Source organism: Waddlia chondrophila WSU 86-1044, assembly GCF_000092785.1.
GTDB lineage: Bacteria > Chlamydiota > Chlamydiia > Chlamydiales > Waddliaceae > Waddlia > Waddlia chondrophila.
The window spans coordinates 921344-978328 of record NC_014225.1; the positions used below are offsets into that span (position 1 = coordinate 921344).

Below are 56985 nucleotides of genomic sequence, written 5' to 3' on the forward strand. Positions count from 1 at the left end.
AGCATATCTTTAAACTGCTTAAAAAACAGATACTATACCAGCAGGCAACGTATTTGTTCGATTAAAAATCAATTTTTTTGGTGCTTGGTGTTTCAGCAATTCCGGATGAAACCTGGCCGGTGTCATGATCTGCATCCAAATCAAATTCATCTTCTAATGAATTGATCCAGCGCAGAATCTCTGCCATCGCTTCATAAGTGTCTTCCGGGATATACTCAAAAATCTCCCCTTCCAGCCATAGTTTATGCGCAAGCTCGATGTTGCGCACGATCGGGACTTCGCTTTTATTCGCATAGTGCACAATCCTTTCTGCTAAAATTCCTTCTCCCATTACCAAAATGTAAGGGGCGGCGTCAATTTCCCGATTGTATCCGACGGCAATCGCAAGTTGAACAGGGTTTGTGATGACTGCTGCTGCTTTTTGTACCGCTGCTGCGGGGCCATCGGAGTATGCAATCTCTTGAGCAGTCTGCTTGCGCTTGCTTTTAATTTGAGGGTCGCCCTCCGTATTTTTGTACTCCTGCTTGACCTCGAATTTTTCCATCATCATTTCTTTGCCGAAGTTGTACTTCTGGTAAGCAAAGTCCAAAACGGCAACGACGAGAAAGAAAATTCCCACTTTGATGACAACTTCCATCAGAAAGGCTTTAAAGATAAGAAGGGACGATTCAATCGGCATGGTGGCCGCTTGTGTTAAAACGGGAAGACTTTTGTACATAACGCCGTAAATCAGCCATGCAGCGATTCCGATTTTTAGGCAAGATTTAATGAGCTCAACAAGCGTTTTGATCTTGAATTTGGACTTTAAATTTTGAATCGGATCGAATTTTTTAATATCGAATTTAAAAACTTCCGTTGCCCACACAGGACCTACGGAAAGAAAATTCACAACGACTCCCATTAACGCTACTGCAGCCATGACAGGGATAACTGTGGAAAAAATGGTCAAAAGCGCTTCGCGAAACATCGTAGGAATCACAACGCTGATTTCATCATGAGAAACAAGCTTGAAGGTCGATTCGATAAAACCTCCAACTTTTGAGAACATAAATCCGCTAAGTCCTAAGATAAGGGCAATAGACGTCACAAAAGTAAAAGCTGAAGGAAAATCCTGAGATTTTGCCACCTGCCCTTTTTTCTTTGCGTCCCGCAACTTTTTTGGTGTGGCTTTTTCGGTTTTTTCTCCCATTGCCGTGCCTTTTTCTTTATTATAGCCTAATTCAGGATATATACCGAACCAACTTCAAGAATCGGTTTTTGACGCCATCGCTAGCCTTTGATTTTTAGACCCGCTTGCATTGCTCAACCTATTTAGGTTGAGCTGCTTGACGCGCCGGCTCCGCCTGGCTCAAATTCAAGGCAACTCTTTGCCAAAACTCCGATTCTTGAAGCCGGTTCGGTATAAAACATACAAAGAGCCACCCTCGAACCCTCCATTTAATAGTATACATATTTTTAAAAAACAATGTCAAGTATTTAATTTAATTAAGAAGAGATGGCTAATAATTAACAGAATCCGGATTTTTTCTTTTTGGATTATTAAAAATAAGTGATAATATTACGCTTTAACTTTTTAAGGATTCTTTAAATGATGTCAAGTTTATCTTGTGGGATTGTCGGGCTTCCGAATGTTGGTAAATCTTCTTTATTCAATGCTTTAACTGCAAATGAAGCACCTTCGTCCAACTTTCCGTTTTGCACAATCGATCCCAATGTGGGCATTGTTGAAGTGTACGATAATCGGTTGGAAGAGCTGGCTAAAATCAGCAAAAGCGGGAAAACGATCCATGCAGCCATGCAATTTGTTGATATTGCAGGCATTGTTGAAGGAGCTTCCAAAGGGGAAGGGCTTGGGAACAAGTTCTTAGCTAACATCCGGGAAACAGATGCGATCCTGCATGTTGTCCGCTGTTTTGACGACAGCAACATTACCCATGTTTCAGGCAGTATCGATCCGATTCGGGATATTGAAGTGATCAATTTAGAACTTATGCTAGCTGATCTTCAATCTGTAGAAAGCATGATTCCTAAAGTGGAAAAAAAGGCAAAAGGCGATCGCAAACTCATGGAGGCTGTGGAGTGCTTAAAGCGTGTGCAGAGCCACCTTAACCAAAATCAGCCGGTGAGGATCCTTGATCTCAGTGAGAAGGAAAAAGAACTTTTGAAGCCTTATCCTTTTCTCACTCAAAAACAAGTTCTTTATGTTTGCAATGTCGCAGAAGACTCCCTGCCTTCGATGGATAACCCTTACGTTCAATCTGTTAAAGAGCATGCAAAAAATGAGGGGAGTTCGGTTGTTACGATTTGCGCAAGGATTGAAGAGGAGATCGCCCAGTTGTCTAAGGAAGATCAGTTGGAATTCTTGGGAAGTGTGGGTCTTACAGAATCTGGCCTTCAAAGGCTGGTCAAAGCCTCCTTTGAAATGCTTGGACTGATCACTTTTTTAACGACTGGAGAAATGGAAACGCGTGCTTGGACGATTCCGAAAGGGTTCACAGCTCAAGAGGCTGCGGGTAAAATCCACACTGATATCATGAAAGGATTCATTCGAGCGGAAGTGGTCGCGTATGATGATATGATTGAATTTCAAGGAAGGGTTGGGGCGCGGGAAAAAGGGAAAGCAAGATCGGAAGGAAAAGAGTACATTGTGAAAGACGGCGATGTGATCTTATTCTTGCATCATTGACCTGAGACGCAGATTGCTACCGAAACTTGCCTTAGAGGTCATTAGTTTGGTTCAGATGCGTAGGTACGGCAAAGTTCTTTTCAGGAAACTTCAGAATGGGAAGATATATGTTCAAGAAACTTGGATTATTTCCAAATATATTGAGCAATAGCAGGTTAAATCGTAGAATTCACAAAATACCCAGTAATTGTTGGGATGCTATTTTCAGGTTTTTGTCCTTCCTTGCAATCAAGTCATCCGATACCTGTTACTTTGCAGTCGATAGCTTTCCGTTCACTTACTGTCAAAAAAACCGCATTGATAAAAGAAAGCGGTTTTTAGATCGGAAATATATTGGCTTTGCAGCCTCAAAGTTCATATGGTTGTTACGAATCAGGGACGTCCGGTTGAAATGCATTTTAAACCAGGTGCAGAAAGTGATCTCAATGCCCTATGGCAGATGGAGCTGGATATTCCAGAACATTCGATTCTTTATGTTGGTGGGGCATATATACCGAATTAACTTCAAGATTCGGTTTTTGACGTCATCGTTAGCCTTTGATTTTGAGACCCGCTTGCATCACTCAACCTATTCAGGTTGAGTTGCTTCAGCGCCGGCTTTGCCTGACTCAAATTCAAGGCAACTCTTTGTCAAAATTCCAATTCTTGAAGTTAATTCGGTATAACTGTTTCGACTTGGAAGACATACTCTTTGAACAAAACATCATATTATTAGCAAAACGTGGAAATAAAGCAAAAAATAGGGTGCGCTCAATTAGCGAAGAACGTTCGATCAGCAGCAAAAGACAAATCGTTGAGACTGCATTTAACTCAATTACGACACTCTTTCCAAGAAATATCAAGGCGAGTACGGAGAGGGGATTTTTAACAAAAATCATTTGCTTTGTTATAGCCTATAGCACCTCGTTCCTGTGTCCGATGAAGCTCATTTAGAACGGATTGAAACGCACCATCTACAGCTCTAACCATCTCGGTAAGGGATTACCCTTACTCTTCGATGCTTAAAACTGTATCTGGCACCTTTCAATCCGTTCTAAATGAGGTTTCGGTAGCAATCTGCGTCTGAGTGTTTTTCAGTATACTTTAATTTCAATATAGGGATAGATTCATAAAAGACTCTTTAAGCTAAGGAGATTTATGATGAAGTATCAAGAAATAGGTCGAGAAGCTTTAAAATACGCATTTAATGGACTTGCTGGTTTTGGTGTTGGAGTGCTTTTGGGAAAGGCTCTCCAGGGTCCTTCGATGATTGTTGGAGGAATTTTAGCCATTGGATTTGTTGCTTTGAAGGCATTGCGTACTCTGGTTCGAAATTTTGCCATTCGGCAGGATATGCATCTTTCAAATTATCAGATTGTGAAAAACATCACAGGAACGGTTTTAAACCTAGCAGTCAATGCGGCCTTATATGCTTTTGGGATATTCGGCACAAACAGCTTCATGGTCATAAGCGGAGCATCTCTTGCTGTTTGCGCATTGAATATCGGATTAGGATTGTACATCAAATACTCTGAGCAAGACGAGCTGATGAGCGATATTGTTGTAGGCGAAAAATCTCCTTGGTATCTTCACAATGCCTATGCATAAAAGTTAGAATTTTTTAGATGAAACTTCCTTCATTGCTGCCAGAAGATTTGGCTTACGCAGGCGCGGCAAAAAGTGCTCGCGAACTGTACGAGCTTTTGCAAAAAGATTACGCTGATTATTCCCGTTTTTTTGTATCCGCTTCCGATGATGAAACCTGGTGTACTCAGCACAGCGCTTTTATGCGACTGTCGCTTCAATGGTTCACCGTTCAATTTTTTAAAGATAAGCTCCAGGTCGATCTTGCAAAAAAAGTTGGCCACGCAATCCGCACACATAGCCGCCTCATGGATGAATGGCTTCCTCGTAATCTTTCTATACGGATGAATCATGAGTCGCTTCCCATTAACAGTCTTTTATGGGGGACGAGCAGTGAGTGGCTGCGTCAAAAGATACGGAGCGACTGTCGTGATCAGCAATCGACAACGTTGGAATTTGAAGGTTTGACGGTTAGATTATTTGACTTGATGAATGCGTACATGTCTACAGGGGGGATCAGAGATCTTTGGTCGAAAACAGAAGAAGAGATCATTGGTGTTTTAGAGTTGGCAACTCGTTGGCACCTGAAAGATTTGTCTGAATATGCACAAAAAGGATTCGTTAAATATTTGGATGAATTTAATGTTGTTAATTGGCTGATTAGATCTCAACAGAGTCAGTGGGAGTGCTTACGCAGCGCAGCTATTGAGTATGTCAATAAAAGGGAGTTGGGAGTCAGAATTGAAGATCGCAGTATTGACGAATTTTCGTTTGAGTTTTTAGATTTCGGCAAAAAGGCACTGGAATTTTTTGAAACAGTCCGACACATGGTCACTAAGCTTGTATGCGGACATCATTTAATCGAAGAAGTCATGTTTAGCGAAGTTGTCAATCGGTGCCCCTCATTAAACGTATTGAGTGTCTCGGAATCTGAAAATTTTTCAGATAGGCTGCTTGATCTTCCACATGATTTAAAAGGACTCGATTTATCGAAGTGCGCTTGGTTAACACACCAAAAATTGCGGCAAATTTTGGAAGGCAATCCATCGATTTCCACTCTTTCTCTTTCAGCAAACATACAGCTAAATTACACTGCTTGGGGCCTTCTAAAGCTTCTCAAAGGACTTTTAAAATTAGACCTTTCATCTTGCCACCAGATAAATGATCATGATCTGAAAGTGATTTTGCAGGCCGGAAAGGAATTAACCCACTTGAATTTGGCTCGATGTGTTAACCTATCCGATCTTTCATTTTTTGAAATTCCCAAAATCACCAAGCAATTGATGGAATTAAATCTATCTGAATGCCGTATTTATGATGCCGGTTTGATCGATATCTTGAGTAAGTGTCGAAAAATGACCCATTTAATCGTCCGAAAATGTTCAACCTTATCGGATCGGGGAGTGTTGGAGGGGATAAGAAATGCACCAAATCTTCAGACAATCGACTTGTCCGGATGTGGATTTTCAAACGCTTCCATTCGAATCATCCAAGAAGCTCGTCCTTATCTTTTTTTGAATGTTTGAAAAATATTTTCGCAGTTTTTATGTCTTCTGATATTTGCTGCTTAAGTTGCTTGAGAGAAGAAAATTTGACCTCGGTGCGGAGAAAATGCAGTGGTATGAGTTCGACAGTCTTTCCAAGAAGGTTTAAAATACCGTCTAACATAAAGACTTCAAAAGTTGGCAGTCGGGTATTTTTCAAAGTGGGAGCAACTCCTAAATTGGCAACTCCGGGCAGAGTGGCTTGATCGCATTTTAAATGGACTGCATAGACTCCAAATGGAGGAAGGCAGAGGTTGGCAACATCGAGATTAGCTGTAGGAAAGCCGATTTGAGTGCCGATTTGTTCACCTTTAATAACAGTTGATAAGATAGAGTACGGTCTTTCCAAAAGCTTGCTGGCTTCGGTGAAATTGCCGTTTTTTACAGCAATGCGGATGTTGCTGCTAGAGACGGTGATGCCATTGATATCAACGCAGTCGATATAATCAGTTGTGAAGCCGAAGATTTTGGCTTGTTGTTGAATTGCCTCTTGATCTCCTTGGCGATTGTTGCCGAATCGTGCATCATATCCTAGTACCAAATGGGAGAAAGGGATAAATTTTCTGATCGATTGAATAAAAGTTTCTGCCGACTGTTTTGAAAACTCAAGAGAGAAGGGGATTTGGATGAGAAAATCAACAGATAGCTTTTCAAGAAGTTGCTTTTTGTGTAAGGGAGTGCAGATAGGTAGTACAGGAGTGCGATTGGGAAGAACTTCAGAAGGGTGGTTGCTAAAAGTCAGAACGACGCTTTTTCCACCGATTAACCGTGCATAGGAGACAGATTGTTCTATGACGCGGTGATGTCCACGATGGACGCCGTCGAAATTCCCAATGGTTAGCACAACAGGAACATCAAGTGGCTTAAAATCTTCTATTTTTTGATAGATACCGATCATGATTCAAAATTTTTGAGCATAGTTCATTTACATCTAAATCGGGAGCATCCAGTTGTTTCCCGTCAAAGCAGTCGGCTAAAGTTAGTGATCCGCTACGCGTTCTCGTCAGAGTCGCAAGGTGTGCGCCACATCCAAGAGATTGCCCAAGATCATGGGCAATTGACCGGATATAAGTCCCTTTGCTGCAAGTCACGCGTATGTCAAGATATGGATATTCGTAGGCGATGAGGTCGGTTTGCACGTGAAGTTTTACGGGTTTGCGTTCAATGACCTCCCCCTGCCTGGCAAGTTTATAGAGTTTTTGGCCGTTGATTTTTTTTGCCGAGTACATCGGGGGAATTTGCTCAATCACTCCTTGGAAGTGCGAAAGGGCGGAAGAAATCTCTTCTATAGAGGGAATGAGAGAATGCGTCTGTAGTTTGACACCATCTGAGTCATATGTATCGGTAACGATACCCAAGTGAACGCGTCCGACATATTCTTTTTCCTGTCCCATCAAATGATCGGAAAATTTTGTATAATTTCTCCCGATCAACATGACCATCACTCCGGTTGCAAAGGGGTCTAAGGTTCCCGCATGTCCAATTTTTTTGACACCAAGAAGTCTTCTCAGCTTTCGAACAAGGGTGAAAGCTGTTATGCCTACGGGTTTATTGATGGGTAGAATTCCTTCAGAAGAGGGTGTCGTCTGCAGCTTTAGGAGGGATTCTTGAGTCTTGCTCTTCATGAATTTCTTGTAGGAGTTCTTCAATTCTCATCACCTTGTCAACGGTATCGTCGATGATAAATCGGAGAGCAGGAAAAAATCTCATGACGACCTTTTTTGAGGCGTTAATTCCAATAAATCCCGATGCCGTTGTCAAAGCTTTGAGAGTTTTCTGTTTGGTATCTTCGTCACCGATGATGCTAATATAGACTTTAGCATGACGGAGATCTTTTGAGATGTCGACACGAGTCACAGAAACAAATTCTCCAACTTCTGGATTGTCGACATCTTTCCGAATCACTTCAGAGATCACTTCCTTGAGTAAAGAGTTAAGGCGGTCTATACGTTGTTTTGTCATAGCTCTTGGGTAATATAGATAATTTCGTATGCTTCTAGGATGTCACCAACCTCAATATCAAGGTTGCCATTAATTACGATTCCACATTCAAGACCTTTTTGCACTTCCCTAACATCATCTTGGACACGTTTAATCGAACTGATGCCTCCTTTCCAAATGACCTCGCCATTCCTAACAACACGCATGTGGTGATTGCGGTGGATGGTTCCTTCTATAACCAGGCATCCTGCAATTTTCCCAAGTTGGGAAGCCTTAAAAACTGCTCGGATTTCCGCTTTCCCTTTTTCTACCTCTTCAGCGACTTTATCAAGAAGACCTGCCATCAAATTTTTAACTTCATCCACAGCGTGATAGATGATATCATGCAGGAAAACATGGATGCCGTGTTGCTTCAATAACGGATCTGCGTGGCTTTCAACTTGAGTGTGGAAGCCGATAATAATGGCATTTGATGCTGCAGCAAGCAGAACGTCGGATTCAGAAATCTCACCTACGCCAGTTGCGATGATATCAATTTCGGCCTTATCGGAATCAATCTTGAGAAGAGCCGTTTTTAAAGCCTCCATTGAGCCTTGGACATCTGCGCGTAAGATCACCCTAAGGATCTTTTTAGTGCGGTCGGAAGCTTCTTGGAAAAGATTATCAAGAGAAGCCGCTTTTGTTTGCTGCAGATAAAGCTGTCTTTTATCAAGCTGTCTAGCCTCAGCAATTTGCCGAGCTTCTTTTTCTTCTGAAACGACAATAAATTCATCTCCCGCTTCAGGGATTCCAGAAAGTCCTGTAATTTCTACAGGAGTGGAAGGGGAGGCAGTCTGAAGTTGTTTGCCAAGTTCGTTGCGCATCGTTTTGACACGTCCATAGTTTTCACCGAAAACAAGAGCATCTCCAAGTTTGAGAGTTCCGTTTTGGACGAGAATTGTTGCACATGCTCCCATTCCCTTATGCAATTCTGACTCAATCACAGTTCCCCGAGCACGTTTCTTGGGATTTGCCTTAAGTTCCAATACTTCGGCTTGCAAAGCAAGCATTTCCAGCAGCTCGTTGATTCCTTCGCCAGTGACAGCCGAACAGTTGACGGTAATCGTTGAACCTCCCCAAGATTCCGGGAGGAGTTCACGGTCGGCAAGCTGTCGATAAACTTTCTCTTGATCAAAGTTGGGTTTATCACATTTATTGATAGCAACAACGATACTGACTCCAGCAGCTTTTGCATGGTTGATCGCTTCTTCTGTCTGCGCCCGCATCCCTTCATCGCCTGCAATGACAAGAACAACAATATCTGTCACATCGGCACCGCGCGCGCGCATGGCTGAAAAGGCTTCGTGGCCCGGAGTGTCAAGAATCGCAATGTTTCCTACCTTCGTCTGACACAGGAAGGCTCCGACGTGCTGAGTGATCGCTCCAGCTTCGCTTGTGGCAATGTTAGAATTGCGTATATAGTCGATGATGCTTGTTTTACCGTGGTCGACATGCCCCATGAAAGTCACCACCGGAGCTCGTGTTTCCAAATCTTCTGGAGCCGACTCAGCAATCTCTTCTTTGATTGTCTTATCGGTGATTCTTATTCTTTCTTCCTCGGATGTGTCTACGGTGATTGTGCAATCAAATTCCTCTCCGAGTAGCTGCACTGTCGTCTCATCATCTAAAACGTCATTGATTGTCACTGCAACGCCTTGGAGAAAAAGCTTTTGAATCAATTGGGAAGCCTTTAACTTCATTTCTTGAGCAAGGTCTTTGATTGTGATCGGGAGCCTTATCGTCAATTTGGAAGGGCGTATCGTCATGTCTTCGGAAGGCCCTAATTGCTGCTTATGGCTTCTCTTTTTTCGCCATCTTGAGTCTTCATCAGATGTGCGTAAGCCCTGGCGGTCTCTTGCATCAAATTTACCCATTTGCTGTTTTCTATTCGGATTTACATCCTTATACTCGCGGAAACGCGTGGCTTTCCCTGGCACTTTCTTAGATGAGGATCCTGATTCTTTCTCAACTTGCTGAGGTCGCGGCTGTTGCTGTTCTGCTTTTTTATGTTCTTTCTTTTCTACTTTTTTTGGAGGAGCTTTAGGAGGCAGAATGTCATTGATGTGCCTTCCTGTCGGACCTAGCTGATCAGTTTTTTTCGGAGGTGCGGGAACAGGCTCTTTCTTTGGTTCAGAGGGTGCTTTTTCTGGTCTTTGAGATTTTTCTACAGAAGCCTCAAGAACTTTTATCGGTTCTTCAACCTCTGGAACTGCTTCGTCTTTAACAACAGTTTTTTCTGGCAAGGGAGCAGGCTCTTCGATCTGTTCAGGTGTTTCGGCAAATACGGATTTTGACCTGGCTTTTCGCTTGGGCACTTCTTCGAGAACTTCGCTCTCCGCAGCCTTCTTTGGCTTCTCTTGAGCTGGCTGTTTGGCTGCTTCTTTTTTCTTCACAGAAGAAGCTTTGGAAATTTTAACTTCTTCCTCTTCTTTAGTGTCCGCCTTTTTTGCAGCAAGCTTCTCCTTAACTTTTCCAAGGTTAATTGCCTGTGCAATCTGGGTATTTTTAATGTTTATCTTGAGATCTTTTTTTACCAAGCTTTAAAGCCTCTGTTTTCTTACTTGTTCTAAAATATGATCGGCCATCTCAAGGCTAATGCTAGCTGCATTTGACAGCTGCTCCGGAGATGCCAATAGTAAAGTGCGCGGTGTGTTGAAACCTTCTGCGACCAAATGTTCAAAGACGAGTTTATTAACGCCTTCTATTCCTGTTAGAGGATGATCTAGCGTAGGATCATCGGATTCTGCTAATTCAGTGCGCTGAATTGCCATTGTCTTATTGTAATCAGTCATCCGTTGAACTTCTAGCTCGTATCCGATTAATCTGCTGTTTAAACGGGCATTCATCCCTTTTTTCCCGATCACTGCCGCATAATCGTCATCATCGATGACAATCGAAATGACACGGTCGTCTTCGCTGATGCTGATTTTTCTAATTTCAATAGGAGAAAGGGCATTCTGCAGCAGCTCTATCGGATCATCAGAGTAAGGAATAATATCGATTTTTTCGCTATTGAGTTCTCTTACTACATTTTTGACCCGGTTGCCCCGCATTCCGACGCACGCTCCGACAGGATCGACCTTTTGGTCAGTGGCACGTACGGTTAATTTTGTGCGATACCCCGCTTCCCGTTCGATTTTATCGATGACGACAATCCCTTCAACGATTTCAGGCACTTCTTGAATCATCAATTGTCTAACGAATTCAGGGCTGCTACGAGATAAAATCACTTCTGCACCACCAGAATCCGTATCGTTCACTTCCATTAATAAAGCTAAAACGCGGTCGCCGATTTTATATTTTTCGGTCTTGGGATATTGCCGCATAGGCATTAATGCCTCGACCTTTCCTAAATCGACGACCAAGTTTGCACCTTTCACGAATCTTTTGACCGTGCCGGAGACCACCTCGTTGACGCGATGGCGATATTCTTCATAGATCACATCCCTCTCGGCACTGCGCAGCTTCTGCGAAATGATTTGACGCGCTTTTTGCGCAGCAATTCTCCCAAAATCCTTAGGGGTTGCCAGGATGTCGATAAATTGACCGATTTCACAATCGGGATCAATCTCTCTGGCTTCCTCAAGCAAAATCTCTTGAGCAGGAACTTCCACTTCGTCAACAATTTCTTTTTCGCTGAAGACATTAATATTGCCGGTTTTGGGATCAATTTGAACAGTAACATTCGATGCACCGCTAACACTTTTGCGTGCAGCAGCCTGAAGCGACTCTTCAATCGCGTGTATGACGATCTCCCTTTGAATCCCTTTTTCTTTTTCGAGGTATTCAAAAATGGCAACCAGATCTTTATTCATGTTTTATGCCTTATGCTCTATTTACCGGATAGGTTTCTAATATGTGCTTTACCTAATCTCGCATATCAGATTCGTTGCTTACAACGACATCGTCTCTGCTGCTCTGTGTTTTATCAAACATATGCTCTTTGATTGAAAGGGAGATTTTCTTGTGTTCAGGATCCACTTTCATGACTTTAGCTGTGACATCAGCACCAACACTCACAACATCTTCCACTTTCCCAAATGCTTCATCGGAAAGTTCTGTGACATGAATCAATCCTTCGAGTCCGTTGTCAAGCTCAACAAATGCTCCATATGCCGTGATTTTTGAGACAGTGCCTTTGACGATACTATCGATTGGCATCGTTTCCTTAATGTCTTCCCAAGGATTTGATCCTAACTGCTTCACGCCAAGAGTAATTTTTTTACTCTCTTTATCCACAGACAAGATTACTGCATCGACCATATCCCCTTTCTTCAAAATTTCAGAAGGGTGGGACACTTTCTTGATCCAACTCAAGTCAGAAATGTGGATGAGTCCTTCAACGCCAGGCTCTAGTTCAACGAATGCTCCATAGTTTGTCAAGCTTTTCACTTCAACTTTGACGTTTTTATCCACAGGATATTTTTCTTCAACTTCATCCCAAGGATTCCTTTCCGTTTGTTTAATTCCCAAAGAGATTTTTCCTTCGTCTCTTTGTACGGATAAGACAATAGCTTCGACCTCGTCGCCTTTATTGACAACTTCGCTCGGATCAGTGACGTTTTTTACCCAAGACATTTCAGAAACGTGGATCAACCCTTCGATGCCATCTTCGATTTCGATGAAAGCTCCATAAGAAAGAAGATTGACGATTTTTCCTTTGACTCGAGTTCCGGGAGGATATTTTTGTTCGATCTCATCCCAAGGATTGGACTCTTTCTGCTTTAGTCCCAAAGCAACACGTCCTTTATCCCTGTCGACAGAGAGGATCATCACTTCCAGCTTGTCGCCGATTTTGACCATTTCCGACGGGTGGCGGATGCGCTTCCAGGTCATATCGGTGATGTGAAGAAGTCCATCAATGCCGTCCAGATCGAGGAAAACTCCGAAATCTGTGATGTTTTTGACGATCCCTTCTCGGATATCGCCTTCGCTGATTGTTGCCAGAAGCTCCGCTTTTTTGGAAATCCTTTCAGCTTCCAAAAGTTCTCTTCTGGAAACGACGACATTTTTGCGATCGATGTTGATCTTGAGAATCTTAAATTCGTAAGTTTGTCCGATGTACTCGTCGAGATTCTTGATCCGCTTGTTGTCGAGTTGAGATCCGGGAAGGAACGCTTCCATTCCAATATCAACCATGAGCCCGCCTTTGACTTTGCGGATCACCTTTCCTTTAACGATGGAGCCTTCCTCACAGTGTTCAAGGATGAATTCCCATTTACGGAGCTTTTCCGCTTTCTCTCTGGAAAGAATGATTTGACCGTTGGAGTCTTCTGCTTCATCAAGAAACACTTCGATTTCGTTGCCTAAGATGATTTGCGAAGGGTCGGAAAACTCTTCCATTGGAACAAGGCCTTCGGATTTTAACCCTACATCAACAACAACAAATTCTTTGGAGATTTCAACAATTTTTCCTTTGAGAATTGAGCCTGGCTTCATCGGCTGGTTTTCATCTGTCGAAGCGTCGGTCGATGTCTGCATGAGCTGTTGAAAGGTTTTTGCGTCTTCTTCTTTGTATTGGACATCATCAAGGATGTTCGCATCATCCCAGCTGTGTTCTTGTTTGTTGGACATTTAGGGTTTACTCCTGATTTTTTAACTGATGCAACAAGTGTATCAAACGCCTAAGAAAAAAAGCAATAGCTATTAAAGGTAGATTTATACGGATAGGTTTAACCCCTGATTGCGTCCTAATCCCTGTACAAACATCTGATAGCTGAGCGTCATCTTTTTCATTTTGCTCCTCGGGAATGCAGGAACATTTCCTTCGTCACAAACTAAAAAATCTGCCGCCCATCTACAGCGTTTGTCCGGGGATTAGGTCGCAATCAGGGGGTTAAGAATCGGTTTCGGTATAGATCACTTTTGAGGTTGCTGTTTCACTTAAGCCTATCGCATGCAAACCCGGAATCTGACGATCGAGGTGGCGGTAGATCCAACGGGCGATAAATTCTGAGGTGGGGGAGTCGGTTTCAAGGGTATCATTCAACCATTTGTGGTCAAAATAAGTGTTGATCATCGGTTTGACGATATCTGAGATGTGATGAAAATCGATCACCATATTTTTCTTGGGGCCGTCGTCAATTAAAGTGCCGCTTTTCACTTGTATTTCTAGAACGTAGGAGTGGCCATGCGGATGTTTGCAAGCGCCATCATGGTGAGCGAGTTGATGCCCTGCTTCAAATCTAAATGTTTTGATGATGGTAAACAAATTCGAGCTCTTGAAGTTAATTCGAAATAGGTAGGATAATATAACACATGACAAGTTATCATTCCAAGCACAAGAGTCGGTTGTGAGTACGTTGATCATGAAGTTTGGAGGTGCTTCGGTCGCCACGCCAAAACACTTCTCTAGAATTGCCGACATTATTCTCCAAAGGAAGCAGGAGTATGAAAGGATTGTGACTGTTGTTTCTGCAATGGGCAACACAACTGACGAGTTGATCTCATTGGCTAAGCAGGTTCATCCAAATCCGCCTCGAAGAGAGTATGACATGCTTGTCACTGTCGGAGAAAGGATCAGCATCTCCTTGCTTGCAATGGCCCTTTCGCTAAAAGAACAGGAAGCAGTGAGTTTTACAGGAAGTCAATCAGGCATCATTACAACTGATGACCACACAGAAGCGCGGATCATCGATGTGCGTCCTTATAGGCTGATCCCGTGTCTGCAAGAGGAAAAAGTTGTGATTGTCGCAGGGTTTCAGGGAGTGAGCATGAATAAGGAAATCACAACGCTTGGCAGGGGAGGATCTGATACGACCGCTGTGGCTTTAGGAATTGCTCTGGAAGCGGAGTGTGTTGAATTTTATAAGGACGTTGCCGGCATTTTTGAAAGGGATCCGAAAAAATTTCCTGAAAGTACGTGTTATTCTTGTTTGACTTATGCTCAATCGAGAAAAATTATTGATTCCGGAGCCAAAGTGCTTTCCATTCGTTGTCTTGACCTGGCCGAGAAAAATGGGATTCCTCTTTGGGTGCGTTCGTTTGATGATGATTCCGATGATCAAGGAACTAGAATTTTTGACCGGAACCTTGTGCTTCCTGTTCAACCGATCTATGAGTACACTTGTCAGAATATGAGAGAAACTGGCAGAATCTCCAATTGTGTATGAACCTATCCATGAAGTTGCTGATTGGTTCATAAGGCGTTTTTTTCTTTATTAATAAGAGTCGAATGATCATGAATAAAGAGCCGGATTTCCCTCTTATTAGCACGGAGCTGGATCTCACATCGGAAAACCATAATCATCTCTATTATTCCAGTCTTGTACCTAGGACGCTGAAGCAGATCCTTCCTTCAGAATTTATTCAATTTTACGGCAGTCATCCGGATGAGAAGGAGAAGCTTTTCAAACATTTTCAATCTTTGCTTCCTTTCACGTATTGGAAACCGACAAATTCCACGCCTACCAACATGTCTTGTTATTTAATCTGCTGCTATAGGCCAAACGCGTTTAAATTTTTTTTTGAAATGATCAGTCGTTGGCTGATACCTGGAAAAAGGCTTAATGTGCTGGCAATGTATGCTTCCGACTTTACGATTCCGGAATTTAGCGAACAAGTTTATACAATGTGCGAAATGGTGATCAGAATTGAGAATGCCGAAGAGATGGAAGCTGTTAAGCGCAACCTGCCTATTATCGAGTCGGAAGTGCGTTTAGGAGTGGTTTCCAGCTACTATGCACGCCGGATTCTTGAAGTTAAAGGGCTTTCAAACGACGAGAAAACGGCGATGATTCAAGAGTGCATCGCATGGGCAACCGCCAGATGGCCTCACAATTTTTCCTTTGATGTCTTTACGGAAATGCAGCATGTATTGGTGATGTGCCGAGACGATTTTAAGCTGCGGCGCAGTGTCAGGCATTTGAGCAGGTTAATTGGCATTCAATATTTATTCAGGAAAGATCTGAGACAGAAAATAAGAAAGCATCCAGGAAAAAGGCATCTGAATTTGAAATTTTTTCAGACAACTTTGCTCTTGAGCGATTCGGAAAAAAAGGTGCTTGGAGTTCTTCTGGCTGTCAACTTCTTACGGGATAAGGAGGTGTTTGAAGAGACTCATTTGATCAAAGCGATTCAAAATTATATTCCTGAAGCGGTCATGATAGAAAATTCTTCGTTTTTCAACCGCAGGGGGGCTGAGCCGATATGTACATTGTATTTGGAAGTGGAAAAACAAGATGGGAAGCTGTTTACGGCAAGCGAAGTGACCACATTGAGAAATAATCTCCCCAAAGAATTAGGGGAAAGAGTCGAACATCTGATTCAGCCTGTATTCATGCCGCGCAATGAAGAAGAGATTATGCGCAATATTTTGACTTTAGGAAATCAAATTAAATATTTACGAGATATTCCGCAGGTCTTTATTACCTTCGATGAACAGACACACCATCATCTGTGCTTTAACGTCATTATTGTCAGAGTTCTTAAGGAGGGCGATTCTTTAATAGAAGAGAGTTTTAAAAATTCAAGCTCCCGATTGGAATACATTCATGATCGAACAAAAACGATTGGCTTTCTTAGAAAAAAGTATCCAAAAGAAGCAACAGTTTGTCGGTTGAGGCTGCCTAAAGAAGAATTTTTGAGAAGAGATCATTCAATTGACCTTTACAAGGCGAGGGAAGCTGTCTTTGCGGAAGTCTCGAATGCCCTTGGAGAGGTTAGAGATTATAATGGAGGGATGATTTCGAAGCAAAATGAGTTGTTGGCTAGTGTAAGAAAATTGCTGCAAGGAATCGTTAATTACAACGATCTTCTTCTGGAGGATTTCTTTTATTCTCTCAATCCTGTCATTATGAGAACAGTATTGGAGCCTGAAGCGTTGAAAACTCTTTTTGTCATGCTTCTTGAGTCGATCTCCGATGGTTTCTTTAACGAAGAAAGCTACGCGATGAAGGTGCGTGCCGAGCCTCATTTCGTGTATGTAATGATTACTGCAGAGCATGTAGAATTAGAAGAGTTGATTAGTGAAGAGCTCGCTTTGCTAGATTTTTCCCCTTCGAGCTTGGCTATGACTCAGGTCAATGTTTATGACATTCTGTATCTTGGGTACATTTTCCGTTCAGACGATCCTCAAAAGCAGAGGAAATTTTGCATATCGATCCAGCATGCAATCGAAAAGCTGGAGCATCAAAGATAAAACCCGCTGAGTTTCAGCGGGCTTTGTTTTATAAAAGTTCCATCAAAAATGGGTGTAAGCGTCCACTAAGACTGTAATCGCGAAAGTCGCAAATACAGGAAGCTTTATGTATTGGAAGTTGTAAAGCTTATGCAAAATGCTTACGAATGCCAAAACAATCAGCGATGGATAGATAAGGGTTAAAATTGGTGCTAGAAAACTCATGATGCCGGCAAAATTCAATGTGGACATGAAAAATGCGGAAATAAGTGTGAGTACCAGAGCCATTCTATAACTGACTTTAGTGTTTGCGATATCCTCGTGAATGTATTCTGCGAAAACAGCAGCCAGTGCGATTGCTGTTGTCAAGCAAGCCATTGCTACAGCAAGAACTGCAATGATACCGGCGTAAGGTCCAAGCATCTTCAAAGAGAGCTGGCCTAGCATTTCATCTGTTGGAAAGGAAGCTAGGTAGCTGCTATGTCTGGCAGCGACAAAACTGATACCAATATAGACAAGCGCTAACAAAGTTGCTCCGATGCAACTTGCTTTTAAGGTCATTCCTACCAACTTTTTGAAGTCGTTTTGGCTTTCCGGATGCAATTCTCTTTTCAAGCATAAGATGACCACAGAAGAAAAGAAAAACGTTGCCAGAAGATCCATTGTGTTGTAGCCCTCCCAAACACCGTTGAAAAAAACTTCAACGTTTGAATCGCCAGAAGCTCCTGAAGGGGTGCCTGTCAACCATCCCTTAACGACAAGGACTACCAGAGAGAAGAGTAGTATTGGAGTTAAAAAATAACCGAGAATATCCAGAATGCGGCTTCTTTTATAGGTCATCAGAAAAATGACGAGGCAGGAAATCGCAGAAAAAAGAGGGAGCGAAATGTCGCCCATAAACATTTTGGCTGTTGAATGGGAAAATGCAATCACTCGAGGCATAGCGCCAAAGGGGCCGATCAGCAGCATAATGAATAAAGCAACCAGAAAGCCAGGCATTTTTCCAATTTTTTGGAAGAACTCTTTGTGGTTGCCATCATACAGCGCCATAGCCACCAATCCAAGGAAAGGGACTCCGACTGCGGTGATTAATAGGCCGATGATCGCATAGATGTTTTGATTTTGTGCATATTGCCCCATCGCTAAAGGAAAGACAATGTTCCCTGCTCCGAAGAACATCGAAAACATAGCCAATCCAGTGGATAGGGTGTTGGACTTTATTTTTGTAGACATGATCCTTCTCTCTTTAAAATTTTAATAAGGGTCTGGAAATTTGAGTATGGGTGGAAGATTGAATAATGTGCGCCTAGCGCACTAGAATGAAAATGGGGAGAAGTAAAAATTTGTTCATGAGGAAATTCTAGCATGACTCCTTTTATTGGGTCAAGTAGAAAAGATATTTTTTTGAAGAACCTATTTCGACCTAAAGGTCCGCTTGACTTTTGATCTTAAATCGGTAAAAATGAACCCTTATTTTTTTTCAGGGAAATTCAATGGTAGATGCTCAGATAAAAATTTCTCCTTCCATTCTAGCTGGTGATTTCGGCAATCTTGCTGAAGAGGCAAAGCGGATAGAAGATGCGGGCGCTGATATGCTGCATGTCGATATTATGGATGGGAATTTTGTCGATAATTTAACCTTGGGTCCAAAGGCTCTAGCTGCGATTAACCGATCGACAGATCTTTTTCTCGATGTGCATATCATGGTGTACCACCCTTTTGATTATGTGGAAAAAATGGTGGAGGCTGGTGCGGATATGCTGACATTCCATTTCGAAGCTACAGAAGATGTAGAAGATACGCTTAATTTCATCCGTCGCTGCAATATCAAGGCAGGTTTGGCATTTTGTCCGGAAACTTCAAAAGAAATGGTGATCAAATATCTCGATAAATGCGACATGATTTTGCTAATGACCGTGAATCCTGGATTCGGCGGACAGGCGTTCATGCCTGAGGTTTTGGATAAGGTGCGCTTTGTTCGGGAGGCTTGCGACCGGTTGAACATCAGGCAGGGTGGAGTTGTTCCGAAAGAAGGGACTCTGCCGCCTTTCGATATTGAAGTCGATGGCGGTATTAATGATCAAACTGCCGGGCAGTGTATTGAAGCGGGAGCAAATGTTCTTGTGTCAGGCAGCTATTTATATGAGTTTCCGACTTTGCAAGAAGGGATTCAAACATTGCGTAACGCGTTGAAATAAAGGAATTAATAATGGTATTGAGCAATCAGATTAATCCTGGAATGATTTTATCGATAGGAAAGAAATTATTTCGCGTAGAGTCCAGTGTTAAAGTGACGGTTCCTAAGGGAACTCCATTTATCAAAACAAAACTGTGTGATCTGGCAAACAATCAAGTGACCGAGAAAAACTTCAAGCTCGACCAGGAAGTGAGCGAGGTCAATTTAAATGAGAGACCTCTTGAGTTTTTGTATAAGGAAGGAAAAGAGTTTCTTTTTCTGGATGTGAAAACTTTGGATCAGATCCTTGTCCCAAATCCTGTAGTTGGGGAAAAAATCAATTATCTTAAGGAAGGCATTGAAGTTGCAGCAGCTTTTTATGGAGATACGGTTTTTTCTATTGAGCTTCCACAGTTTTTGGAACTTATGGTCAGTACTACTGAAGGGGATCAAGACTTGTCTCCTCTTTCAAATGCGACTAAGGTTGCAGTGCTTGAGACAGGCGCTAAAGTGGAGGTTCCTCCGTTTATTGAACCGGGTGATATCATCAAGGTCGATACGAAAACCAGTGAATACATTCAACGGGTATAGGTAGTCATGGAATTAAAGCAAATTAAAGATCTAATGGCGGCAATGGGTCGGACCCGTCTAAAACGGTTGAAGATTAAAAACGACAATTTTGAGCTTGAGCTGGAAAGAGAGGAAAAGGTAGTTAAGCAAGTGGTCGAGCATATGCCTGAGGCTTATGCCAGGGCTGAAACAGAAATTCCTCGTGTCAAAGCACCTGATATTCCAGCTTCTCTTCATCCACCGGTCGATCACGATTCTGCGGTGAGAGAAGAGAAGGGAACATTTATCACATCTCCAATGGTGGGTACCTTTTACTCTGCTTCTGGGCCGGATGAACCTTTTTTTGTGAAAGTGGGCGATAGGGTGACAGAAGAGAGTGTTGTCTGCATTGTTGAAGCCATGAAAGTGATGAATGAAGTAAAAGCTGGAGTCTCAGGCGTTATTTCAGAGGTGTTGGTCGAAAATGGCCACCCTGTCGAATTTGGAACCAAATTATTTAAAGTATCATAAAGAGCATGCAAAAAGTATTAGTAGCGAATCGAGGAGAGATTGCGGTACGTGTCATCAGGGCTTGTCACGATTTGGGGCTTGAGACAGTTGCTGTTTATTCTGAGGCCGATTCCGAAGCTCTGCATGTTCTCCACGCCGATGAGGCGATTTGCATTGGCAAAGCTCCGGCTAATCAGTCTTATTTGAAAATTCCGAATATCTTATCCGCTTGTGAAATCACCGGAGCAGATGCGATCCATCCTGGATATGGATTTTTGAGTGAAAACCACAATTTCGCTTCTATTTGCGAAAGCTGCGGTTTGGAATTCATTGGTCCTTCTCCCGAAACGATTGCGCATTTAGGTGATAAATCTAGAGCTAAAGCTGTTGCTAAAAAGGCTGGCTGTCCGGTGATTCCAGGTTCTGATGGGGTTGTTTCCACCATTGAGCAAGCTCTCGAAGAAGTGAAAGAGATGGGATTTCCTGTTTTCATTAAAGCAGTTGCTGGAGGAGGGGGCAAGGGGATTCGGATCTCTTTTTCTGAAGATGAATTTAAAAAACAATTTTCTGCAGCCAGGGCTGAAGCGGAAGTGAGTTTTGGAAACCCTGAAGTCTACCTTGAAAAAATGATCATGACGCCCCGGCATATCGAAGTGCAGATCGTTGGAGATAAGCACGGTAACTATGTGCATTTAGGTGAAAGAGATTGCACGATTCAGCGACGTCGCCAAAAATTGATTGAGGAAGCGCCAAGCCCGTTAGTTTCTCCAAAGTTAAGGAAGAGAATGGGGGCTGCTGCCATTGCGATTGCTAAGGAGGTTGGGTACAATTCTGTTGGTACTGTCGAGTTTTTATTAGATAAAGACCATCACTTTTATTTTATGGAAGTGAACACTCGCATCCAAGTCGAACATACCGTTACTGAAGATCTTACAGGTGTTGATTTGGTGAAAGAGCAGATCAAGATTGCCATGGGGGAGAAGCTTTCAATCAGGCAGAAAGATGTGAATTTTGAAGGGCATGTCATCCAGTTTCGGATTAACGCTGAGAATCCTTCGAATCAATTTTCTCCTTCACCGGGCCAACTTGAATATTATCTTCCTCCAGGAGGTCCTCATGTGCGGGTTGACAGTGCTTGTTATTCCGGATATAAAATCCCTCCGAATTATGATTCGATGATTGCCAAATTGATTGTCCGAGGTAAAACCCGAGAAGAGGCGATTCAGATTGGTAAAAGAGCGCTGAAGGAGTTTCACATCGGAGGCGTTTATTCTACAATTCCCTTTCATCAATATCTATTGCAAGATGAGAATTTTATTGAGGGAACATCCTATGATCTTGCTTATATAGATGATCTTATGGCGGATGGATGTGTCTTTGATCTTGATTTGCAAGACTAAATCTTTTCAGATGATTAATCGGCCTCGTTTTCTGTGAACCTATCCCGAGTAGGTTTGTACTTCAACATGATCTGGTATGTCGCTTTTTGTAATTTTTAACGAATCTTTATCTCGTCTTTAATAGGCTTGAGCATGATTCACATTCAATTTTCGATGACAACAACAAGGATAAGAACATGAAATTTGAAATAGTAACAAAATGGATGTTAGGATTTGCTTTAATGTCTGCGCCTTTGATGGCGTCTGATGAAGAACCAGAAGAGCATATTCAGGTTGGTTCCCGTGCTTTGGGACATGCGGAACGCGTTTTAATCCAGGAACAGAAATATGAGCTCATCCGAAAACTTGAAAATGGAGATGAGTTGACTGAAGAAGAAAGCGAGTGCGTTCTTGCAGAAGAAGAGGCAGAAGATGGGGAAGTAAAGTCCAAGCTTATTAAAAAAAGCGCGGGGACTTCAACAACTTATTACACTTCGCACGAAGGCGCTACGCATCACCCTATTGCTGTTTCTCTCATGGGTGATACGGTGCAGTTGGAAGATGGGTCTATTTGGATCGTTTCTTCAGAAGATCGTTATCAGACGTTTGACTGGATGACAGGAGATACCATTGTCATCGTTCCAAACCACACCTGGTTTTCCTCTTATAACTATTGCCTTGTTAACCTAAACACTGGAGCAAAAGTCAAAGTCAATCTTTCTCTAGGACCGATCTATAATGGGATTTACACCCACTGGATTCTTGCGATTGACTACAGCAATCGTGAAGTGTATCTTGAAGATGGTTCTGTTTGGAAAATGTCTTGGTGGGATAGCTCTATTGTCAATCAATGGTTGCCAAACGATACTGTCATCATCGGTATCAATGACGGTTGGTTTTCCGGAAGTAATCCAAACATGTTAATCAACGTCAATATGAACGATCATGCAATTGGCAACTGTATTTTCTAAATTTTCACAATAAAAGGAGAAACTTACGATGACATTTAATCCAAGTGGACATGTACCTGTAGGAACAGGAAATCAATATCCAGTTACATCATATACGCCGCAAACAACAGTGATTGCAACGCAGCAAGGGCAGCAAGCCCGTCATGTTCATGTGATTGCACATCAACATGTAGGTGCACCGGGATATTCTCAAGTTCCTTTAAGAAATGTTCCTGCAAGACAGCTTCCTAATACAGGAACAACAACCGTTGTGTTTAATCAAAGAGCTTACCGCCGGTAGGCTTAGATCGCAGGAGCCCGCTTTAACAGCGGGCTTCTTAAAAATTTTCCAGAGATTGATCTTGAGCGTAGTGTCTCTCAATTCCATTGGCGACTTCGACAGGATCGTCAGTAAGGATAAAAAGATCCAGGTCTTTTTCAGACATGCATCCCATTTCCAATACAGTTTTTTTTAGCCAGTCGATTAGGCCACTCCAATATTCCGTACCCATAAGATAGATGGGAAAAGGTTTGATTTTTTGCGTTTGAATAAGTGTGACTGTTTCGAAAAATTCATCCAATGTTCCAAGTCCTCCTGGAAGAAACACACACGCTTTAGCGTAGCGGATGAACATCACCTTGCGGATAAAGAAATAGCGGAATTTCAAACGGTAGCGAGGATCGATAAAACGGTTTGTATCATTTTCATACGGGACGTCGATTCCAATTCCGACAGACATACTGCCTATGGATTGTGCTCCTTTATTCGCGGCTTCCATAATGCCAGGACCCCCGCCTGTAATGACAGCAAAGCCTCTTTCAGCAATCTTTTGAGCAACATCGATGGCCATGTTGTAATAGGGATTGACGGCTTGTAGCCGCGCTGAGCCAAAGATCGTGACTGAAGGTCCGATTTGCATGAGCGATTCGAATCCATCGACAAATTCAGAAATGATGCGGAAGACTCGCCAGGAATCCGCATGGGATGTGGAGTAATTAAAATTTTTGTTTTCAGTCATAGTTAGTATTACGTCAACTTTCCTTCTAAATACATGATTTTCAATATTCTATCAAGAAAAAAGTCGAGAAGCAGTATGCTTGAGCCCGGAAATACCCCTCCGTTGCAGTGGGGTGCCGTAAAGTTTTTCAGGTTCAAGTTCCAGAGAGCACAATTCATCAAGAGTGATATAAGCTCCCATTCCGCTTTCCGGAGCAAAGTCTTTTGACTCGGAAGGGGGCTTTCTAATGTTGTGCGGACAGACATCTTGGCAGATATCGCAGCCGAAAAGGTATCCGGGATTCTTTTTTGAGATCTCTTCAGGCAGTGGATCTTTGGATTCTATCAGATGGTTGGATAAACATTTGGATGCGTCCATAAGGTAAGGTTCTTTAAGTGCTCCTGTTGGGCATGAGTCAAGGCAGCGGGTGCAGGAGCCGCAGCGGGGAAGCCGTAGGTTCATTGTTTTATCTTGGATGTCAGCTGTTGTCAAAACGCCTGAAAGAAGAGTAAATGTACCGAATTTCCTGTGGATTAATAATGTATTTTTTCCGAACCAGCCTAAACCTGCCCGCACAGCTAAAGCTTTTTCAAGTATGGGTGTCGAATCGCTGAAAGCTTTGCAGGAGCCTTGTTGACCCTGCTCCTGCTCAAACCAATTGACAAATTTTTTCAATCGGCTGTGGTGGACATTGTGATATTTTCGGCCACGGGCATATGAAGCGATGAGCCCTGCATCTTTACGGAAAGGCAGCGGAGGTTGCTTATAGTAGGAGATGAAAATAATGGCAGTTTTGGCTCCAGGTAACAGCTTTTCAGGGGTACAGCGGATCTCATTTTCCATGTAGGAAAGTTTTGCTTGAAATCCTTTGTCGAGCCATTTCCTATATGCTTGGATATCCTCTTCAGGAATGATAGCATCGGTAATCCCTACGTCGTCATAGCCTAGTTCAAACGCTTTTTCTTTTATCTTTTGGTAATGCATGACAACTCTATTTAGATAATTGGCTGCAAGATGGAGATTCAGCCAATTGTTAATACGCTCTAATTTCGAAAAATTTTGGCCATCATTTTTTCCGCCTTTTTTTGACTGGAAACTTTCCGTTCCCGTTGAACGCCATTACTGACTTCATGCAGATTTTCAATGGCAACGAAAGCTGTGGGGTCTTCGGAGTAGGTCAGTTCTTTTAGCTCAGCAAGCTGCAAACGTTCTGCAGTTACATAGAGAATCTCTTTCTCTTCACCAGAATATCCTCCCCTTCCGTAAAGAATCGTGACTCCCAATCCAAGTTCATGAATGATCCGTGAAGCGATGATTTTAGACTTAGGCGAGATGATCCAAACGGATTTTGTCTCTTCCATCCCGATGATGACAGCATCCATCACTTTTGTCGCAACCATAAAAGTGATCAGTGAAAGGATAGGAGGATGCCAATCTTTAAACACTAGTCCCGCTGCAGTGAAAATAAAGACGTTGCACGCAAGGACCACTTGACCGACTGTGATTCCAGTCGAGCGGTTGATAATGATTCCCAGAATTTCCGTTCCGTCAATGCAGCCGCCATATCGAATAATGAGTCCGACCCCGATTCCAAGAATTGCTCCGCCGATCACAACGACCTCAAGGCTTTCTCCGATAAATACCCAATCCGTGTACTGATGGATGAAAAAAATCCATCCGACAAATGCAAGAACAGCTGCAATCATGTGTTGTAGAAAGACTTTTCCGATATAGCGGTATCCCATATACAGGAAAGGAGAAGTGAATGCGATAAGAAAGAAAGGGAGAAGATTATTGCCGAAAACATAAGCAAAGATCATGGAAATCCCAGTAATCCCTCCGTCAATCAAGTTTTTTGGAATAAGAAAGACTTCAACAGAGACTGCTGCTAGAAATGCCCCTAAGATGATCCAAAGGTAGCCTCCAAGCTGTGATGTGATAGATTTAGGAGGGGATGTTTGTGCTTTCATGGATGGAATCATACAGGTAAAAGGGCTAAATTTCAAGCTTTTATGATTGGCATTTAATCGAAGAGAAGAAAAATATAAGAAAATGTGTTGTAAGAAAAATCAACTCTCGTGTACATTAGTGCTTCTTTTTAAGGGCGTTTAGCTCAGTTGGTAGAGCACCTGTTTTACACACAGGCGGTCATAGGTTCGAATCCTGTAGCGCCCATCTCCTTCGCGGGAGTAGTTCAATCGGTTAGAGCACCTGCCTGTCACGCAGGAAGTTGCGAGTTCGAGTCTCGTCTCCCGCGACCTTTTTTATGATTATTCTATGGGATTTCTTATGCCATCAAGTATTTGCTGGTATAAGATCTCCACCTCTCTTCAAGGTGTGTTTTGGCAGTTTTTTTTGCTTGACGATTGTGATTTTTGAGTATGAAACTGATGTCGAGAAGGTATCCGTCTTGATCAAGCACTTTGTCTTGTAGTTTTCGTATCCATCTATCGAACGGTTGATGGTTTGGTTCTTTGCTGCGATGAGAGCTGTGGTAGTTCAAAGCTGATAGTAAGCTTGATTTGGGACAATCTCCAATCGTTTGCAGTGAGGAAAACATTAACTGCGGATTGAAAGTTAAGTCTGGAAAACCTTGACTGTCTAATTTTCCATATTCCGGACGGACTTTTCCTTCATCGGAAGAGATGATGGAAGGGTAGATGGTTTCATATGTGTACTGATCGGTTGAGATTTTTTTTTCGTTAGCTTTTTTTTGGATTTCATTAAAGCTGAGTTCGGCGAATTCATGAATTGCACGCACATGCGAGGAGAGCTGGCTGAATGTCAAATGTTTGAATGTATAGTTTGCAAGATGTTTTTCTCTAGGATCGAGCTCTTTGCTTATACCATTTCGTCTCAAAGCTTCAGCTTCTTCTTTGCTTAATCCATTTTTTATGCAGGTGATGAGTTTCAGTTTTATTTCGGCGTAATTAGAGCCATAGCCTGTATTTAACGTTGTGAAGTTATAGCCGCTGGAAGTTTTGTCTGTGAGGCAGTAAACAATATGTCCGTTTTTTTCAGTTTGGAAGCTTAGTGGAATCAGAAGACTTTCTCCTTCCTGCATTCTTTCCAGATCTTCCAGCATAGCTTCTGTGTATCTTTCTCCTTTACATTGGAATTTTTGATACCAGGAAGATCGAGTATCTGTGAGATGAAGGGCTGTGTCTGGATCGATCAGGCCGACAATTGAACCGGTGAGTGTACCAGCCAAATGGACTAGCTGGTCTCTAAATAGAGTGATGATATAATTCAGTGCATCCGTTTTGCTTATGTCAAACGATTTGCCAATAAGGAGTTTTCCCGAAGCAGCAGCCAAGAGAATGAATGAGAGAGCGAAAGTATTGAAAATTAGATCTAGAGCACAGGTAAGAGACAATCCCAAACTTAACAGCCTGGTTAAGCAATGTCTAAAAAAGGCTGTTTTGACAAATGATCCTTGGGCAGTACGCAGCTTGCGGATCAGATCCGTTAAGCCATGTGTGAATGGAGCTTGAGTCATTTTTTTGATCTCTTGCAAATTTTTACGGCTTAAATATTTTTCTGCGTCCCCAAGCAGTTTAAGAGTATTTTCCATTCCTTGAAGGTCTTCTTCCTTCATTTGATGAACATGTTTTTTGATGTATTTAACGATTTTTGAAGTGTTTACTACACAGTTTTCCGAATATTCCGGATATTTTGAGAGGAGTAAAACATTGACACAAGGAATTGTTCCGTCCTCAAAAGTTTCAAGAATAATCGATGGAATAAAAGCACCATAAATTGAAGAGGCGATAAATAGGCGGAGAAAGATTTTCACGCATTTGGAATGTCTGTGGAAATCTGTGAAATCACCTGGTTTGATGGCGATGCCTTTGATGCAGGATTCCAACATTCCAGCACTGTGAATAACCACGTCAATTAAAGAAAAAATAGGAAGCGCCACTCCTGCTACTCTTGTCACAATCTCTCTTTGTACGAAATCCTTGGATTCATGCTTTTTTTGGATAAATTGAGAAAGATTATTAGTAATAGATAAGTTAGGCTTTATCATTTTTTTAAATAAATTTATTAAAAGATTTTTATTTTATAGTAAAAACGTTTTAAGTAAAGATGTTTTTTTATATTTTTAAGAGAAAAATAGTTGATCGAATTTTTGAAAACCGATACGCTCTATACCGATTCTTGAAGTCAACGATAAAATATTGGAGTTCTCGTGATGAAACAGAAAATCGTCGTTTTAATGCTGCTCTTTATTCCTTTTTTCGATGTGCAATCAGCTGTAAAGGTTTTGGCGTTCTCAGGAAGTACTCGAACAGGCTCTTATAATCAAAGCCTTATCGAAAACGCAGCTGAAATTGCACGCACTAGCAACGCGGAAGTCACGGTGATCAACCTTAAAGACTATGAAATGCCTTTTTATCAGGCAGAGCTGGAATCTTCTCAAGGAATGCCGCGAAATGCGCTTCGATTTAGACAACTGATGCTTGACCACAACCGAATCATCATCGCTACGCCAGAATACAACGGTTCATTGACAGCAATCTTGAAAAATGCTCTTGATTGGGCCTCAAGAACGGAGCAGGCGGAATTTTCTAATGAAGCATTCAAGGATAAAAAATTTGCTCTTATGAGTGCGTCTCCAGGAAAAGGAGGGGGAAAAAGAAGTGTCGACCATCTCGCGCAAGTCCTTGCCAGTTTGGGCGGTAAAGTGGTTGAGGATAAAGTTGTCGTTCCACAAGCGTATCAGGCATTTGACTGCAATCAAAACTTGAAGAACGACTCTACCAAGAAACAGCTTATACAAGAAATTGCTGAGCTTCTTCGGTAAAAATGTTTTCAAAACGATCACGACGCAAACGGAGTTGCTCGTGGTCTGTCAGCTCATCTACATGTACGGGAACTGCGGTGATGTATCCGTTTTTTAGCCAGCGAACATCGGAGTCTTCTGGTTCTTCGAACTGTTCCAAGCGTGCACCGAGCCAGTAATAGGTGTGGTTTTCTGCTGGATGGGAACGCTTCTCCGGGTTTTCTCTCCAGTATCCTTTGCCTTGCCGTGTCATTTTATAACCTTTGATTTTTTCCACTTTCTTGCTTGGAAAATTGACATTGAGCAGAGAGCCTTTTGGCAAGGGATCTTTCAGAATATGAGAGAAAATGGCTGGAACATGCTTTTGAGCGGTAATATAATCGGTTTCCTGATAATCAAGGCAAGAAAAGGCTATTGCTGGGAGTCCATGCAGCGCAGCTTCGATGCAACCGGCAACGGTTCCACTGTATAGCAGGTTTCTTCCAGCATTGGTTCCACGGTTGATTCCAGAAACAACGATGTCCGGTTTTGCCTCAAGAATGACGCTGATTCCCATTTTGACGCAATCGGCAGGAGTGCCTGTGACACTGTAAATATTTTCTTCTCCATTCCACATCTGCTTTTGAATCATTAAAGGCTGTCTAAGCGTGATCGACAAGCTTGTTGCCGATTGCTCTTGCATAGGAGCAACAACTGTGGCATCGGCAATATCTTTAAGTGCTTGCCACAGGTGCCGGATTCCAGGGGCGTTGATTCCATCATCGTTTGTAATTAGGACTTTTGGTTTCATTTAGGGTCTCCTTAATGAATATAATCATCTGCAATATTCCTTCGATCGTGGCCTTCAAGAACATGAAATGTTCGAATTTTTTTCAAAGTCACAGGTGATAATTGACCAATAGGAATATAAATAATTTTTTTTTCGAACTTTTTTGCAAAAGACTTTAAATGCTTCGGCGGCGGTTTAGCTGCAACATAAACGATAATTGGTTTGATCGCGTAGTCGATGCCTGCCATTAAAAGAGCTTCGGGTTTGCTTCTGCATATGCTGTAGTCCGGGTCGCTCCAGATGTCGTACATGCGCCTGGGAGGATAGGACATAAGGAAACCACCATACACACAGCGGGTAATTCCTGGACCGACAACATCTTTTCCCATGGGAGTTGCATAAAAAGACATGTCGGATTCTTGTTCATGTTCCCCTAACCAGGTTGTTCGCCAAGGGTATTTTTCCTCTTCAGGGCGGTCTTCAGATGGGGAGTCTTCATCAAAGATCACGCAAACTGATCCGACGCCGGCAGGAGGTCTTCCTCTAACTTTGACGTAAAGCTTCTGTTCAGACCAGTGGCGGATCGTTTCTTTAATGTCGATGCCATCTTCTAAATTTGTGGAAAAGGGAACTGTTTGCGCTCCCTCTTCTGAATAAAGCTGCGTGCCTTTTTTTTGTAAAAATTCTCCGAAATTTTCTACAGCGACATCTTCGGGAGGGTAAGAGCAGATGGTAAAAGGACCTGGAGGATCGAAGCGGTATCTTTTTTTCTTTCGATTTCTCGAATGAAAATCGAACTTTTTTCGCCCAGGTTCCCGCAGCTGAAACCGGATATGTTTAGAGCGGCCCCAAATCTCTTCGATAGAGAGGTCCAGCTCTGGAAGGTTATCGATGTTTTTCAAATGGAGGTATTCTGTTGCGAGAAGCCAAACTTCGTAGGCGTAATTGTGTTCTACACATCCTCTGGCAGCAGTAAGAATTTGGAAGAGGTCTGGCATCAAATGGTTTGTGGTGAGAGAATAATTGCGCACAAATTTCATCAGGTTGCGCATGTGATAGCCAGGAAATTCCAGATTTTCATTTTCTTCGTAATTGTAACCGGACTCTCTGTAAAGTTGATAAATGAGTTTCTGTCTGTCTGGAGGAAACTCCGGATGATGCCCTTGCATGTAATCTTTGCGAGCTTCTTCGTATAGTGTGGAAATCCAACCGAACTCACCAATTACTTCCCTGCATGATTCCTCAGTTAAAGTGCAAATTTCCACAACTTCTCTTTTAGCATGTTTCAACTTGGGAAATGAAGGTTGATCGACCTTGTCCAAGATGCTTTCGACATGTGCTATTCCACCGATAAAAAGGATGTTATCATAGGAAAGGGAAAGTTCCTTGAGTCGTTTAGCCATGTAAGTTTCTCTTTGAACATCAAGATCCACTTTTTCTAATGGACGTTTTTTTTGCGAATTGGCAAATATTTTGTAGTATGCTTCAAGTCCGATTCTTTCAATGGCATAAGGATCCGGAAGAAGATCTCTCATTTGCGGATAGTGATCGACATCAAGATCGATGCAAAATGCCGGAATTTGATTTTCCAAAGCAGTTCTCAAAGCTTCGAAACCGGCATCGCACGGTTCCGAAAGATAATAGAGAGGTTGGCTGTGTTTGTCATAGGAAATGACGACGCTGATATCGGGGAGTCTTGAGGCTGCATGTAGAAGTTGAAGTTGCATGGTTTCTGCAAATTCAACGGCGACACAGTCGGGTTTGACCTCTTGAATTGATCGGTGGACAATGCCGGCGAACTCCATCGTGTAATGGGTGATCGGGATGGCATGAATACTGCCTTTTTGAATCGTAAAAATCTCTTTCACGGCATGTACATCAATGCTTCGTCGCCTAAAGTCATGACAACTGCCTGACGCAGCAAGCTGTCCATATTCTCTTTTCCCCCTTTAACACTTTCGATCCGTTTTGCAGCATAACGTGCGATGTTAATGCCGTCTCTGATCGTGAAATCTTCATTTTGGAGATGGGCATTTTGGAGAAATTTCACCACATAATCCATAATGTGTTCATCAACGAAAGGCAGGTTTTCTTTTAGAATCCTTTTTTCTTCCTCTGCTTCAGGAAATTCCAGATAGATCTGCGGCTGCAAGCGGCTGTGGATGTATTCTGGAATCTCATAAGTGGAAGCGTCGTCATTCATTGTCACGCAAATGCGGAATTCAGGGTTTGCAGAGACTTTTAAACCGGCAACGATTGATTCTATGTAGCGTCTTGTATCGAGCAGGGGAGCAAGCGAGGCCCACGATTTTTCGCTCATGCGATTGGCTTCATCGAGAATACAAACACCTCCTCGGATCATAGCCGTCACAAGAGCTGAGGCGACATAGCGGATTCCACCCGATTGATCTACAACAGGAGTAATCAACAGATCTTCCGGGCGGGTATCCATGGTGCATTGGTAGATGTAGACATCTTTTCCAAGCGATTTAGCGGCAGCGTAAGCAAGAGTCGTTTTTCCAACTCCAGGCTTACCGATAATGCGAGGATTAAGGGGAATGTCATCTTGATCGATGACAAGCCAGGCGGCTAGCAGCTGGTCCATCACATCCTGTTGACCGATCCATTCAAAATCAAATTCATCGGGGAAGCCGAGGGCGATCTCGACTCCTTCGATTTGGATACGGCTTTCGTGTTCATTGGAATGCGGTTTGGTCATCTTTACTTTCTCCTGGCTTTATCTGATCCATATTTCAGTCCTGCTCGTGCGATGTTTTCGCGAGCATGTGGGTATAGTACCTCAATTTCTTCGATCAAATCATCGACTTTTTTTCGCATGGAGTTTTGTCCGACGGGACAGCGGCACATAACGCGGGAAAATCCTTGTTGTTCGGCAAACCGGCGGATTTCCTCTTCGCTTACATAGGTAAGGGGGCGGATGATTGTTTTTCCGTAGTCGATCATGTGTAATTTCGGCAAGTTTCCGCAAAACTCTCCTTTGTGCAGCATATTCATGAGAATGGTTTGTGCATTGTCATCTCTATGATGACCGAAAGCGATCGTTTTCGCGCCGAGTTGTTCAGCGGCTTCAAAGAGAAGTTTTCTTCTTTCCCTCGAGCAGCTGTAGCATTCGAGTGTTTCAAGCTTTTGGTTGGATTCTTTGACGACAAAGGGGATATTTAGTTTTGAACAGATTGCGGACAAATAGGGGAGATCTACCCCTGCGCCGCACGAGAATTCACCTGTGACATGCACTGCTGCTAGGTGAAAATCGGGAAATCCTTTTCCGGATATGGCCGCAAGCATAAACAGCAGAGTGAGGCTGTCTTTGCCTCCGCTGAGCGCAACGGCGATGTTTTGATCCGCCATCTCGAAGTCGTAAAGCGCTTTTCTAGTGGCGCTTTCGATTTTTCTGCCTAGTTTTGTCCATGGCGGTTGTGCTAGTTGAACTGACATGAGAAAAATAATCTCTAGTTGCAATTTCCTGCTAAATAGTTTATTCTCTATGACATTGATAAGTCAATGAGATTGAGGAAATTTATGTCTAAAGTAGGGCGCAATGATCCTTGTCCTTGCGGATCCGGGAAAAAATATAAGCAGTGTTGTTGGAACAAACGTTTGCCTTTGGGTAAACGCAAGTTCAAGGCTTCTGTCATCAAAAGTGGTTTGATGAAAGAATTTCCGGATTTAATGGAGCGGACGTTTGGAGAGGCGATTAAAGGAGAAGAGGGATCAAATTTAAAAGAAGCGCTTTCAAGCATTGTTCCCAAGCCTGAAGAGATGCCAGAGATTGATGCGAATCAATCATTGAAGGAATATTTAGAAGCGAGTGAAGAAGCAAAAAAAAAGAGATCTGAAGACGATTCTGCTTGAGTCAAAATTTCAGGATCTGATATAACTTCCACTTCAAGTTAGCTGGCATAGCTCAACTGGTAGAGCACCCGATTTGTAATCGGACGGTTGTGAGTTCAAGTCTTACTGCCAGCATTTCTCCTTTCTTAGGGGGTGTCGCATAGTGGCCAATTGCAAGAGGCTGTAAACCTCTCGACTTCGGTCTACGTTGGTTCGAATCCAACCACCCCCATCCTTTCTTATACCGATCATTATTGAAATCGGTATAGTTTCAACGAATAAATTAGAAATCAATTTTAAATCATTAAAAGTCTGATTATTAGATATATGTAGTAGGATTTGTTCTATTTTAAAATTATTGATATAATAATTCTTAGAGGGAGGAGGTGTTGAAATGGAACTTATTTTAGCAAAGATTTTAGGTATTTATTTTATCGCTGTTAGTCTTGCTTTAATCTTTAATCCAGAGAGGATCAAAAGAATTTATAGTGAGATGTTGAAAAGCGAGTCCTTGATGTTTTTTGGAGGCATTGTTGCAATTTTTCTGGGAGCTTGGATTGTCAGCGTTCATAATGTGTGGGTTCTGGATTGGCCAGTCATCATCACAGTGGTTGGTTGGATAAGCTTAATTAAAGGAGTTGGCCTGATCTCCTGTTCTGATTTTGCATCTCGTTTAGAGTTTATCTACGAACGGTCCTCTGAATTTTTTCGTTTTTTCGGAGTGATTTGGGGAATAATAGGGCTTGTGTTGCTTTATTATGGCACTTTTTAACTCTTCACCCGTGAAATGCTTAATCCATCAAGATCGCCTCCAATGTAGCCGACGAGAGTGGGAATGATCACAGACTCTAGTTTAGGATGGCTGGCAATCAGTCTGTTAAATGTTGCGATTGCATTTGCCTGTTCATCTGTGGGTGAAGGGTTCACCGCTTTTCCTCTTCGAATGAGGTTGTCTGCAAGGATCAACCCGCCAGGACGGCACAGGCGGATCATTGGCTCGAGATAATGGGGATAATTGGGCTTGTCCCCATCAAGGAAAATCAGATCGAATGGATCAGACATTTCTTCGATGATTCTCAGCGCATTTCCGACTTTTACATCGACTTTAGATTCCAGCCCAGCATCTTTGAGATTTTTTCTCGCGACTTCGGCGTTTTTCGGGTTAATTTCAATCGAAATAAGCTCTCCGTTTTCAGGCAGCGTTCTTCCCATCCAAATTGCGCTATAGCCTCCGAGTGTTCCGATTTCCAATATGCGCTTCGCGTTCACAAGACCTGCCAGTAGTGCAAGAAATTTACCGATAAAAGGAGAAATGGAGATCGGGGGAAGGTGATTGATTTCCATTTGATGCTTCACTTCACATAAAAAAGAATCCTCAGGTGCAAATAAAGCGTTGAGGTAGTGTTGGATTTCTTTTGCTTTTTCGTGATAAGGGTTCATTCAAATCGTGGAGTCCTAAAGTGGCAATAGGGGGCTTTGCCCGTTTTGTCGTAGTAATGTTGATGATCCTTTTCCGCAGGATAAAATAGGCTGGCCGGAGTTACTCGAGTCGCAACATCGAACCCCTTGTTTTTCAATTGTTTGATTAGGTCTTCTGAAGCTTTTTTTTGATCGTCGGTCAGGTAGAAAATTTCTGACCGATACTGCGAGCCGATATCAGGGCCCTGCCGATTTTGTTCTGTTGGATCGTGAATTTCGAAGAAAAATTTTGTCAATTTTTCGAATGTTGTGATGTTTTTGTCGTAAATCACTTCTATCGCTTCCGCATGACCAGTGCGGTCGCTGCACACCTCCTGGTAAGTCGGGTCGGCCACTTTTCCTCCGGTATAACCAACTGTAGAGGCAATGACTCCAGGGAGATCTTTGAATAAATGCTCCACTCCCCAGAAGCAGCCTGCAGCAAAAATCGCTTTGCCATGCCCCTCTTTTGTAAACGCCGGAATAAAGTCAAGAGAGATCGAATTGACGCAGTGACGGGTGTTTTTTTTTGTGATGCCTTCATTGAGAAAAACATGTCCGAGATGCCCTCCGCAGCGTTTACAAAGAATCTCAGTTCTTTTGCCGTCGGCATCAACTTGCTTTTGGATGGCTCCAGGAAGCTCATCATCAAAGCTGGGCCATCCGCATCCGGATGAAAATTTATCCGAGGATAGATAAAGAGGGGCATCACACCTTCTACAGAGGTAAATTCCCGATTCCTTTGTCTGTTCAAATTTACCGGTACCGGGGTATTCTGTACCTTTGTGTACGATGATTTTTTCTTCTTCGGGATTGAGAGGATGATAGCGCTTCATTTTTTATCTCCTTCCTTATTATCCAAAAATGCGTTATTTGTTGTCTATGAAGCTATCTCTAACCTATCAAATCGCAATAGTAGGAGCTGGACCGCTTGGGCTTGAACTTGCAATCGCTTTGAAACAGGCTGGCGTTTCCTATATCCAATTTGATAAGGGGCAGGTTGCTGAGGCGATTTACCGCTTTCCTGTCGGTACACAATTTTTCAGTTCCTCTGAGAAAATTGGCATTGCCGGGATGCCGATTCAAACAACGCAGCAGCAAAAATGTACGCGGGAGCTCTATTTAGCTTATATCCGAGCGACTTGTATGAAATATCAGCTGACAGTCAATGCTTATGAAACGGTTGTCAATATTGAAAAAGGTGATCAGTTCATCATAAAAACTCTGTCTGCAAGAGGGAAAAAAACTTATCGTGCAGCTTGCGTAGTATTAGCAACGGGCGGAACCTCAAAGCCGCGTACGATGGGAATTCCTGGAGAAGATCTTGTTCATGTGCAAACAAAGCTTGAAGACCCTCATCACTATTTCGGGCGTCATCTTCTGATCATTGGGGGAAAAAATTCTGCTGCGGAAGGAGCCCTTAGAGCTTTTCATGCAGGAGCTCGCGTGACTCTTGTAACTAGAGGTCAAGGATTTGATCCCGATACGATCAAATATTGGCTTTTGCCGGAGCTGAAAGGGAGGATAAAAAGAGGAGAGATCCGGTGTTTTTTTGAAACTGTTGTAGAAGAAATTTTTCCGGCGAAAGCACGCCTGTCAACAGGAGAGATGATCTTTGCCGACTTTGTTGTGAAAGCAATTGGTTTTGAAGCAGAGATGAATCTTTTTCAGCAGCTAAGAGTCAAGCTGTCTCAACTTGGAGTTCCTTCTTTTAACGAAAAAACCATGGAAACTAACGTGAAAGATGTCTATGTTTTGGGAACGGCGATTGCAGGAACGCAAGAAACGTATAAGGTCTATATAGAGAATACTCATCACCATGTAGGCAAAATCATGGAAGATATCTCGCAAAAATTTTCTGTTGACTTGCCGGATCGCAGGTGGTATTCAACAGAATATTTTTATAGCGGTCCATTGGAACAATAAAATGAAAGATGTTTTAACCTTTATTTTTCACAATTTTTTCTTGGTAGCTCTGGGAGTTGCTTGTATTTGGGCTCTAATCAGACAGCAGGGACTGCTAAGTTATTTTATGCTCTTACCTATAGGACTGGGAGGAATTTGGGCTTTTTACCTCTATGCCTTTCACACAGAGCTTGGGGCGAAGCTTGCCGGATGGAATGTGTGCAACTTTCAATATTCTGCTGCCGCCGCATTCCTGGGGCTTGGAATCAACGGCATTATCGCGTTTAAAAAGGGAAGGGACTTTCGCTTGTCGGTCATTCTATTTGCTTCTGCCTTGTTTTGGGGAGATCTGATTGCTCATTTTTATCAAGCGTACTATATTGGAGAATCAGCTTCTAGCAATACAGCTTTTATTATGTACGGGGATTTTTTGATCCCTTCTGCACTTTGGATTGCTTTCACTCTTGATTTGTAAGCTGTTTCCAAAGCTTGAGCTTTCCCTTTTTTAGGTATTTGTTAAATTTGTGATACTCGATTGGCCAGTCCAGGTAATATTCGGTATCAAGGAATGTATACTTGCCATCTTTGCAATAAGGGATATTTTGAATGTAAATGGAGTCGGAAAGGCCGCAGGTTTCCAGTAGATCCCAGAACATATAAATTTGCTCATAGGTTGCTTGGTTTTTCCATTGGGAGCATGTCTTGCGGTGTTGGACAATGTCCATCTCTTCTGCGATGAGAATAAAATGCCGGCCTGAGAGGATATTGTGTTTGCAGGGGATGAAATAGATCCATTTTCGAGGGACTTTAAAGGAGGCTGTGTATTCTTTTTGCTCAATTATTTTTTTGATCAGCTTGGCTCCTTCAATTCTTTTGATCCAATGCGGCCACTCCGAGCCGACCGGTTGGTTGTCCAGGAAGAGTTTAATGATATAACCTTCTAATTTCGGATGCTTGGCGACAATCACTTTCATTGGATTGTTATAAGAATCATAGCGGAACCCTGCTTTATAGAGTGAGATGCCGTTCGCGATGCAGTTTGTTGAAAAAATGAGATCTAGGCAGGGCTTAAGAGGGTGATTTTCAGGGAGTAGGTAAGGGCTGACTTCGCTCCAAATCTCTTTTGAAATGGAGGGAGGCTTACTCTGTGTTCCGATGAGCGGGGCTGCAAATAAGAGAAAAAAGGTGATGATGATTTTCATGAGTTTGAAATTGGTTCGGTATAAATCTTGATTTTACCTTCTGCCAATGGTTAAATAAAGACAAAAGGAGAAAATTTTATGACGTCCCAGTTCAATACACTCAAAGCGCTGCCAGGAAAACCTAATCATTATTATTATTCGCTGCCTGCTCTTGAAAAGCAGGGAATTGGTAAGATCAGCCGGTTGCCGATCTCTATCCGCGTCGTTTTAGAGTCTGTTTTGCGCAACTGCGACGAAAAAAAAATCACAGCAGAGAATGTCAAACAGCTAGCCAATTGGAATGCGGAAAAGCCGGGAAATGCGGAAATCCCTTTCGTTGTGGCGCGGGTTTTACTGCAGGATTTTACAGGGGTTCCGTTGCTTGTGGACCTAGCTGCAATGAGGGAAGCGATTGCGGCGAAAGGGATGGATCCCGGGTTGATCGAACCGTTAGTGCCGGTGGATTTAATTATCGACCATTCAGTCCAAGTTGATCGGTTCGGTACCGAAGACTCCTATCTTTTCAACCTTAAGACGGAATTTGAACGAAATCAAGAAAGATACGAGTTCTTGAAGTGGGGATCTCAGGCGTTTCAGACATTAAAGATTGTTCCTCCAGGAATCGGGATCTGCCACCAGGTGAACTTGGAGTTAATCTCTACGGTTGTTTCTAAAAAGGAGGCAAATAACGGCTATCTCCTTTATCCCGATACATTAGTAGGAACAGATTCGCATACGACGATGGTCAATGGCTTGGGTGTTGTCGGATGGGGAGTCGGAGGGATCGAGGCTGAAGCTGCGATGCTCGGACAGCCTGTTTTTATTCCCATGCCAGAAGTGATCGGACTGCATATGTCGGGGCAGCTGAGAGAGGGAGTGACGGCAACCGATTTGACTTTAAGAGTTACCGAGCTATTAAGAGCAGAAAATGTGGTGGGCAAGTTTGTTGAGTATTTCGGCGATGGAGCAGCAAGTCTTTCTGTTGCAGACAGAGCAACTATGGCAAACATGTCTCCCGAATATGGGGCAACGATCGGCTTTTATCCAGTGGATGAGAAAAGCCTGGACTACATGCGCATGACAGGGAGAAGCGAGGAGCACATTGCTATTGTCAGAGAATATTTGGAAGCGCAAGGAATGTTCGGGATCCCTCGTCAAGGAGAAGTTGATTATACAAAAGTGCTTGAACTTGATCTTTCCAGCGTCAACCCTTGCGTGTCAGGGCCTAAGCGTCCGCAAGACAGAATTGAATTATCACAAGTAAAAATGAAATTTGAAGAGTTGATGAAGCTTCCCCTTGAAAGAGGGGGATATGGCAAAGGTGGCCAGTTGGAGCGTCCTAAAGTCTGTGTCCACTCAGGCGGGACGATTCTTCTTTCCAGAGAATACGTTTCAGGGGGAAAAGAGACGTTGGAAAGCGATGATGGCCATATTCCTGAAATGGATGAAGCTGAAATGGTGGCTAATCGGCCGATCACTTATGCAGTATCGAAAGGACCTCAAGAACCTGTTCAAATTGATGGAACTGTATGCGATACGGTCTTAACTCATGGGTCAGTTGTCATTGCAGCGATCACAAGCTGTACGAATACCAGCAATCCCAACGTGATGATAGGCGCCGGGCTTTTAGCAAAAAAAGCAGTGGAAAAAGGATTGAAAGTTAATAAGCGGGTAAAAACCAGTCTTGCTCCCGGTTCCAGAGTTGTCACTGACTATTTGGAGAAAAGCGGTTTGCAGCGCTATTTGAATGCTCTAGGATTCAATCTGGTTGCGTATGGGTGTACAACTTGCATTGGCAATAGCGGTCCATTGGATGATGAGATGGAAGAAGCTATCCGCTCAGCAGATTTGGTAACAGCCAGCGTTTTGAGCGGCAACAGAAATTTCGAAGCTCGAATCCACGGATCGGTCAAAGCGAATTTTTTAATGTCGCCTCCTTTAGTTGTCGCTTTTGCCATCGCGGGCAGGATCGATATTAACTTCGATCAAGAACCTCTCGGGTACGATCGGGAAGGTAACGAAGTGTATTTAAAAGATGTTTGGCCGACTCAGGAAGAGGTTAACGAGGCAATTCAAAGATCTTTGAAACCAACGATGTTTTCTGAAAGGTATTCAAATGTAGAATCTGATAATCCTGTTTGGAAAGGGATTGAAGTGGGTAAAGGGCTGCAGTATCCATGGAAGGATTCTAGCACCTACATTCAGTGTCCGCCTTATTTTGCAGGGTTTGAAAAGACATTGCCAGAGATGCCACCTCTTGAAGGAATGAGGCCTTTGGCTATTTATGGCGATTCAGTGACAACGGATCACATTTCTCCTGCAGGGGCTTTTAAATCCGACACTTCAGCTGGAAAATATTTGATTTCGAAAGGGGTGGAAGAAAAGCGTTTCAATAGCTACGGCAGCAGGAGAGGGAACCACAATGTCATGATGCGGGGAACGTTTGCAAATGTCCGCATTCGGAACCAAATGGCTGATGGAAAGGAGGGGGGATGGACAAAGTTGATGCCCGAAGGAAAGCTGATGCCTTTGTTTGACGCAAGCCAAGAGTATCAAAAGCGGAAAATTCCCCTGATTGTCTTTGCCGGTAAAGATTATGGGATGGGAAGTTCACGCGACTGGGCCGCGAAGGGAACAGCTTTGCTTGGCGTTCATGCTGTTGTTGCCGGCAGTTTCGAACGCATTCATAGAAGCAATCTTGTCGGGATGGGAGTGCTGCCTTTGCAGTTTATGGCAGGAGATAATGCGGATTCCCTCGGATTAACGGGAGAGGAGATCATCTCCGTGAAGGGGCTTGAAGAAGGAATTCGAGCCGGTCAAGAGGTTGAGCTGCATATTGAAAAGGATGGAAAAGTGCATAAAGTTCCCGTTATTGTCAGATTAGAGACTCCTGTTGAAGTGGACTATTACAAACACGGAGGAATCATGCCTTATGTGCTTCGGCAGTTGATTGCATAATGCCTTACATGCATGTTTTTGACTCTATCTGTTAGTGCAGCTATTGGCCCTATCACTTGGGTATGCGGCAAAATTTCCTGGATCGGTATGAAATTTATCGGTGGTTCATGGATATTTAGTTCCTTGAGCCACGAAGCAAGTTGAGCAGACGAGCTTATGTACACAATTTTACCCAAGCCGACCAAGCCGTGAGCTGCTGCACACATTGGACAGTGTTCTCCTGTGGTATACATGGTTGTAAGCTTTCTTTTATTTCTAGTCAGGTGATTGGCAGCCCATTGTGCAAGTTCGATTTCAGGATGAGCTAAGACATTATGCTCGTTTATTCTATTGCGCGCTTCTGCAATAATTTCTCCTTTTTCGTTTACCAGCAGAGAAGCAAACGGTTCATCTCCGGATTTCAGAGAAATTTCTGCCAAAGTCAGGCAGCGTTCTAAATAGATACACTCGCTATCAGTGATATTATTCATTTGAAATAGAACCGTGGGGAATAGATTTTCTTGGAATAGGATTTTTTTCTATCCGCTTTCTTTCAATCGGCTGCCGGGGAATGGCGTTTCTTTCAATGGGACTTTTTTCAATGGATGTTCTGGGAATGGGGCTGGGTTCAATTTCTTTTCTGGGGATTTGGTTTTTCGGAATGGTATTGCGGGGAATTTGATTCCTTGGAACCTTATTGTCGAAGTAATTCCTTTTTTCCTGAACCCGCTTTTGGTAGTCTAGCCTTCTTTGGATCCCCTTTTGAAAAAATGGTTGGGGAGAGGCATCCGCTGGCCCTGTCCCTTCTTCTTTAGCAGAATGCTCCTCTTCTTGATCGAATTCGTCATAGGCGCCCTCTTCGAAGCGAGCATCAGAGGATAGCGTGGAGGGGAGGCCAAAGATCAGGGAACATACGCAAAGAATCACCCAGCGGCAATTATTGTCGCAAAGCATGCCTCTGCCCCTTATTTTTTCTACATTCTTCCCTATCATCATTATACCTAAATAACTCTTACCTTGTCAATAAAAAACTATACATTTTTGCTCGTTTTTATTCGAAAATTTGTTTCAAAATTTTCCGGAATTGATTTAGTATTTTCAACTTCTTTAGATTTCTTTGGAGTTCCTATGAACGTATTTTGTACAAAATTTTTTCTCTTATTAATTACCAGTATTCCTTTTTCATTGCAAGCGTTTGGTATTTGGCAGTGCGCAGGAATGCTGATTCCAGAGCTTAATCCTTTATGCTGGGATGCATGCGGATTTGAGGTAGGCGCTGAGCTGCTTTATCTCAAACGGTGCGGCGACAGCGATCGCGTAAATTTTACTTCCAACGGGATTTCAGGTCCTATCGTTTTACATTCGGATCTTTTAGATCCTGGATGGGAATGGGGCTATCAATTGGTTGGCCAGGTAAATCTTAAGGGAAGCAAGGCTGTGGAAATTGTCTGGATGCCGGGAATTTGCTGGAATGCATCAGAAAAAGTGCAGGATCAGAATCATCAGCTATACTCCATTTACAGCGATTTCGGACAAGATCCTCTTGGCGGATTTCCTTATTCTGATCAATCAGGCGAGCAATCGATTGCATTTGAGTCCAAGTTGCAAACTGTGGAAGTCAACGTGAAAAGATTGTGGGGGATTTTCCGAGGAGCTTTTCTTTATGGATATCGTTATCAATGTTTGCATGAGGATTTGAAATATCAAACGACTGGCTTGGCGGAATCTAACTGGTACCGCTCTTCGACCGAGGCGACAAATGATATGCATGGATTTCAGCTAGGAATGAATATTTGTTTTCCTTGCACCTCTTGCTTCTCTTTTGAATTATTCGGAAAAGGGGCTGTTTACGCCAATTGCACCCAGTACGAGCTTTTTGCAACGGCTGGTTCAGCTTCCAAAGAACTGAAGCAAAAGGAAAGCAGTACACGCACTTCTTGGGGGATTGATGCTGGAGCGAAATTACTCTATGAATGGAGTATGGGATCTCATTTTTACATTGGATATCAATATCTTAGTTACCGTAATATCGCGTTGGCAATCGATAATTTTTTTAAACAGCCGCCACTTAATACGGCGCTGCAAGATAAAGTACTGGTCAATGATTCTAATCTTTCTTATCATGGAATGAGCATCGGATTGCATGTGATCTATTGAATGATGCCGATTGTTAAAATTTATTAGAGGGTGTCATTTTTTAGACACCCTCTTAGGCTGCGTTTAGATTGAAATTTAGAGATTTTTTTGGTTTAGTGCTCTTGGCGGCATTCTGGGGGCCTACATTTTTATTGATTAAAATAGGAGTTGAAGCAGTTTCTCCTTTGGCATTGACGACTGTCAGATGCGGATCTGCGGCTCTTTTCTTATTGGGGTATTGTTTACTGACTCAAAGATCTCTGTCAGCTGTTTTCCCTTCGGGAAAACACCTTTTGTTTATGGCTATTTTTGGAAATGTTGTGCCTTTCTTATGCTGTGCAATAGGGGAGACGATGGTTCAAAGTTCGACAGCAGGAATTATTGAAGGTTCCGTACCTTTGATTGTTGCCCTTTTTACTGCTCTTTTTACTCCTCACAGGAGATTGTCGAAAAATGAAATATTAGGCATCGCGATAGGTTTTTTGGGAATTTTAACGATTTTTGCTCCCGATATTATGCAGACATCAGGCCACACGGAAGAACGCTTTCTGGGCAAGATGTTTCTTGTTGTCATGGCTGTTTCTTTTGCAGCGAGCTTTGTTTATTCTAAAGAAAAGTTGGATAATGTTCCTCATATTGCCGCTGTGACGGTGCAGCTGATTTTATCGGGACTGATTTTGTTTTTAATGACATTTTTTATCGAGGGAAGAGCTGCCTTTCATGGATTTACCTTCAAGGTTTCAGCTGTTGCCTTGTCGCTCGGGATCTTTGGAACAGCAATTCCATGGTGCATCTATTTTCATTTAATTAAAAAAGGAAGCGCAGCTCAGGTTTCGCTTGCCGTCTATCTACTCCCTGTTGTCGCAGTTTTCTTAGGATGGGTATTCCTTGATGAAACGCTGCGATGGAACCTCTGGCTTGGTGTGGCGTTAATTCTTTTTTCCCTTATTCTTGCCAGCGGCATGTTGGCAAAACGCCGGAAAACGGATCACGACAATCCCTTATTGAGGAACTGATCGTCTTTGGTCCATGCGATGATTCCCCAAATGGAAGTGCAGACGTACACTGCGAACAAAAGCGCTTGTGAGTAGTTGCCGATAGATAAATCATAGACGACCCATCCAATGTTGCTGATTGCCCATAGCCACTGGCCGATCACATTTTTTTTTATGACAAAAACATTTCCTGCCAGCGATAGGATAACAAAAATCCAGGAGAGATTTTCAAAAGTCATCGCTTACGTCCTTGGTTTGAAATTCCGAAAATGTATACGATAGGTAATCGTACGAAAATTGTACATTGAAATGAACTTAATACTATCTCTCATAAATAAAAAGGGGGTGCAGCAATGACTCAAACGTTCTCAGGCAAATTGGAGGTGATTTGCGGGTCGATGTTCTCAGGAAAAACAGAGGAGTTGATGCTGCGTCTTCGCCGCGCTGAGTATGCGAAAAAAAATGTGATGACAATTAAGCATGAGATTGATAACAGAAAGTCTTATTCTTGCATTGTTAGCCATAGCGGAGTTGAAAGGACCGCCCAGCCTATTGAACCTTGCAAAGATGGCTTGAACACCTTGAAACGGTGCGTAGATGGAGCTGTCGATGTCGTTGGAATTGACGAGATTCAGTTTTTCCCAGACGAGATCATTCCCATTTTGTTAATGATGGTAGAGAGCGGCAAACGAGTCTTAGTTGCAGGTCTGGACATGGATTTTCGTTGCGAACCTTTTGGGATTGTCCCTACTTTGATGTCGCTTGCCGACGAGGTGTGCAAATTGCGGGCGATTTGTGTTGTTTGCGGGAATGATGCAAATTTTACCCAGCGATTGATCAATGGGAAACCGGCTAAATATGACGATCCCACGATTCTTGTTGGAGGACAGGAGTGTTATGAAGCAAGATGCAGGCGATGCTACCGCATTGACCGTAAAAGGGATCACACCGGACACTTCATTGAAGAATTTGCAATGAGTTAATGACACGGCCTAATCAAGATGATAAGATTGCATGACTTGCTCATGCTTTTCATATTGAATTTCCAGTTCCTGAAAAAGAAGATCAATCTCTTTTTGTTTCGTTCCATAAGCTTTGGCCGCTTCGGCGATGCTTCCAGGATCGGATTCCAATTGGCGTTGGAGATCGGAAAGCTCTAGTTCTTTGAATTCAATTTCAGCTTCTAATCTTTCGATCTTCTTTTTTATGGGATTCAGCTCTTTTGAGCGTGCTTGTATCTTTTCAGCCCGTTCTCTTTTTTGAGCTTTTTTGTCGCTTTTATCCGATTTTGCTTTGATTAGACCTTCGTCATTCCAGCCGATTTTTTCGAGAAAATATCCATAATTTCCGAGAAAAATTTCTTGGCGATCTTCATGGCAGAGGATCAGCTTTTCTGGAATCCGATGCAGGATTTCTTCTGCGTGAGAGACGATGATAACACTTCCGGGAAATGTTTCAAGGGCTTTCACCAGCGCTTCCACAGATTCAAGATCAAGATGATTTGTCGGTTCATCCAGTAAGAGAAGATTGCACTTAGCCGCCAGAATTTTGCCTAAAAGTACCCGGCTTTTCTCACCCCCTGACAACACGCGGATTTTTTTTTCAGACTGTTTTTGGGAAAACATCATGATCCCGCAGATGCGCTTAATTTCGCTGAAGGGAAGATCGGGATTTGAAAGGGAGATCTCCTCCTCAATGGATAAGCTGGGATTGAGATTAGCGACATTTGTTTGTCCAAAATATCCAACTGCCAGATTTTCGGATCTTTTGATTTCTCCGTTCAAGGGTACAAGTTCATTAGCAAGGAGTTTAAGCAGGGTAGATTTGCCTCTGCCATTTTTTCCAATCACTGCCAGCCTTTCACCGGGCTCAACTTCTAAAGAAAAATCGGAAATCAAAAGATCTTCCATTCCTTCATAGGCAAAAGAGAGATTTCTGGCCTCAAGCATGCATCGCCCTGGAAAAGGGGAGGTTTGGAATTGGAAATCAAGGTTGTCTAACTGCGTCAACTTTTCCAAAGAGGGGAGTTTTTCAATCGCTTTTAATCGAGACTGTGCCTGTTTAGCTTTTGTCGCTTTGGCTCCAAATCGGTTGATGTAAGACTCTACATGCTCTTTTTTCTTTTCGATTTTCAGGCGTGCTTTTTCTTGGGATTCTTCTTCGAGTAAAATGTGATTGTAGTACTCCTGAGTTGTTCCTGAGAGATGCTGCAACTTGTTGCGATGGATTCCCATTGTATGTGTGGAGATGGAGTCTAAAAAAGCTCTGTCATGCGAGATGATGATCAATTCACTTTTCCAATTTTTGAGGAATTTTTCAAGCCATCGTATGGAAATAATGTCGAGATAGTTTGTCGGTTCGTCAAGTAGAAGGCAGTCTGGTTCCTCAGCTAGAGTTTTGGCAAGCTGAATTCTTAATTGAAAGCCTCCAGAAAAACTTTCAGGGGGTTTGGAAAAATCTCCTTCTTCAAATCCAAGGCCTGATAAAATCACTTCGACTCTATAGGGAGTTTCTCTCTCTTCTTCAGGTAAGCAAAGAGCAGCTTCCATTTGAACAGTAGGCTGCGTGAATCGGATATGCTGATGGAGATAACCGATTCGATAGCTTTTGGGCATTGAGATCACCCCTTCATCAGCACTTTCTTCGCCAATTAAGATTTTAAACAAGGTGCTTTTGCCAGAACCGTTGCGTCCAACAAAACTGCATCTTTCCCCTTTGTCAATCTGGAAGGAGATTCCGGAAAATAACGTTAGGCCGCCGTAGGATTTAGTCAGATTTTCAGCTTTAATCATTTTTTCATATGCATTTCAGGTTTATGAATTATAGACTTATACCGAAACAATTTCAAGGAATAGCGATTGAAAATAATTAGAAAAGTTGATAATTAGAGAATATATGCTTATTTTATAAAAAGAGCGAATGATAAATATGGATGATATTGAACGAGTAGTCTCATTCTTTGAGTCGATTGAAAAAAGCGATTGGAACACATTGCAGGAAATCATAGCCGATGATTTTAAATATTTCGAATCCACTCCTGATCCGATAGGAAAAGAGATCTGGCTGGATTTCCAAATTGCCATTCAAACAGCTTTTCCCGACTGGGCTTACAATATCCAAAAAGTTGAAAGGATCAACAACGCGATAGAAGTGACAGTGAGTATTACCGGCACTCATTTAGGCGAGCTTAATCTTCCTATTGAAGGGTTTTCTTCTTTGCCTGCAACTCGTCGAAAAATTCATATGCCGGAAGAACACGCATTGATCTCATTGGAAAATGGTAAAATTAAAGAGCTTAGGATAGAGCAAAAACTTCACGGCAGCCTTCCCGGCCTATTGGAACAGTTAGGGGTTGAATAATTATTTGAAAAACTTTTATTGGGAAAAATCTTTAATAAATCTTAAACTGAATAATTTAAGCTGTAATGTTAAATGGTTTTTTGGAGGAACGATGAAGATTAAGTGTCTGGTTGCGCTTTTTCTTGTAATAGGGATTTTTGAGTTCTCATATTCCGAGAGTGTTGCAGAATCATTGGATTTTTCCATTGAGGATAGGCTAGATCGCGTCGAAAATTTCCTTAATCGACAAGTTCCTGGATTGGAAGTTTCTTATCATGCTGTGATCGAAACTCTTATAAATGAAGGATGGGACGTCTATATCAGAGGAGGAGCAATGCGAGATCTTCTGGCTCCGATCCCTAATGAACCAAAAGATATCGATTTTGATTACTCAGGCACTACAGAAGAGTTAAAAGCGATTTTGGATCGCCATCAATGGCAATACACACAGCTTCCCGGTCGCTCAACAATTGTGATCGGAGAACACCGTGGAATTCACATGGAGGCAGTCCCTCTTTCCGTTGCGTTTGGACATGGAGAAAGCTCTCTGGAGTTTACAATCAACAACATTTTTTACCACTGTAATCAGAAAAGTCTTGTTCCGGGTACTGAAGTAGGCGTTGTCGACCTCAGTTATCAAAGGCTGAATATTTTAACGCCGAATTGGAAAACATGGCTTTACAGAAAGGGAAGACACCCTTTCGAGCGAATTTTCCGCAGTTGGAACATGATTGGTAAAGGATTTGTCTATTCGGTTGATTTTGCTAATTTTCTCAATCGGGAAGCAGTGAAAAAAATGCATCGTTTTCCCGATATTTTCCGAGAAGAGATGCTTCACTATCTTGGAGCTCATTATGAAAGTTTTGATGACATCTATTACGGATCCATCGCTATTATGGGATATGATTGGGCACAGGAACAGGTTCTTTCTTTGAAAGATGAAGCAGAGAAGAAAAACATCGCAGGTCAAGATCTCAGGGATCAGTTTACTTTTTTTAGCCGTCCTTGAAACACCACGTTGGCCACATTATCCACCATTTCTCGGGATGGATGGCAGATCCCTGTCATTTTTTTAGGCTGGTTGGTGATGAGTCCATCCAGACCCAAGGCAGCTAATTGAAATGCAGTGTCTTTGTCATCGATGGTCCAAGCCCATACTTCAATCCCGTTCTGATGAAATTCCAGGATCATTTCTTCATTTAATAACGTATGTTTAAATGCGTAATGCTTAGCATGGATGGGGCGGAAATCGTCCAAATCTTCAAGATCCTTGACAATCGGCAATAAAGCTTGCTGCGGAAGATAAGCTTCAAGGCATAGCAGGACATTGGGGCTTAAGCTTCCCAGGAGAATCGGACCGTATTGGCTTATGCGAGGAGTCACTCTTTTAATTACATCGCCAATCTGCTTGCCCATCGAACAAGCTAAGAACGTTTCTTCTTTGACTTCGACCATGACTCCGATTTTTCCTTTGGGAAACAGTAAAAGTTCTTCGAGAGTGAGAACTCTTTGGTTGGAATAACTGGTATCAAACCAGGAGCCTGTATCAATGAGCTTGATCTCCTCAAGAAGCAATTCGTTAACTTTATTGGGATGGGTTTCATTCGTGATTCGGTGAAAAGTTCCATCGTGGATGATAACAGGAACTCCGTCCTTCGATAGTTGTACATCACATTCAATGTAATCGACAGGGATCTGTATTGCACTGATGAATGCAGCAAGGGTATTTTCCGGTGCTTGGGAAGAGTTGCCTCTGTGAGCGATGAGTTTAGGGGTTTTATTAAGCATGAACCTATCCAGAAAAAACTGATTCTTGAAGTTAATTAGGCCTAATCTTCATGATGATAAATATAGACTTAATTTTGAAGCTAATGAAAGTTGATAGAAATCTGCAGATTGAACGTCTGAAAAAAGAAACTTTCGACCTGGTTGTGATCGGTGGAGGGGCGACAGGCGCAGGCATTGCATTCGATGCTGTTTTGCGCGGCTGCAAGGTGGCGCTGATAGACGCAGGGGATTTTGCATCTCAGACATCAAGCAAGTCGACAAAACTCCTGCATGGCGGCGTCAGATACTTGGAAACAGCGTTCAAAGAGCTTGACTTCAGTCAGTTCAGCTTGGTTAAAAGCGGACTTGAAGAGCGGGCAACAATCTTAAAGATCGCACCTCATCTTTCCAAGCCTCTGCCAATTTTGATCCCTGTTTATCGTTGGCTTCAAGCCGGATATTATTGGACAGGAATTAAGGTGTACGATTTTTTGGCAGGGAAACGCACGATAGGAAACAGCCGTTTCCTCTCTAAGAAAGATGTTGAAAAATATTTCCCGAAAATTCGAACCGATGAACTGAAAGGCGCAATTCTTTATTACGATGGCCAGTTTGACGATGCTAGACTGAACGTCAGCTTGGCCATTTCATCAATTCATCATGGCGCAGCAGCGGCAAATTATGTAAAAGTTATCGACTTTGAACATCTAAATGGCAAGTTGATTGGTGCTTTGGCTGAGGATCAAGTTGAAGGGAATTCATGGGTGATTAAAGGGAAGGTATTTGTTAATGCGGCGGGTCCTTTTGTCGATAAACTTCGTCTGCTTGATAATCCCTCTCTTCTTTGCAAAATGGTAGGAAGCGTTGGAACTCATTTAGTTCTCGATAGATCTTTTGCCCCAAAAGCTGTAGGCCTTTTAATTCCCAAAACTTCGGACGGAAGAGTCCTTTTTCTACTGCCTTGGGAGAATCAAACTCTTGTTGGGACAACCGATGTTCCAGTGGAAGTTAAACAAGATCCAAAGCCGACTGAAGAGGAAATTAACTACCTGATTGAACATCTAAATAAACATCTTGGATTGGGAGTTTCCCGAAAGGATGTGCGTGCGTCTTGGGCAGGGATCAGACCTCTTATTTCAGAGGAACGCGCAAAAAAAACAGCAAAATTATCCCGCGATTTTTCTATTGAAAAAAGCGCGTCAGGGTTGTATTCGATCATGGGAGGGAAGTGGACGTCTTACAGGAAAATGGGAGAGATGCTCATTGATCGGATGATCCAGGATGGAGAACTTTTCTGTAAGCATTGTCAGACAGCCTATTCTCCCATTGTTGGCGGCGAGGTGCCTTGGGAAGGAATGTTAGACAGCCTCGAGATGTTTGACCAAGAGATCATCGATCATCTATATCGAGCTTATGGGACAAAATGCGTAGATGTGGCGAAACTGGCCATTGAAAGAGGGTTGGAAGAGCGGTTGCATCCAGATCATCCTTTTATTGAAGGTGAAGTGGTTTGGGCAGTTCAGGAAGAGATGGCGATCAATGTTGAAGATGTTTTGTCAAGGCGTGTAAGGCTGATGATGCTAGATGAAAAGGCGGGATGTGAAGTTTTGGAACGCGTAAAGGAGTTGATCTTAGATGAAACAAAGGTAGGGGGAAGGAAATGAGGGGGTTATTGAGGTTTACTCTTTCGTTTATTCTCGTCTATATGATTGTCAGTATCATGATCGCTGGCCAGGCTTTCTTTATTCCTTTTTTAATCGCTTTAATTATTTCCTACTTTATTATTGCCTTGGCAGAGTGGGTAAAAAAAATCTTCCGCCTTCCTATGCCATTGGCATATATTGCGGCATTTTCAGGTATTCTCGTGTTTTTCTATATCGTTTCCACCATTGTTACAAATAATGTTCAGAGCTTAATTGAGCTTGCGCCTGTTTATCAGAAAAAACTCGAAGAGGTAATGAATGCGGTTTCTGACAGGTTTCATTTCTCTAAGCCTAATTACCAAGATATGTTTAGGGAATTTAATTTCGGGTCTATTTTGGGAAGCATCGCACTGATGATTCGGGATGTGGCTAGGAATGCTGGTGTGATTACACTTTATGTCATTTTTATGATCATCGAGTACTATTACTTTCACGACAAAATGAAAGCATTTTTTAAGACTCAAAAGAGCTTGGAATCAGCAGAGCAGATCGCTTCGAAGATTGCCAGGAAAACGCAGTCTTATCTGCGATTAAAAACCCTTATGAGCCTTGTAACTGCGGTTTTAAGTTATGTGTTAATGATTGCCGTGGGAGTCGATTTTGCAGAATTTTGGGCTTTGCTGATCTTTTTTCTAAACTACATCCCTACGATCGGCTCAATCGTGGCTACAGCGTTTCCTTGTCTATTGACAATCTTGCAATTCCAATCTTTTTGGCCTTTTGCGATCATTTCAGTCGGCCTGATCTCTACACAGTTTATTATCGGCAATATTATCGAACCGCGTGTGATGGGGAAACAGTTTAACTTGAGCGGTCTGGTCATTCTGGTTTCATTGACGATTAGCGGGACCATTTGGGGGATCACAGGAATGTTTCTTTGTGTGCCGATTTTGATGATCACCAGCATCATCTTAAACAGCTTCTCTAAAACTAGGCCGATAGCAATTCTTCTATCACAAACAGGTGATTTAGAAAATTAGGGATTTTTTGCCAGCTCGTTTTCGATCGTTTCTTTTGGGACAATCGGAGATTTGCAATGCATTCCTTCACAAGTTTTTGCTGCATTTTCCCATGCTTCTTTGGAAGATAAGTTTGCTATCCACCATGGATAGGTGCGGCACTGTACAGGCCGAACCGGATAGATGGAGCATTTGTTATCTTTTAAGAAAATGCAATCGTAGTTCTTGTATTTTAACTCAACTAAGGCAAATCGCCCCTCTTTTTGTCTGAGGTATGTCTTGCGGAATTTATCGATCGGTATCTTAAGGTATTCAGCGATAGCTTCGACTTCCTGCTCGTTTACCCAAACATACCCAGGAGATCCAGTGCAGCAATTGCCGCATCCTGTGCACTCAAATGCAAGACCTTCTGCGTACCAAGGCTCTTCTTGCGCCATTTTCAAAGGGTTACTCATCTCCCATTACCTCTCTTAAATCATTCACAAAAGGAAAGATCGATAAATCTTCAATAGAGTTAGATTCGATCAATATTTTATCGATCTCTTCTTGCGTCATTGGTTTTTTTGAATAGGATTCTACGCGAGGTACTTTGACATTAAAGAAAAAATCTTCTGCCCGGGTCCAGTAATGATTGATACGGATCTTGTCGATATCTGGGCTGCGAGGATGTCCTTTAACAAAGCTTGGCGATACGGCAACATGTCCTTTCTTAAATGAACAATCGTGAATGAAGCACTCTTTAATTTTTTCCGGTTGAGCGATTGTTTTGAAAAACAAATTTTTCTTATGATTCCAGGGAAATTTCAAGGTTAGGGATTCAATCATAAATTTCCCTTCGGGAATATGGGAAAGATGGGATGTTCCATAGCATTGCCAGCTGATATAGACGCCTCCATAGCGGCGATAATCTTTTAGGAATTCCGGAATTGAGGAATGGTTTACAGGAACAATGAATTCATCGGTGTCAATAAAAGCCATCCAAAGCGAGTTTTTTCCGTAGTGTTTCACACAATGATTGTAGGCATCTTTTTGATAGAAAACATAAAGGGTTTCTGGAGGAGAAGGCCAGTTGATAAGGTCGACGATTCCTGACTGAATATAAGGCTTGAGAACCTCTTTGTAGTGATCATTGCTATTATTGTTATACAGATAAAAATGATCCACGCCGACTAACCGGTGATATTCTATCCACTCTTTTAAATATTGCGCTTCGTTGTTGAACATGCAGACGGTTGAAAGGGTGTATTTCTTCGGGGCGGCATCCAGGATGCTATAGAAAGAACACATTAGAAAAAGAAAAAGAAAGCGTTTCATTGCACTTAAATCCAATTGCAAAAAAAACAGTATAAGTCATTGACTCTTTTAGCGAAAAGATTTTATGATTGCGCCTCATATGAGAAAGACAAGTGCTGACCTACCTGGAGCTGAAGCTACGGCAAAACAAGTGATTATTGCTAATCGCGTGAGTGCGCCTCCGGTTCCGGTCGCTTCTTTTTTTACCAACGATGGATTTTCTGTGTATGCTGCGGAATTCCCAGACCAGATTATCATCGCAGGATTCATTGATCTGGATAAGAAGCAAATTATCTTGAATGAGAGCGATGATCTGGAAGTTCAGCAGTTTACCCTTGCGCGTGCTTTGGGACACTGGATCATGCATGGGGACGAGCTGGATGAAATTCCGGAATTAAAAGTGATCTACCATCAGTCTTTAGGAGGGGACCTAAAAAATTTCTATGAAAAAGAAGCGTTGCATTTTGCCCTTCACCTTCTTTTGCCTGAAATTTTCATTGTTGATGATCTTAGGCTGGCCGATCAGGCGATTGCCGTTAAATACCAGGTTCCTGATTTTGTCGTTCGTTTGATTCGGAAAGAATATCTATCTTAAATTCAAGCGCTCATCCTGAAGACGCGGATTGCCGCTTTTCTGGATCAAATTCAAGTCAACTCCTTCCCAAAACTCCGTTTTTTTAATTTTATTAAAAATAAAATATTTTTTATAATTAATTAAGGTTATGTTTAATGGATTTTTATTGTTATGGAACCATTTTCTATTTTATCGAGCAATCCTTTACCTCTTCACACCCGCTGTAAGTCAAAAAATATGGCTCAAGCGTCTAAAATTTCTCCCAAATTTATTAAGGAAAAACTTGCTTTTAAGAGACGGCCATTGCTTACCCCAAAAGAAAGGATTGATAAAATGTTGCTAGCTTCTCCTAGCCGATATCAATTTCGAGGTTTGAGTTATCAAGTTGCTCAATCTATTAAAAATTTAAGTCCTAATCAACGAAAGGAACTCTATTCATCAATTGAAAAAGCTTTCCGCCTTGTTGAGCATGAAGACTCTAATTCAGCTTGGATTCAGCGTGCCGATCTTTTAGATGCCATTGATGTTTTAGTAGAGGATAGCTCCGGAGAGCTAAAACCGATGCTAGCGACATCTGTAGAAAAACAACGAAAGAATAAAGAAGATGTTCCACTTGTTCCTTATAAGCAAATAAAAGAGGCAACGATCATTAAAACCGAACAAATGAGAAAAAAAATTGTCAGTGATAAAAAAATAGAATTAGAGCCTTTAGATCCTGTGATGGTTTTTGAGCATTCTAAAGCGGCAAAAAGTGTGAAAAAACTGACCTCTCGAGAGATTCGAATGGAAAATTTTTTATCGGTTGTCTATCGCACCCTTACCTATGTACTTGGAAAATATCAAGCAAATAAGCTGTTTGGAAGTGCCCGTTTCCTTGCTTCTATGTCGCGTCAATTAGAAATTGAATCTTCTGAGTATTTAGTTAGAAAAGAAAAGGATGAAAAGACCGGCGAAAAAAAATTAGTAGGGTATTATCGAGGTCCAAAATTTTTATTTGGGAAATCGGTTCACGAGTATTCAAATAGAAATGAGTGGTTTAAGCGTTCTTTAACATCTGCTGCAACAGCAGAGTATTTGCAAGGCGTAGAAGTCAAAGAGGCCAAGCTTACAGCTAAATATGGACCAAGCGGCCAGGTTAGCCGGCTTGTGGTCGCAAATTCTGATTCGCGCATACGCCATCATGTGCTTAATCCGGATGAATTTGGAAAGACTCAAGAATTGACAGGAAAAGTTTTAAATGTTGAAGCGGAAAAAGAAGCGAAAAGCAAAGGTGATAGCGCTGCTTACTATTCTGAAAAATATAAATTTTCCACCAAAAATTTGGTAGGAAGAGAAAATGATGATTCCATGGAAATCCAAACAATATCTAAGAAGATGAAAAATTCGGAAAAATTATACGTTGCAGCTCAGCATGAACTCTTGGGAGGATTATGGCGTGCTTTTGATAGGCAGGGTGCTGTTCAAGTTGTGCAACGCTTAGCTCCTGCGGATATCCATAATTATGTTGCCCCTTTAGACGGAAAACCATTAAATCATAAGGAGGCTTGTGAAGTATTAAAAAAGCGCATAGAAGAGCGGCTTAATCAATTGCAGCACACTTCTAAGGATGAGAAAGAAGCGTTGCAGAAAGAAGTTGCGCATCTTGAACATCTTATCCAAATTTTTGCAGATCAAGAAGAAGAGCTTGGAAGAGCATCGCAAGCGACAATAGATATTTATGGCACAAATGAATCTGTATCGACTCCTGCGATTTCCAATAAGTCCAGTATTTTGGCTCAAAATGATCGAAAAATCATGATGTTTTTACATGAAGATGGAAGCTTTTCCATGCACGTGTTTATTGGAGCAACAGGAGTGAATAAAGTTGATGTCGATCAGCAGACAAAAAAGAAAATGAAACGGGGAGCAAGACAAGGTGATATGCAATTTGGCAAAGACCGCATTGAAAAAAGAGATGATTTTCACACAGCTACTGCCAAAAAGACAGTAGACTCTCATAGAAAGTTGCGTTTAGGCGAATGGAAAGGAGGATTTCCTATCAATGGTTCAACAGTCATTTCTTATTATTTAAAGGATGACTTCAGAGCTTTGCCAAAAGTTGATCGTTATAAGAAAGCTGTTGCTGTCGGCACAGGGATGGATCGGCAGGAAATTGAAATAAAGGCCAATATGGGAGATCCTTTATTGATTAAAACAGAAATTCTTTATGCACAAGTTGTTGAGCGCTGCTTTCCGAATATGTTTACACCTTTGCCAACTGTAGATGAAGTAAAGCAGCAAATCTTATTGCAAGATCTTGGGCAAAGAAATCTTGCTGATGATAAACAAATGCTTTATTTTGAGCATGATCAAGAAGTCTTACAAGAAATTCAAGAGTTGCTTAAAAAGGAAAATCTAACTTTTGATGAACAGAAAATGCTTGAGAAATTTGACTCAATCCTTGAGAAGAGGATCGATTGCATAAAGGAGAACAGTAGGCTAGCCACGCAGGTTGATCTGGAAACGGAAGATGTTGAAGATGCAAAGGAGATGATGGTTGAGGGAATAGCAAAAGCAGCCGAAGATTCCTCGCTAGTTGAGGATGATTCTTTTGTTGAAGCCCTAGGTGAGGTTTTGGAAACTTTCATCGATCTCTATAAATATGCAGATTGACTGCGTTAGAGAATCAAAATACATCTTAAAAATCTATTGCATGGTGAACGTCGGTTCGTGGTATACTTCCAATTTATGATTTTACCAATGACCCGAAGTTTTTATTTTCTGTTGCTTGTGGCATTTTTTGCTTGGAAGCAGGCAGGGGCGCAAGCAATTCTTCCTTATGAGAACGGACCGTTGCACGAGGCTTTTGCGACTCCTATCTCCATTAATCTTTTACTCGATGCCATTGAGCTTGAACCGCCGCAGTCCATTAATGAACGCATCCCAAAACAATTGGATATTCAAGCTGAGTGGATCTCCGGATATTGGCAGTGGGATTTTAATGCCAACGATTTTGTCTGGGTAAGTGGGGTTTGGCGCCGCCCTCCTCCAGGTCATCAGTGGGTTTCAGGGTTATGGAAAAAATACGGCAGTGAGTGGGTTCGGGTGCCTGGGTATTGGAGCAAAGTGCCCGAACAGAGTGCCGATTTTATCAGCGTGCCTCCTCCGGATCCTCTTGATGAAAATACGGCTTCACCTCCTTCATCCAATGTTTTTTGGGTGAACGGCCATTGGTATTTTATGTTTAATCTTCAGGAATTCCACTGGGTACCGGGTCACTGGGATGAATTTGACCCGCAATGGGTTCTGGTACCGGCGCATTATGTTTGGAGGCCGGGCGGATATGTCTATGTTCCAGCGTATTGGGATTGGCCGATTGAAGAGAGAGGAACTGCATACACATCTGTAAAGATTGACCCAGACTACCGTTATCATGTTGTTTTCGAGCCGACGTCGATTCTCAAATCGGAAATAATCGTGAAACAGCTTTTTTTGCATTATCCGGACTATCTCTGTTTTTTTCATCATCATTACCACTATCACTTGGATTTTTGGAAAGCGTTTTGCTGCTATCCTCCTTGGTGGGGATGGGATACATGGTGGGGATTCACATGGCATGACCATTGGGCATTGTGGTGGTGGTATACACATCCCGGCTATCCTCAACCTTTATGGATGACAAAGGAAATCAGCAGCATTCTTCCTGTGCCTCTATCCGACTTGCTATCGATGTTCAGCTATGTCAATGCTCCTTTGATTGTCACCCCAAACGGAGTTGCTTCCCGGATGACTTTTTTACGCGCTTTAAATCGTGTAGTAGAAAACGATCTGCCGGTTGTTCCCGATAATGAAAAAAAGCTGAAAAGGATTCAGGAATTGGCAAAGCCTGTCTCTATTGA

54 protein-coding genes, 4 tRNA genes and 2 pseudogenes (1 of these 60 running past the window's edge) are annotated in these 56985 nt (G+C 42.4%); 33 read left to right on the top strand and 27 right to left on the bottom strand.

Features of this window, described 5'->3' with window-relative positions:
* Positions 1-61: 61 nt before the first annotated feature.
* Positions 62-1189: a type III secretion system export apparatus subunit SctU gene (gene sctU, locus WCW_RS04110; protein ID WP_013181930.1), complete on the bottom strand. Its 1128-nt coding sequence runs from the start codon at positions 1187-1189 to the stop codon at positions 62-64.
* Between the two features lie 402 nt (positions 1190-1591).
* Between sctU and ychF the strand changes: the two genes are divergently transcribed.
* The 5 genes and pseudogenes from ychF (at position 1592) to WCW_RS04135 (ending at position 5775) form a co-directional block, all read left to right on the top strand.
* The gene (gene ychF / locus WCW_RS04115; protein ID WP_041941779.1) at positions 1592-2686 is read left to right on the top strand and encodes a redox-regulated ATPase YchF; all 1095 of its coding nucleotides are present in this window, start codon (positions 1592-1594) and stop codon (positions 2684-2686) included.
* Between the two features lie 65 nt (positions 2687-2751).
* Positions 2752-3173 (top strand): annotated as a pseudogene (locus WCW_RS10530) (IS982 family transposase); the annotation flags it as partial.
* A 173-nt stretch (positions 3174-3346) separates the two neighbouring features.
* Positions 3347-3619, top strand: a pseudogene (locus WCW_RS10535) (IS982 family transposase); the annotation flags it as partial.
* A gap of 204 nt (positions 3620-3823) precedes the next feature.
* On the top strand, positions 3824-4273 hold the full coding sequence (locus WCW_RS04130) for a hypothetical protein (RefSeq protein WP_013181933.1): 450 nt from the start codon (positions 3824-3826) through the stop codon (positions 4271-4273).
* Between the two features lie 17 nt (positions 4274-4290).
* Positions 4291-5775 carry a leucine-rich repeat domain-containing protein gene (locus WCW_RS04135; protein WP_013181934.1) on the top strand — a complete coding sequence of 495 codons (1485 nt, stop codon included), beginning with the start codon at positions 4291-4293 and terminating at the stop codon, positions 5773-5775.
* On the opposite strand, the gene WCW_RS04140 is transcribed toward WCW_RS04135, so the two are convergent.
* The 7 genes from WCW_RS04140 to queD form a co-directional block, all read right to left on the bottom strand.
* A complete protein-coding gene (locus WCW_RS04140) occupies positions 5735-6691 on the bottom strand; it encodes a bifunctional riboflavin kinase/FAD synthetase (protein WP_013181935.1) in 957 nt (318 codons plus the stop codon). The two genes, WCW_RS04135 and WCW_RS04140, sit on opposite strands and share 41 nt — an antisense overlap.
* Positions 6657-7418 carry a tRNA pseudouridine(55) synthase TruB gene (gene truB / locus WCW_RS04145; RefSeq protein WP_013181936.1) on the bottom strand — a complete coding sequence of 254 codons (762 nt, stop codon included), beginning with the start codon at positions 7416-7418 and terminating at the stop codon, positions 6657-6659. Before truB ends, WCW_RS04140 begins: the two co-directional genes overlap by 35 nt.
* Positions 7363-7755, bottom strand: a complete 393-nt coding sequence (gene rbfA, locus WCW_RS04150) for a 30S ribosome-binding factor RbfA (RefSeq protein WP_013181937.1) — start codon at positions 7753-7755, stop codon at positions 7363-7365. The genes truB and rbfA overlap by 56 nt, the downstream gene beginning before the upstream one ends.
* A complete protein-coding gene (gene infB / locus WCW_RS04155) occupies positions 7752-10310 on the bottom strand; it encodes a translation initiation factor IF-2 (protein WP_013181938.1) in 2559 nt (852 codons plus the stop codon). Before infB ends, rbfA begins: the two co-directional genes overlap by 4 nt.
* 3 nt (positions 10311-10313) lie before the next feature.
* Positions 10314-11588 carry a transcription termination factor NusA gene (gene nusA, locus WCW_RS04160; protein WP_013181939.1) on the bottom strand — a complete coding sequence of 425 codons (1275 nt, stop codon included), beginning with the start codon at positions 11586-11588 and terminating at the stop codon, positions 10314-10316.
* 52 nt (positions 11589-11640) lie between these two features.
* The gene (rpsA, locus tag WCW_RS04165) at positions 11641-13347 is read right to left on the bottom strand and encodes a 30S ribosomal protein S1 (RefSeq protein WP_013181940.1); all 1707 of its coding nucleotides are present in this window, start codon (positions 13345-13347) and stop codon (positions 11641-11643) included.
* 262 nt (positions 13348-13609) lie between these two features.
* Positions 13610-13984, bottom strand: coding sequence for a 6-carboxytetrahydropterin synthase QueD (gene queD / locus WCW_RS04170; RefSeq protein WP_049767114.1), 375 nt, complete (start codon positions 13982-13984; stop codon positions 13610-13612).
* Between the two features lie 82 nt (positions 13985-14066).
* On the opposite strand from queD, the gene WCW_RS04175 reads away from it, so the two are divergent.
* Positions 14067-14885, top strand: a complete 819-nt coding sequence (locus WCW_RS04175) for an amino acid kinase family protein (RefSeq protein ID WP_227738831.1) — start codon at positions 14067-14069, stop codon at positions 14883-14885.
* Between the two features lie 68 nt (positions 14886-14953).
* Positions 14954-16912: a hypothetical protein gene (locus WCW_RS04180; protein ID WP_143876350.1), complete on the top strand. Its 1959-nt coding sequence runs from the start codon at positions 14954-14956 to the stop codon at positions 16910-16912.
* A 42-nt stretch (positions 16913-16954) separates the two neighbouring features.
* Here the strand turns inward: WCW_RS04180 and brnQ are convergent, their stop codons facing one another.
* Positions 16955-18124, bottom strand: a complete 1170-nt coding sequence (brnQ, locus tag WCW_RS04185) for a branched-chain amino acid transport system II carrier protein (protein WP_079891163.1) — start codon at positions 18122-18124, stop codon at positions 16955-16957.
* Between the two features lie 260 nt (positions 18125-18384).
* Here brnQ and rpe point away from each other — a divergent pair, with 260 nt between their 5' ends.
* From rpe to WCW_RS04215, 6 genes are all read left to right on the top strand, one after another.
* Positions 18385-19089, top strand: coding sequence for a ribulose-phosphate 3-epimerase (rpe, locus tag WCW_RS04190; protein WP_013181946.1), 705 nt, complete (start codon positions 18385-18387; stop codon positions 19087-19089).
* An 11-nt stretch (positions 19090-19100) separates the two neighbouring features.
* Positions 19101-19658, top strand: a complete 558-nt coding sequence (locus WCW_RS04195) for an elongation factor P (RefSeq protein ID WP_013181947.1) — start codon at positions 19101-19103, stop codon at positions 19656-19658.
* Between the two features lie 6 nt (positions 19659-19664).
* Positions 19665-20147: an acetyl-CoA carboxylase biotin carboxyl carrier protein gene (accB, locus tag WCW_RS04200; RefSeq protein WP_013181948.1), complete on the top strand. Its 483-nt coding sequence runs from the start codon at positions 19665-19667 to the stop codon at positions 20145-20147.
* 5 nt (positions 20148-20152) lie between these two features.
* Complete coding sequence (gene accC, locus WCW_RS04205) at positions 20153-21526, top strand: acetyl-CoA carboxylase biotin carboxylase subunit (RefSeq protein WP_013181949.1); 1374 nt, start codon at positions 20153-20155, stop codon at positions 21524-21526.
* A gap of 176 nt (positions 21527-21702) precedes the next feature.
* Positions 21703-22476 (top strand): hypothetical protein, encoded by a 774-nt coding sequence (locus tag WCW_RS04210; RefSeq protein ID WP_013181950.1) that lies wholly within the window; start codon positions 21703-21705, stop codon positions 22474-22476.
* A 28-nt stretch (positions 22477-22504) separates the two neighbouring features.
* Positions 22505-22756, top strand: coding sequence for a hypothetical protein (locus tag WCW_RS04215; protein WP_013181951.1), 252 nt, complete (start codon positions 22505-22507; stop codon positions 22754-22756).
* Positions 22757-22793: 37 nt separating this feature from the next.
* Here WCW_RS04215 and WCW_RS04220 read toward each other — a convergent pair whose 3' ends face one another.
* From WCW_RS04220 to WCW_RS04230, 3 genes are read right to left on the bottom strand one after another with little or no spacing between them, the layout of a single operon-like run.
* Positions 22794-23474 (bottom strand): LOG family protein, encoded by a 681-nt coding sequence (locus tag WCW_RS04220; protein ID WP_013181952.1) that lies wholly within the window; start codon positions 23472-23474, stop codon positions 22794-22796.
* A 51-nt stretch (positions 23475-23525) separates the two neighbouring features.
* Entirely contained in the window at positions 23526-24437 is a 912-nt protein-coding gene (gene queG, locus WCW_RS04225) for a tRNA epoxyqueuosine(34) reductase QueG (protein ID WP_013181953.1), read from the bottom strand.
* 59 nt (positions 24438-24496) lie between these two features.
* Positions 24497-25423: a YitT family protein gene (locus tag WCW_RS04230; RefSeq protein ID WP_049767115.1), complete on the bottom strand. Its 927-nt coding sequence runs from the start codon at positions 25421-25423 to the stop codon at positions 24497-24499.
* A 132-nt stretch (positions 25424-25555) separates the two neighbouring features.
* Here WCW_RS04230 and WCW_RS04235 point away from each other — a divergent pair.
* Positions 25556-25628, top strand: a tRNA-Val gene (locus WCW_RS04235).
* Positions 25629-25636: 8 nt separating this feature from the next.
* Positions 25637-25710 (top strand) — tRNA-Asp (locus tag WCW_RS04240).
* 30 nt (positions 25711-25740) lie between these two features.
* Here the strand turns inward: WCW_RS04240 and WCW_RS04245 are convergent.
* Positions 25741-27393, bottom strand: coding sequence for a hypothetical protein (locus WCW_RS04245; RefSeq protein ID WP_041941513.1), 1653 nt, complete (start codon positions 27391-27393; stop codon positions 25741-25743).
* 255 nt (positions 27394-27648) lie between these two features.
* Here WCW_RS04245 and WCW_RS04250 point away from each other — a divergent pair, with 255 nt between their 5' ends.
* The gene (locus WCW_RS04250) at positions 27649-28260 is read left to right on the top strand and encodes an NADPH-dependent FMN reductase (RefSeq protein ID WP_013181956.1); all 612 of its coding nucleotides are present in this window, start codon (positions 27649-27651) and stop codon (positions 28258-28260) included.
* Here WCW_RS04250 and surE read toward each other — a convergent pair.
* From surE to WCW_RS04270, 4 genes are read right to left on the bottom strand one after another with little or no spacing between them, the layout of a single operon-like run.
* Positions 28229-29029 (bottom strand): 5'/3'-nucleotidase SurE, encoded by an 801-nt coding sequence (surE, locus tag WCW_RS04255; RefSeq protein WP_013181957.1) that lies wholly within the window; start codon positions 29027-29029, stop codon positions 28229-28231. The two genes, WCW_RS04250 and surE, sit on opposite strands and share 32 nt — an antisense overlap.
* A gap of 11 nt (positions 29030-29040) precedes the next feature.
* Complete coding sequence (locus WCW_RS04260) at positions 29041-30876, bottom strand: hypothetical protein (RefSeq protein ID WP_013181958.1); 1836 nt, start codon at positions 30874-30876, stop codon at positions 29041-29043.
* A complete protein-coding gene (locus WCW_RS04265; RefSeq protein WP_013181959.1) occupies positions 30873-31727 on the bottom strand; it encodes an AAA family ATPase in 855 nt (284 codons plus the stop codon). The genes WCW_RS04260 and WCW_RS04265 overlap by 4 nt, the downstream gene beginning before the upstream one ends.
* Positions 31728-31729: 2 nt before the next feature.
* Positions 31730-32464 (bottom strand): tRNA lysidine(34) synthetase, encoded by a 735-nt coding sequence (locus WCW_RS04270; protein WP_013181960.1) that lies wholly within the window; start codon positions 32462-32464, stop codon positions 31730-31732.
* An 84-nt stretch (positions 32465-32548) separates the two neighbouring features.
* Here WCW_RS04270 and WCW_RS04275 point away from each other — a divergent pair, with 84 nt between their 5' ends.
* The 4 genes from WCW_RS04275 (at position 32549) to WCW_RS04290 (ending at position 33632) form a co-directional block, all read left to right on the top strand.
* A complete protein-coding gene (locus WCW_RS04275) occupies positions 32549-32881 on the top strand; it encodes an SEC-C metal-binding domain-containing protein (protein ID WP_013181961.1) in 333 nt (110 codons plus the stop codon).
* Between the two features lie 41 nt (positions 32882-32922).
* Positions 32923-32995, top strand: a tRNA-Thr gene (locus WCW_RS04280).
* 14 nt (positions 32996-33009) lie between these two features.
* Positions 33010-33092 (top strand) — tRNA-Tyr (locus tag WCW_RS04285).
* 162 nt (positions 33093-33254) lie between these two features.
* Complete coding sequence (locus WCW_RS04290; protein WP_013181962.1) at positions 33255-33632, top strand: hypothetical protein; 378 nt, start codon at positions 33255-33257, stop codon at positions 33630-33632.
* Here the strand turns inward: WCW_RS04290 and WCW_RS04295 are convergent.
* Complete coding sequence (locus WCW_RS04295; protein WP_013181963.1) at positions 33629-34300, bottom strand: O-methyltransferase; 672 nt, start codon at positions 34298-34300, stop codon at positions 33629-33631. The genes WCW_RS04290 and WCW_RS04295 overlap by 4 nt on opposite strands.
* Positions 34297-35154 (bottom strand): bifunctional methionine sulfoxide reductase B/A protein, encoded by an 858-nt coding sequence (locus tag WCW_RS04300; protein ID WP_013181964.1) that lies wholly within the window; start codon positions 35152-35154, stop codon positions 34297-34299. The genes WCW_RS04295 and WCW_RS04300 overlap by 4 nt, the downstream gene beginning before the upstream one ends.
* A 46-nt stretch (positions 35155-35200) precedes the next feature.
* Between WCW_RS04300 and WCW_RS04305 the strand changes: the two genes are divergently transcribed.
* On the top strand, positions 35201-36244 hold the full coding sequence (locus WCW_RS04305; RefSeq protein ID WP_049767116.1) for an NAD(P)-binding domain-containing protein: 1044 nt from the start codon (positions 35201-35203) through the stop codon (positions 36242-36244).
* A gap of 1 nt (position 36245) precedes the next feature.
* Positions 36246-36698, top strand: a complete 453-nt coding sequence (locus WCW_RS04310; protein WP_013181966.1) for a DUF6790 family protein — start codon at positions 36246-36248, stop codon at positions 36696-36698.
* Here the strand turns inward: WCW_RS04310 and WCW_RS04315 are convergent.
* Positions 36682-37425, bottom strand: coding sequence for a hypothetical protein (locus tag WCW_RS04315; protein ID WP_013181967.1), 744 nt, complete (start codon positions 37423-37425; stop codon positions 36682-36684). The two genes, WCW_RS04310 and WCW_RS04315, sit on opposite strands and share 17 nt — an antisense overlap.
* A 78-nt stretch (positions 37426-37503) precedes the next feature.
* Between WCW_RS04315 and WCW_RS04320 the strand changes: the two genes are divergently transcribed.
* Positions 37504-40362 carry an aconitate hydratase gene (locus WCW_RS04320; RefSeq protein ID WP_013181968.1) on the top strand — a complete coding sequence of 953 codons (2859 nt, stop codon included), beginning with the start codon at positions 37504-37506 and terminating at the stop codon, positions 40360-40362.
* On the opposite strand, the gene WCW_RS04325 is transcribed toward WCW_RS04320, so the two are convergent.
* Together WCW_RS04325 and WCW_RS04330 are read right to left on the bottom strand one after the other, a co-directional pair.
* Positions 40335-40832: a nucleoside deaminase gene (locus WCW_RS04325; protein WP_013181969.1), complete on the bottom strand. Its 498-nt coding sequence runs from the start codon at positions 40830-40832 to the stop codon at positions 40335-40337. The genes WCW_RS04320 and WCW_RS04325 overlap by 28 nt on opposite strands.
* Positions 40825-41295 (bottom strand): hypothetical protein, encoded by a 471-nt coding sequence (locus WCW_RS04330; protein WP_013181970.1) that lies wholly within the window; start codon positions 41293-41295, stop codon positions 40825-40827. The genes WCW_RS04325 and WCW_RS04330 overlap by 8 nt, the downstream gene beginning before the upstream one ends.
* A 174-nt stretch (positions 41296-41469) precedes the next feature.
* On the opposite strand from WCW_RS04330, the gene WCW_RS04335 reads away from it, so the two are divergent.
* Positions 41470-42498: a hypothetical protein gene (locus tag WCW_RS04335; RefSeq protein WP_013181971.1), complete on the top strand. Its 1029-nt coding sequence runs from the start codon at positions 41470-41472 to the stop codon at positions 42496-42498.
* Between the two features lie 101 nt (positions 42499-42599).
* Positions 42600-43493, top strand: a complete 894-nt coding sequence (locus tag WCW_RS04340; protein ID WP_162268173.1) for a DMT family transporter — start codon at positions 42600-42602, stop codon at positions 43491-43493.
* Here the strand turns inward: WCW_RS04340 and WCW_RS04345 are convergent.
* Positions 43466-43711, bottom strand: a complete 246-nt coding sequence (locus WCW_RS04345; protein WP_013181973.1) for a nicotinamide mononucleotide transporter — start codon at positions 43709-43711, stop codon at positions 43466-43468. The genes WCW_RS04340 and WCW_RS04345 overlap by 28 nt on opposite strands.
* A gap of 114 nt (positions 43712-43825) precedes the next feature.
* On the opposite strand from WCW_RS04345, the gene WCW_RS04350 reads away from it, so the two are divergent.
* Positions 43826-44455 carry a thymidine kinase gene (locus WCW_RS04350; protein ID WP_013181974.1) on the top strand — a complete coding sequence of 210 codons (630 nt, stop codon included), beginning with the start codon at positions 43826-43828 and terminating at the stop codon, positions 44453-44455.
* Positions 44456-44464: 9 nt separating this feature from the next.
* Here the strand turns inward: WCW_RS04350 and WCW_RS04355 are convergent, their stop codons facing one another.
* Positions 44465-46264 (bottom strand): ABC-F family ATP-binding cassette domain-containing protein, encoded by a 1800-nt coding sequence (locus WCW_RS04355; RefSeq protein ID WP_013181975.1) that lies wholly within the window; start codon positions 46262-46264, stop codon positions 44465-44467.
* 136 nt (positions 46265-46400) lie between these two features.
* Here WCW_RS04355 and WCW_RS04360 point away from each other — a divergent pair, with 136 nt between their 5' ends.
* Positions 46401-46832, top strand: coding sequence for an ester cyclase (locus tag WCW_RS04360; RefSeq protein WP_041941516.1), 432 nt, complete (start codon positions 46401-46403; stop codon positions 46830-46832).
* A 91-nt stretch (positions 46833-46923) separates the two neighbouring features.
* On the top strand, positions 46924-47820 hold the full coding sequence (locus tag WCW_RS04365) for a tRNA nucleotidyltransferase/poly(A) polymerase family protein (RefSeq protein ID WP_013181977.1): 897 nt from the start codon (positions 46924-46926) through the stop codon (positions 47818-47820).
* Here the strand turns inward: WCW_RS04365 and WCW_RS09695 are convergent.
* The gene (locus WCW_RS09695; protein WP_013181978.1) at positions 47793-48599 is read right to left on the bottom strand and encodes a glycerophosphodiester phosphodiesterase; all 807 of its coding nucleotides are present in this window, start codon (positions 48597-48599) and stop codon (positions 47793-47795) included. The genes WCW_RS04365 and WCW_RS09695 overlap by 28 nt on opposite strands.
* Before the next feature lie 83 nt (positions 48600-48682).
* Between WCW_RS09695 and WCW_RS04375 the strand changes: the two genes are divergently transcribed.
* Together WCW_RS04375 and WCW_RS04380 are read left to right on the top strand one after the other, a co-directional pair.
* Positions 48683-50242, top strand: coding sequence for a glycerol-3-phosphate dehydrogenase/oxidase (locus tag WCW_RS04375; RefSeq protein ID WP_041941518.1), 1560 nt, complete (start codon positions 48683-48685; stop codon positions 50240-50242).
* Entirely contained in the window at positions 50239-51261 is a 1023-nt protein-coding gene (locus WCW_RS04380) for an AI-2E family transporter (RefSeq protein WP_013181980.1), read from the top strand. Before WCW_RS04375 ends, WCW_RS04380 begins: the two co-directional genes overlap by 4 nt.
* On the opposite strand, the gene WCW_RS04385 is transcribed toward WCW_RS04380, so the two are convergent.
* On the bottom strand, positions 51258-51695 hold the full coding sequence (locus WCW_RS04385; RefSeq protein ID WP_013181981.1) for a YkgJ family cysteine cluster protein: 438 nt from the start codon (positions 51693-51695) through the stop codon (positions 51258-51260). The genes WCW_RS04380 and WCW_RS04385 overlap by 4 nt on opposite strands.
* Positions 51688-52554: a glycosyltransferase family 92 protein gene (locus tag WCW_RS09700; protein WP_049767117.1), complete on the bottom strand. Its 867-nt coding sequence runs from the start codon at positions 52552-52554 to the stop codon at positions 51688-51690. Before WCW_RS09700 ends, WCW_RS04385 begins: the two co-directional genes overlap by 8 nt.
* Before the next feature lie 79 nt (positions 52555-52633).
* Here WCW_RS09700 and WCW_RS04395 point away from each other — a divergent pair, with 79 nt between their 5' ends.
* From WCW_RS04395 to WCW_RS04405, 3 genes are all read left to right on the top strand, one after another.
* Positions 52634-53128: an ImmA/IrrE family metallo-endopeptidase gene (locus WCW_RS04395; RefSeq protein WP_162268174.1), complete on the top strand. Its 495-nt coding sequence runs from the start codon at positions 52634-52636 to the stop codon at positions 53126-53128.
* A 150-nt stretch (positions 53129-53278) separates the two neighbouring features.
* On the top strand, positions 53279-55759 hold the full coding sequence (locus WCW_RS04400; RefSeq protein ID WP_013181984.1) for a phosphatidylserine decarboxylase: 2481 nt from the start codon (positions 53279-53281) through the stop codon (positions 55757-55759).
* 87 nt (positions 55760-55846) lie between these two features.
* Positions 55847-56985: the 5' portion of a hypothetical protein gene (locus WCW_RS04405; RefSeq protein WP_041941519.1), read on the top strand. The gene runs 448 nt beyond the window's last position; 1139 of the gene's 1587 nt are visible here — the first part of the coding sequence; its start codon is at positions 55847-55849; the stop codon falls past the right edge of the window.

Bases quoted from the DNA above. Each gene is read 5' to 3' on its own strand.
- WCW_RS04345 (WP_013181973.1), bottom strand. From the start codon at position 43,711: ATGACTTTTGAAAATCTCTCCTGGATTTTTGTTATCCTATCGCTGGCA.
- WCW_RS04335 (WP_013181971.1), top strand. From the start codon at position 41,470: ATGAACGTATTTTGTACAAAATTTTTTCTCTTATTAATTACCAGTATT.
- WCW_RS04365 (WP_013181977.1), top strand. From the start codon at position 46,924: ATGAAGATTAAGTGTCTGGTTGCGCTTTTTCTTGTAATAGGGATTTTT.
- WCW_RS04295 (WP_013181963.1), bottom strand. From the start codon at position 34,300: ATGAACCCTTATCACGAAAAAGCAAAAGAAATCCAACACTACCTCAAC.
- WCW_RS09695 (WP_013181978.1), bottom strand. From the start codon at position 48,599: ATGCTTAATAAAACCCCTAAACTCATCGCTCACAGAGGCAACTCTTCC.
- surE (WP_013181957.1), bottom strand. From the start codon at position 29,029: ATGAAACCAAAAGTCCTAATTACAAACGATGATGGAATCAACGCCCCT.
- sctU (WP_013181930.1), bottom strand. From the start codon at position 1,189: ATGGGAGAAAAAACCGAAAAAGCCACACCAAAAAAGTTGCGGGACGCA.
- WCW_RS04325 (WP_013181969.1), bottom strand. From the start codon at position 40,832: ATGAATAATATCACTGATAGCGAGTGTATCTATTTAGAACGCTGCCTG.
- WCW_RS04130 (WP_013181933.1), top strand. From the start codon at position 3,824: ATGATGAAGTATCAAGAAATAGGTCGAGAAGCTTTAAAATACGCATTT.
- WCW_RS04395 (WP_162268174.1), top strand. From the start codon at position 52,634: ATGAGAAAGACAAGTGCTGACCTACCTGGAGCTGAAGCTACGGCAAAA.
- WCW_RS04270 (WP_013181960.1), bottom strand. From the start codon at position 32,464: ATGTCAGTTCAACTAGCACAACCGCCATGGACAAAACTAGGCAGAAAA.
- WCW_RS04265 (WP_013181959.1), bottom strand. From the start codon at position 31,727: ATGACCAAACCGCATTCCAATGAACACGAAAGCCGTATCCAAATCGAA.
- queG (WP_013181953.1), bottom strand. From the start codon at position 24,437: ATGCATTACCAAAAGATAAAAGAAAAAGCGTTTGAACTAGGCTATGAC.
- nusA (WP_013181939.1), bottom strand. From the start codon at position 11,588: ATGAATAAAGATCTGGTTGCCATTTTTGAATACCTCGAAAAAGAAAAA.
- WCW_RS04310 (WP_013181966.1), top strand. From the start codon at position 36,246: ATGAAAGATGTTTTAACCTTTATTTTTCACAATTTTTTCTTGGTAGCT.
- WCW_RS04180 (WP_143876350.1), top strand. From the start codon at position 14,954: ATGAATAAAGAGCCGGATTTCCCTCTTATTAGCACGGAGCTGGATCTC.
- rpe (WP_013181946.1), top strand. From the start codon at position 18,385: ATGGTAGATGCTCAGATAAAAATTTCTCCTTCCATTCTAGCTGGTGAT.
- WCW_RS04210 (WP_013181950.1), top strand. From the start codon at position 21,703: ATGAAATTTGAAATAGTAACAAAATGGATGTTAGGATTTGCTTTAATG.
- WCW_RS04360 (WP_041941516.1), top strand. From the start codon at position 46,401: ATGGATGATATTGAACGAGTAGTCTCATTCTTTGAGTCGATTGAAAAA.
- accC (WP_013181949.1), top strand. From the start codon at position 20,153: ATGCAAAAAGTATTAGTAGCGAATCGAGGAGAGATTGCGGTACGTGTC.
- rpsA (WP_013181940.1), bottom strand. From the start codon at position 13,347: ATGTCCAACAAACAAGAACACAGCTGGGATGATGCGAACATCCTTGAT.
- rbfA (WP_013181937.1), bottom strand. From the start codon at position 7,755: ATGACAAAACAACGTATAGACCGCCTTAACTCTTTACTCAAGGAAGTG.
- WCW_RS04355 (WP_013181975.1), bottom strand. From the start codon at position 46,264: ATGATTAAAGCTGAAAATCTGACTAAATCCTACGGCGGCCTAACGTTA.
- WCW_RS04195 (WP_013181947.1), top strand. From the start codon at position 19,101: ATGGTATTGAGCAATCAGATTAATCCTGGAATGATTTTATCGATAGGA.
- WCW_RS04135 (WP_013181934.1), top strand. From the start codon at position 4,291: ATGAAACTTCCTTCATTGCTGCCAGAAGATTTGGCTTACGCAGGCGCG.
- WCW_RS04315 (WP_013181967.1), bottom strand. From the start codon at position 37,425: ATGAAAATCATCATCACCTTTTTTCTCTTATTTGCAGCCCCGCTCATC.
- WCW_RS04305 (WP_049767116.1), top strand. From the start codon at position 35,201: ATGAAGCTATCTCTAACCTATCAAATCGCAATAGTAGGAGCTGGACCG.
- WCW_RS04275 (WP_013181961.1), top strand. From the start codon at position 32,549: ATGTCTAAAGTAGGGCGCAATGATCCTTGTCCTTGCGGATCCGGGAAA.
- WCW_RS04385 (WP_013181981.1), bottom strand. From the start codon at position 51,695: ATGAGTAACCCTTTGAAAATGGCGCAAGAAGAGCCTTGGTACGCAGAA.
- WCW_RS04400 (WP_013181984.1), top strand. From the start codon at position 53,279: ATGGAACCATTTTCTATTTTATCGAGCAATCCTTTACCTCTTCACACC.
- WCW_RS04290 (WP_013181962.1), top strand. From the start codon at position 33,255: ATGGAACTTATTTTAGCAAAGATTTTAGGTATTTATTTTATCGCTGTT.
- ychF (WP_041941779.1), top strand. From the start codon at position 1,592: ATGTCAAGTTTATCTTGTGGGATTGTCGGGCTTCCGAATGTTGGTAAA.
- WCW_RS04220 (WP_013181952.1), bottom strand. From the start codon at position 23,474: ATGACTGAAAACAAAAATTTTAATTACTCCACATCCCATGCGGATTCC.
- WCW_RS04230 (WP_049767115.1), bottom strand. From the start codon at position 25,423: ATGAAAGCACAAACATCCCCTCCTAAATCTATCACATCACAGCTTGGA.
- brnQ (WP_079891163.1), bottom strand. From the start codon at position 18,124: ATGTCTACAAAAATAAAGTCCAACACCCTATCCACTGGATTGGCTATG.
- WCW_RS04380 (WP_013181980.1), top strand. From the start codon at position 50,239: ATGAGGGGGTTATTGAGGTTTACTCTTTCGTTTATTCTCGTCTATATG.
- WCW_RS04250 (WP_013181956.1), top strand. From the start codon at position 27,649: ATGAAACAGAAAATCGTCGTTTTAATGCTGCTCTTTATTCCTTTTTTC.
- WCW_RS04350 (WP_013181974.1), top strand. From the start codon at position 43,826: ATGACTCAAACGTTCTCAGGCAAATTGGAGGTGATTTGCGGGTCGATG.
- WCW_RS04375 (WP_041941518.1), top strand. From the start codon at position 48,683: ATGAAAGTTGATAGAAATCTGCAGATTGAACGTCTGAAAAAAGAAACT.
- WCW_RS04140 (WP_013181935.1), bottom strand. From the start codon at position 6,691: ATGATCGGTATCTATCAAAAAATAGAAGATTTTAAGCCACTTGATGTT.
- truB (WP_013181936.1), bottom strand. From the start codon at position 7,418: ATGAAGAGCAAGACTCAAGAATCCCTCCTAAAGCTGCAGACGACACCC.
- WCW_RS09700 (WP_049767117.1), bottom strand. From the start codon at position 52,554: ATGAAACGCTTTCTTTTTCTTTTTCTAATGTGTTCTTTCTATAGCATC.
- WCW_RS04300 (WP_013181964.1), bottom strand. From the start codon at position 35,154: ATGAAGCGCTATCATCCTCTCAATCCCGAAGAAGAAAAAATCATCGTA.
- WCW_RS04320 (WP_013181968.1), top strand. From the start codon at position 37,504: ATGACGTCCCAGTTCAATACACTCAAAGCGCTGCCAGGAAAACCTAAT.
- WCW_RS04330 (WP_013181970.1), bottom strand. From the start codon at position 41,295: ATGCTTTGCGACAATAATTGCCGCTGGGTGATTCTTTGCGTATGTTCC.
- WCW_RS04215 (WP_013181951.1), top strand. From the start codon at position 22,505: ATGACATTTAATCCAAGTGGACATGTACCTGTAGGAACAGGAAATCAA.
- accB (WP_013181948.1), top strand. From the start codon at position 19,665: ATGGAATTAAAGCAAATTAAAGATCTAATGGCGGCAATGGGTCGGACC.